Consider the following 56,666-nt stretch of genomic DNA (forward strand, 5'->3'; position numbering starts at 1 on the left):
CCCGCGCGACCACGTCCTCGGCCTGCGGAACGGGGCTGGAAAGGCGCGGCCGGTAAATTTCGACGACGAGCGATCGGTGCTCGATGTGGAAGGAAAAACTGCGCCCATCCCCCAGTTGCCCGTACCCACTGGCAAAGATTCCCGTCGAGATATCCTCGACAGCAAACTCCTTGTCCGCGACATGCCGGTCAACGATGACGGTCATGACGCGACCATACCTCTCCAGTCCGACCCCATGCAGGCAACATGGCCACATTGGATGCGAAACCGTTCCCTAAAATTTGACTGTCATGTTGGTGACGCGAGGGAAAATAATTGCTGCGACGATATAGAGACGGGGCTCAGCATAGGTTTGTTGGCCTGTTGCCTTTGCTGGCGTTGATCACGGTCTGCGCCGGTTGCTCCGGCAATCCGCACACAAGCGCGCCGCCGACGATCGAACCAGCCCAGGCCGCCGCCTCCCCGCCGGCGTCTCGAAACCCCGCCGGCGCGGTGCGAGCGCTGGCCGGCCACGCCGCGGCGGCAATCTTTGACAACGCCACCCGTCAACTAGCGGTCCTGGCTCCCGGCGCCGACCCGGACGCGCCGGCCACCCTCACCGAGTTCGGCGATCCGCAGGCCGCGCCGCGGGTTGTCGCGCTGCCGGGCCCCGCGACCGCGTTGACCGGCGACGGCCGGGGCACGGCCTTCCTGGCCACCCGCGGCGGCTACATCACGGTCGACCTGTCCGCCGGTCAGGCAGCCCGGGTGCCCGTCGCCAACGCCCAGCAGATCGACTTCACCGCGGTCGCCCAGCGCGCCGACGGCACGCTGGTGCTGGGCAGCGCCGACGGAGCCGTCTACACCTTCGCCTCCCGGACACCGGCCTCGGTCAAGAGCGCCACCATCAGCAGCCGAAACAAGATCTTCGCTCGGGTGGATGCCCTTGCCACACAAGGGAATACGACGGTGGTGCTGGATCGGGGCCAGACCTCGGTGACGACGATCGGCGCCGACGGTCGCGCCGAGCAGGCGCTGCGGGCCGGGCAGGGCGCGACCACCGTGGCCGCCGACCCGCTGGGCCGCGTCCTGGTCGCCGACACCCGCGGCGGGCAACTGCTGGTTTACGGCGTCGACCCGCTGATCCTGCGGCAGGCCTTCCCGGTGCGGCAGTCCCCCTACGGCCTGGCGGGTTCCCGCGAGCTGGCCTGGGTGTCCCTAACCGCGTCGAACGTCGTCATTGGTTACGATCTGTCAACCGGAATTCCCGTCGAAAGGGTGCGATACCCAACCGTGCAGCAACCCAACTCGCTGGCTTTTGACGAAGCGTCGGGCACCTTGTACGTGGTGTCGGGGTCGGGTGCGGGCGTCCAGATCATCGAGCACGCGCGGGGTGCGCCGTGACGAGGCCCGCGCCGCGATGGAGTCGGCTGCCCGCGGGCTGGGAAGCGGAGATGTCCGACGAATACGAATGGATTCCGCTGCGTCTGCCGCCCGAGGTGACGCGGGTCAGCGCGTCCATCCGGCTGTCGATCGAGGCCGAATACCGTGGCTGGGAACTCACCCGGGTACGGCTCTACACCGACGGCAGCCGTCGGGTGTTGTTGCGTCGCAAGAAATCTCGTCTGGATAGCCGACGGCCCGACCAACCGGAATTGTGATGTACCGGCTTACCCGCCGGCTGTTGTTCCTGATCCCACCCGAGCGCATCCACACGCTGGTGTTCGCGCTGCTGCGCGGCGCCACCGTCCTGCCCGGCGCGCGGCGGATGCTGCGTCGACGGCTCGGCCCGACCGATCCGGTGCTGGCCAGCACCGTGTTCGGCGTGCGTTTCCCGGGCCCGCTGGGACTGGCCGCCGGGTTCGATAAGGACGGCAAGGGCTTGCTCACCTGGGGCGCACTGGGTTTCGGGTATGCCGAGGTGGGCACCGTCACGGCGCAGCCCCAGCCCGGCAACCCCGGCCCGCGCCTATTCCGGCTGCCCGCCGACCGGGCCCTGCTGAACCGGATGGGGTTCAACAACCGCGGCGCCGGAGCGCTGGCGATCCGCCTCACCCACCGCAAGCCCGGCGTGCCGATCGGCGTCAACATCGGCAAGACCAAGGCGGTCTCGGCCGCCGACGCCATCGGCGACTATCGGGCAAGCGCCCGGCTGGTCGCGCCGCTCGCGTCGTATCTGGTGGTCAACGTCAGCTCGCCGAACACGCCGGGGCTGCGTGACCTGCAGGCGGTGGAGTCGCTGCGGCCAATCCTGCAGGGCGTCCTGCTGGAGGCCTCGACGACGTCGACACCGGTGCTGGTCAAGATCGCACCCGATCTTTCCGATTCCGACGTCGACGACATCGCCGACCTGGCCGTCGAGCTGGGCCTGGCCGGCATCGTCGCCACCAACACCACGGTGTCGCGCGACGGCCTGAGCACTCCCGGGGTGGAAAAACTTGGTGCGGGCGGCATCTCGGGGCCACCGGTCGCGCGCCGGGCCGTCGAAGTGCTGCGCCGGCTCTACGGCCGGGTCGGCGACCGACTGGCGTTGATCAGCGTCGGAGGCATCGAGACCGCCGACGACGCGTGGGAACGGATCACCGCCGGCGCGTCGCTGCTGCAGGGTTACACCGGCTTCATCTACGGAGGAGGCTTGTGGCCCAAGCACATTCACGACGGCATCGCCCGCCGCTTGCACGACGGCGGGTTCGCTTCGTTGGCCGATGCGGTGGGGTGCGCGGCCATCGACACAGACGGACCTTGGGGGTAGATCAGGCTGGCGCCGGGGGCCGTTCTAGCAAATTTCTTATTGTGCGCATGTCAATTAACAGCGCGTGACGCCTCGCTCACACGAAGTTGTGCGGTTCTGGAACGACCTGCTACAAAGGGCGCTAAAGTCGATGTTTAGCGGATCACAAAACGGGTAAGAATGTGACTGCTATAACGAAGTTGGCAAATCGGGCTAGTCAACAGGGGAGACGACGATGTCATTGGTAGTTGCTGCACCGGAAGCGATGGGGGCTTTCGCCGGAGAATTGGCGGGCATCGGTTCCACATTGCGAGAGGCCACCGCGGCCGCAGAGGGCCAGACGACCGCCATCTCCTCCGCTGCGGCGGATGACGTATCGCTCGCCATCTCGAGATTGTTCGGCACGTACGGGCAGCAATTCCAGGCGATGAGCGCTCAGGCCGCGGCATTTCACAACGAGTTCGTCAGCCTGTTGAACGGCGGGGCGGCGGCCTACCTCAGCTCCGAGATCGCCAATGCACAGCAGATGATGGCCGCGGGCGGCGCGGCCGCCGCGTCCGACCCCCTTCTCGGCGGCTTGCTCGGCGGCGGCTCGGGCGGCCTTCTCGGCCTGGGCGGCTCGAGCGGCAGCGGCGGCCTGCTCGGTGGACTCGACGGACTGCTCGGCCTGGGCACCGGAGGCGGCGGGCTGATCGGCGGCCTGAACACCGGCTTGAGCCAGTTCTTCGGCCCCCTCAACACCGTCGGCAGCCAATTCGCCAACAGCTTCGGCTCTTTCTTCAATCCGGCGAGTCTCAGTGCCTTCCCGACCTTGAGCGACTTCTTCGGGCCGACAAACCTCGGCAACTTAACCCCAGGCCTCAGCCTCACCTCGGGACCCCTCGGCGCCTTGCTCGGGCCGACCCTCAACGGCGTCGGGCTGGACCTCGGCAACTTCTTCTCCAACGAGCTGAGCAACGGGTTAACACTGTCCAGCCTTGCGGGCGTTGGCACTGGGCTCTTCCAAGACGTGCCGCTACTGCAGAATCTGGTGAACCAGTTGTTCCCAGGGCTGTTCGGGCCGCTGCCGGCCGGCAGCCCGGCCCCCTACCCCAACCCCTACACGGTCCTCGGCGACACCACGGTGTACAACCTGAACCTGATGGCCGGGCGATTCGCGAGCCATCCGTTCCCGGTCATGAGTCAGATCATCGCCAACCAGAGTCACTACGCGCAGCTCATCGGGAACGCGATCGCGTACGACCTGCCCGGGTTCCCGGCGAACGTGCCGGCGAACGTTCAACTCGCCATCCAAGGCGCTGGCACATTCGACCCGGTAGCGATCGGACAGGACTTCGTCCGCGGCACCACCGGCTTGTGGGGGACGGTCGGCTCGTCGCTGGCCAAGATGGGCTCGGACCTGCAGGGCACATTGCCCGCCGCGCTCCGCGACATGTCCGAGGCCCGGGACGCGATAGCCGTCGGCAATTACTTCCTGGCGGTACAGGACGCGGCGCATGCCCCGATCGATCTCTTCATTACGGGATTCGATACCAGCCAGTTGGCGATCAGCACCAGTCCCGTTGTTGTGCCTCCTGGCTTCGTGGTCAGCATCGCGGGACCTGTCGGGTTGGAGGGTCCGGTCGCCGACCTGCTGCCCATCCTGACCGCCATCGGACAGCAGCCGGTCGGCGTGGCCAGCCTGGCCCCGCACGGCTCCATCCCCGGAATGATGTTGGGCAACCTGGCCAACGCGGTCGACGTACTCGTCAACGCAAATGTCACAGCGAATTTCGCGCTGACTGTCACTACCCTGCCGCTTGGCGCCACGCTGGCCGGCACCGCCGTATTCGGGTTGCCGTTGCAGCTGGGCTTTGCGCTGATGGGCCCACCGTTCGCCATGGCGAACGGAATCGCCTATGGCGCGACGGCCTTCGGTGCGGCTGCGCAGACCGGCAACGTCCTGGGAATGCTGAACGCACTCGGGGATATGCCGGCCTTCGCCCTGAACGGCCTCCTCAACGGTCAACTTCTCGTGGATCTGCCGCTGCCCATCGCCGTGTCGGTGCCGGGGTTGGGCTCTGTCACAGTGCCGGCCATAGCCCACGTGCCGTTCGACGGGCTCCTTACTCCGTCCGAGCCGCTTACGGTCACAATTCCGTTGGACGTTCTCGGCATCAGCATCCCGATCAACCAGACCCTCGGTGGCACGGAATTCGGCGGCCTCTTCCCGACGCTGCTGATCGACCTTCCGGACGCGATAGCCGCGGCAATCACACCCACCGGCTAGCCGGACCGTTAAGGGAGGCGCCGAAACTCGGCATTTCGGGTACGTGCAGGCCCCGCATTTGCGACCATGCTCACGTACCGTGCAGCGTAAGCCGAGGGGGAAGGTATGTCCTTTCTAGTCGCCACGCCGGAACTGGTGTCAGCGGCGGCCGGGAGTTTGGCGGGGATCGGCTCCACGCTGAACGAGGCCACCTCGGCCGCGGCGAGTTCCACCACTAGCGTCGCCGCCGCCGGCGCCGACGACGTGTCCATCGCGATCTCGCGCCTATTCGGCATGTACGGTCAGCGATTTCAGGCTTTGAGCGTCCAGGCGGCGGCGTTTCACAACGAATTTTCGAATCTGTTGAACGGCGGGGCGGCCGCATACCTCGGCACCGAGATCGCCAACGCGGCCAACGCGATGAGCGCCCCCGCCGCGGCCACGGATCCGATCCTCGGCGGCCTGGCCCCGATCCTCGGCGGTGGCGGTGGCGGCGGCGGCGTTCTGGGCGGCCTCCTCGGCGGAAGTCCCCTGGGCTCGGTCTTCAGCGGAGCCGGCCAGCAGATCGGTTCCTTCTTGACCGCTCAGTGGGGCGGGATCCAGGTCAGGCTGCTGCCGGCCCTGTTTGCGGCAGGCACAACCGCCTCCCAGGCTGGCGCGCCGTGGCAGATGCTCTTCGGCCACACCGGCGCCAACCTGCAAACCATCTACAACGACTGGATGTCCGACCCGTTCCCCGCCCTGCGGCAGGTGATCAGCAACCAGAACGGCTACGCGCACACCGTCGGCACGGTGGTGGCCAGCCAGCTGCAGAACTTCCCCACCACGTTGGCCAACATCCCGGCGAACATCCAGATCAGTATCGACGGAACGTCGACCTTTTTGCCCGCGGTGCAATCGTTCATCAGCCAGCAGAACAGCTACAACCAGGCGACCAGCGCGGCCCTGCAGAACTTCGGCGCGGACCTGCAGAAAACCCTCCCGGTCTTTGAACACGACATGGGCATGGTCGGAAATTCGGTGATGACAGGTGATTACCACGGCGCGGTCCAGGCCGTCCCGCGCGCCTTCCTGGACCTCCTCCTCAGCGGGGTCGACATCAAGGTCATCGGAGTCGACCCCACCAACCCGACGCTGCTCAGCGCGCCGTCGTACACGGTCAATGGCCCGGCGGGAGACCTGCTCCCGTTGGCCTCCCTCCCGGCCGCGGAGGAACAGTCCCTCGTCAACCTGATACCGCCGGGCTCCATCCCCGCACAGATGGCGCAGAACTTCTTCAGTGCGCTCAACACGACCACCCTTCCGTTGGGCTTCGCGATCATCGGTCCGCCGATCGCCGCGCTGGATGGGCTCGCAACGGGCGCCACGGCGTTCGGGGCGGCCGTTCAGGCCGGCAACGGAGTGGCGGCGATCGGCGCCCTCGCCGACCTACCCGCCTACGCCCTGGACGGCTTCCTGAACGGCCATACCGTCATCGACCTGACAATCCCGATCGCCGAGTCGGTGACGATCAGCGGTTTCCCGCTCCTCCCGCCCATCACGATCGTCCCCGCCAACACACCGATCGTGGTGCACATGCCTTTCGACGGAATTCTCACTCCGCCGCAACCGATCTCGGCGACAATGGAGGTCTCCCCGGGTATCGGCCAGCCCCTTCAGGTCGTCACCATCAGCCTGGGCGGAACGCAATTCGGCGGCCTGATCCCCGAATTGGTTAACTTCATGCCGCGCCAGATCGCCGAGGCCATCGCACCGTAGCTTTGTGGCGCCCGCGCCGCGAACGTGCGAACTACTTCTGCTCGTAAGTCCCGTAGATGTAGGCGCGCGCGATCGCGTGCTGGAACAGGTTGAACCCGAGGAACGCCGGGCTGGCGTCTTCGGGCAGGTCGAGCTTCTCGACGTCCACGGCGTGCACCGCGACGTAGTAACGGTGCGGGCCGTGGCCCGGCGGCGGCGCGGCGCCGACGTAGCGGCGCATGCCGGCGTCGTTCACCAAAGTCAGTGCGCCGCCGGGCAACTCGTTGCCGTCGCCGGCATTGTCGGGCAGCTCGGTGACGTTCGCGGGCAGGTTGGCCACCGCCCAGTGCCAGAATCCGGACAGCGTCGGGGCGTCCGGGTCGTAGACGGTGACGGCGAAGCTGCGCGTCTCCTGCGGGAACCCCGACCAGCTCAGCTGCGGGCTGACGTCCTCGCCGCCGGCGCCCATGATCCCGCTGACTTGCGGGGTGGCCAGCGGCTGCCCGTTGGTGATCGAGATCGAATTCAGGCTGAACGACGGCAGCTTCGGCAACGCGTCGTACGGGTCGGGCGGCAGGCTCATGGGCGATCCTCTCGTTTCGTTTATCGGCTAGCAGTGCGTCAAAAAGTGTGCCAGCACGTCGGTGCCGAACCTAAGCGCCTCGATGGGTACCCGTTCGTCGACGCCGTGGAACAGCGCGGCGAAATCCAGATCGGGCGGCAGCCGCAGCGGGCTGAAGCCGAAGCAGCGAATGCCCAAGCGCGCGAAGGCTTTCGCGTCGGTCCCTCCGGAAAGCATGTAGGGCACCGTCCGGCCGTCCGGGTCGAGCGCCAGCACGGCGGCGTTCATGGCGTCGACCAGCTCGCCGTCGAAGCTGGTCTCATACGACGGGTGGTCCCTGATCCATTCGCGGGTGACGGCCGGGCCGAGCAGCTCGTCGACCTCGGCCTCGAACGCCGCCTTGCGGCCGGGCAGGATGCGGCAGTCCACCACCGCCTCCGCCGTCGCCGGGATGACGTTGGCCTTGTACCCGGCCTTGAGCATCGTCGGGTTGGCGGTGTCGTGCAGCACGGCCTTGAGCATGCGCGCCATCGGGCCGAGCTTGTCGATCGTCCCCGCCAGGTCGTCCGAATTGACGTCGAAGCTCAGGCCGGTCTCCTCGCTGACGGCGGCCAGGAACTGCGCGACGGTGTCGGTCACCACGAGCGGAAACTGGTGCCGGCCCAGCCGGGCGACCGCCTCGGCGACGGCCGTGACGGCGTTCTGGTCGTGCACCATCGACCCGTGTCCGGCCGGGCCGTGGGCGCTCAGCCGCATCCACGACATGGCCTTCTCCGCCGTCTCGATGAGGTAGAGCCGGCGCTCTCCCCCGTCGCGGCGCGGCACGGTCAGGGAGAACCCGCCCACTTCGCCGATCGCCTCGGTGACGCCGTCGAACAGCTCCGGCCGGTTGTCGACCAGCCATTGCGCCCCGTAGTGGCCGCCGTGCTCCTCGTCGGCGACGAACGCGAACACCAGATCGCGCGGCGGCACGACGCGGTCCCGCTTCAACTGCCGGGCGACCACGAGCATCATGCCGACCATGTCCTTCATGTCGACCGCCCCGCGGCCCCAGACGAAGCCGTCGCGGATCGCGCCCGAGAACGGGTGCACGGTCCAATCGGCGGGCTCGGCCGGGACCACATCGAGATGCCCGTGGATCAGCAGAGCACCGCGTGAGCTGTCCGCGCCCTTCAGGCGGGCGACCACGTTGCCGCGGCCGGGCGCGCCGGACTCGATGTATTGCGGCAGGTAGCCGACCTCTTGGAGCTGCTCGGCGACCCATTGCGCGCACTCGGCTTCGCCCCGCGTTGTCTCGGGTTCGCCGGTGTTGGTGGTGTCGAACCGGATCAACCTGCTGACAACCTCGGCCACATCGTCGCGGGTATCGGACGTCAGCTCGGTTTGCTCGGTCACAACCACCTTTCCTACCACTGCCGGCGCCGCCGGGCTCGGGCCGGAACCCCCGGCGCGCGGCGAGCTAACTTGGGTCCGCGCGGGCCGATCCGATAGCCTTAGCTGCCAACTCTCGTTGGTCTGGTCCGAGTGGCGGAATGGCAGACGCGCTAGCTTGAGGTGCTAGTGCCCTACTAATGGGCGTGGGGGTTCAAGTCCCCCCTCGGACACGCGACCGAGCCGAATGGAATGAATGCTCGCATTCATTCCTGAGGCGACGGAGTGTGTTGAGCGGCGAAGCCGCGAACACACATCCGACGACTGAGGCGAGCGAAATAAACGCTCGCATTCATTCCTGAGGCGACGGAGTGTGTTGAGCGGCGAAGCCGCGAACACACATCCGACGACTGAGGCGAGCGAAATAAGCGCTCGCGTTCATTTCTGAGCCGACGGAGTATGTTGAGCGGCGAAGCCGCGATCACACATCGGGCGACACGACTCAGGTTCGCCGTCGCATTTACCTGTCGCAGGTTGGGGTGATAACCGGGACGCAAACCCGGGCTGGCGTGTACTGACCTACCCCGCACGGAACGATAACCCAAAACCGTTGCGCTGGACCAAAACCGCCGACGAGATCCTCGACTCCCTCGCCAAATATATGGCAAGGATTTCATGCGCGACGCACTAGACCCCGACCCTATTGATGGTGCGGGTGGGCGACCGGGCGGAGTTCCAACCGAGGGATACCCGCGAAGTCGTCCGGATTGCAGGTGTAGAGCGGAACGCCATGTGCGATTGCACTTGCGGCGATAAGCGCGTCATACGCGCGCGCAGCCGGCTTGCGCCCCGACGCGCGGAGCGCTGCGGCAACGCCGCCAAATGCCCGCCCGCAATCGCCGTCGAACGGAACGACGTCAAAGTCAGCCTCAGCCTGCTGTAGGTGCTGCTGACGTGCGCTGCGCTCAGCATCATCGTGTGCTACATGTGGACCCACGGACAGCTCCGCCAGCGTTATCGCGCTAATCACCGATTCGTCGGGCAATTCGGTTGGATCAGATATCTCGCCGAGGAGAATTACCGTGGAGGTGTCCAGCATTCCCCGTCTTAGCGCCTCGGTCACAACGACGGATCTATCAGGTTATCGATGTCGCGGCGGAGGGCATCCGGGTTCACCCGCGGGAGATTCTTGCGGCGACGAATCAGCTCAGACGGACTGGGGCTGGACCGGGGCAAGGGGCGCAGTTCGGCCACCGGTGCCCCGTCGCGCGTGACCACGATCCGCTCGCCGTGCTCAACACGGCGGAGTACTTCTCCCCCGTTGTTGCGTAGATCGCGCACGGTCACTGTGTTCACGCCCATAGGGTATCACCGGTGAGACGTCGAGGCGATACGTTGATCCTTCGTTACCGCGCTCAGTAGTGACATGTACAAATCACGGTTCAGTGAGTGTACAGTTCACGGTGTGGAGGTATCCGTCACCGAGTTGCGCGCGCACCTCAGCGAATGGCTCGACCGAGCTCGGGCTGGTGCTGAGGTCGTCATCACTGACCGCGGGATTCCCGTCGCACGACTCGCCGCGTTGGACAGCGCAGGCACTTTGGAGCGTCTCACAGCCGAAGGCGTGATCGGCAAGGCCACCGCGCAGCGGCCCGTCGCTGCGGGACGGTCCAGACCCCGACCGCGGCGGCCGGTGTCTGACCGGGTCAGCGACCAGCGGCGCTGACCGGTGCCGCTCGTCTACTTCGACGCCAGCGCTTTCGTCAAACTTCTCACCACGGAGACAGGGAGCTCGCTGGCGTCCGCGCTATGGGACGGCTGCGACGCCGCATTGTCCAGCCGCCTGGCCTACCCCGAAGTCCGCGCCGCACTCGCCGCAGCGGCCCGCAATCGTGACCTGACCGAATCCGAGCTCGCCGAAACCGAGCGTGACTGGCAGGACTTCTGGGCCGCCACCCGCCCAATCGAACTCACCGCGACGGTTGAACAGCACGCCGGCCACCTCGCCCGAGCCCATGCCTTGCGCGGAGCCGACGCTGTCCATCTGGCCAGCGCGTTGGCAGTCGGCAACCCCGGCCTGATCGTCGCCGTTTGGGACCGACGCCTGCACACCGGAGCCCAAGCCGCCGGGTGCCGAGTCGCCCCCCTCCAACTCGACCCTTAGCCCGACCCGATACGCCGCCTGGGCGGCGGGTAGACGGCCCTGGCGATCGTCGCCGACAGCCAGCCGATCCCCCACCCGAAGCCGACCAACAGGAACGTGCGCCGGGTGTCCGCGCCGGCCACCGCCGAAACCCCGATCAAGATGACGGCCCACACCACCGCGCAGGCAATGCTGTAGGACGTGTAAGTGCGTCGACCCATCTCGCCGTTCCTCTCGTGTCGCCGCCAATTCCCCTCTCGCACAAGGCTATCTGAGTGATCAATCTCACCGGCGAAATCCGGCCGAACGGACTTCTTCGATAACCGCGGCGCCGCACGTACGCTGGGTAAAAGCCAGTAGCCTCCGAATGCGACCAATGAACCCACCGAGCGGCTTTCTTCGGCGAACGGCGACGCGCACGTTCCGCGACCGTCGTGAGGCCGGCCGCGTGCTCGCCGAGCAGCTGGCGTCCTACCGAGGCAAAGACGGTCTACTGGTTTTCGGGCTCGCCCGCGGCGGCGTCCCGGTGGCGTGGGAAATCGCGGCCGCGCTGCACGCCCCGCTCGACGTGTTCCTGGTCCGCAAGCTCGGGGTGCCGCGCTGGCCGGAGCTGGCGATGGGCGCGCTGGCCAGCGGCGGTGCGGTGGTGATGAACGACAACGTGGTGTCCAGCCTGCACATCACCGACGAGCAGGTGCGCGAGGTGATCGCCGGCGAGACGGCCGAACTGCACCGGCGCGAACAGGCTTATCGGGGTGGCCGCCCCATCGCCGACCCGCGCGGCAAGGTCGTGATCCTGGTCGACGACGGCATCGCCACCGGCGCCAGCATGCTGGTCGCCGTCCGTGCCCTGCGGGCCGGGGGGCCGCAGTCGATCGTCGTCGCGGTGCCGGTCGGTCCCCCGTCGACGTGTCGCGAGATCGGGCAGGAAGCCGACCAGGTGGTGTGCGTGACCATGCCGCCCGGTTTCGAAGCCGTCGGACAGGTCTACGCCGACTTCCACCAGGTCAGTGACGATGAGGTCCGCGAGCTGCTCAATACGCCGACGGGCTGACGGCTACTCGGCGCGGTCGTCGCCCGGGACCGCCGGCTCGTCGCTCGGTTCGGTGCCGGCATCCAACGACTCGGCGATCGTGGTCTCCCCGGCCTCCAACCGCTGCTCGTCCTGGTCCGGGAGTTCCTCGGGGTAATCGACCAACGCGTCCTTGTCCTCGGTTTCTTCCGCGGGCTCGGGCTCGGCGTCGCGCCGCTGGCGTTCCCGCAAGGCGTCGATGATCAGCAGCACCACGCCCAGGACGCTGGCGCCGATGCACACCCAGGCGACCAACTCGTTGCTGGTGACAACCGCGAACACCAACGCGACGAGCCCGATCAGGGCGAGTACCAGCGCAACGATCAGCATCGGCCATCCTCCAGGCGACGAGCGGGACTGCCAGGTCTAGTGCAGGTTAGTGTGCCGCGTCGTGGCTTGGCGAGTACCCGGCACGGCTGCCAGGCTAGTTATTACCCCGATTGAATTGGTCGAACCCGCCGGCGTCGGCGCTGGAGTCGACGGGTGCCGCCGACCCGCGCTGGCCGAGTTCCTCGAGCTGGGATTCGAGGTAGGTCTTGAGGCGGGTGCGGTATTCGCGTTCGAACGTGCGCAGCTGCTCGAGGCGGCCTTCCAGCACGGTGCGCTGCTGGTTGATGGTTCCCATGATTTCGGAATGCTTGCGTTCCGCGTCGGCCTGCAGGGCGTCGGCCTTCTCCTGGGCCTGCCGCAACTGGGTCTCCGAGCGGCTCTGGGCGTCGGCCAGCATGGCGTCGGCACGCTGCCGGGCCTCGGCGACCGTGGTCTCGGCGGTGTGCTTGGCCTCGCTGAGGATCTGGTCGGCGTTCGCGCGGGCGTCGGCCAGCATCTTGTCGGATTCCGCCTTGGCGGTGCTGGTGAGCCGGTCGGCGGTGTCCTGGGCCAGGCTCAGCACTCGGGCGGCCTTGAGGGCCTGCTCCTCGTTGGTGCCCGCGGAGGGCGCGGGGGCCGGGGGCGGCGGGGCCGCCACAACCGGCGCCGGCTTCACCGGCTCGGGTTCGGGCTCGAAGGTGGGAATCGCCTGGGTGGGCTGGGCGGCGCCGCCGCCACCACCGGAGGCCAGCTCGCGGTCCAGCTCCTCGATGCGTTGACGCAGATCGGAGTTCTCCTCGATGAGCCGCGTCAGCTCGTTTTCCACCAGGTCGAGGAAGGCGTCGACCTCGTCTTCGTTGTAACCGCGCTTGCCGATCGGCGGCTTACTGAACGCCACATTGTGGACGTCGGCTGGTGTAAGCGGCATTGTTCGTCCCCTCGAGTTCCTGTCAAACGATCTGGAAAGTGTAGAACGGAGTGGTTGCCGTCGTGCAACTGCCGTCCATCCTGTCACACCAGACCCGGCGGTAGCCGATTAGCCCAATAATTAAGAACCAATTTCAAACACTAAGACCAATAAAATCCAAACCCTTAAAGTTTTTAAATCGCGGCCGCCGAACCGACGCTAAAACGTGGCCGAACCGTCTCCCGGCTTCGTCACCGCGATCACGGCGCGGCCCCCGCCGCGGCGCCGAACGCCAGTTGCATGCCGATGAACGCGACCAGCAGCAGCACCATGATCGACAGGTCGAAGCGGACCGCCCCGATGGTGAGCTGCGGGATCAGCCGCCGCAGCAGCTTCACCGGCGGGTCGGTGATCGACATGATGATCTCGAGGATCACCACCGTGATGCCGGTCGGACGCCAGTCGCGGCTGAACGAACGGATGAACTCGACGACGACCCGGGCGATCAGCAGCAGCCAGAAGATGAACAGCGCGAACCCAAGGATCTGAAAGAACAGCACCAACTGGAGCCCCGACCTTACCGATGAGATGACCCGAATATCAGCCGCCAGCGTACCGATTCCGGGGTGCGGGCACACACCTCACCGACGCTGACCTGCCAGTCGGCGGGACGGGTGCGCCTATTGGTAAGCGTAAAAACCGGTTTCGGCGATCCGGCGACGCTCCTCGGGTGAGACGTCGACGTCCGCGGGCGACAGCAGGAACACCTTGGTCGCGACCTTGTCGAACGAGCCGCGCAGCGCGAAGGCCAACCCGGCCGCGAAGTCGACGAGCCGCTTCGCGTCGGCGTTGTCCATCGACACCAGGTCCATGATGACCGGGGTGCCGTCGCGGAACCGCTCGCCGATGGTGCGCGCCTCGCTGTAGTCCTTCGGACGCAGCGTGGTGATCTTCGACAGCGGGCTGCCCTCTTCGAACAGCATGGCCATGCGGCGTGGGTCCATCGCCAGCGCGCCGCGCGTGGAATTCCGCAGCCACGACCCGAGGCGCGGTCGGCTCATCTCGGGACGGTCGAACTCGCGCGGATGCACGGGGCCGTAGCGCCCCTCGTCGGCGTAGCCGCTGCGGTAGCCACCGGTCGGCGGGTAGTCGGCGGGCTCGCCGCGCGGGTCGTCGTAGTCGCGCCCGTCATAGCGGCCTTCCAAACGGCCATAGCCCTCGTCGAAGCGCGGACGGGGGAAGCCGCGGGATGGCGCACGGTCGTCGTAGTACTCGTCGTCGTAGTCCTCCATCGGAGCCATACCGAAGTAGGCCTTGACCTTGTGCAGTGTGCTCATCGCTTAAACCCTTCTAGCCCCTGGGATTATTGGTGTCTGTGATGAAGGTGTGACTACAGTGACTACTCACGGTGACGGTAACCGCCGCGGACCCAATAGCGCGGTACCGACACGCACACATGTCGATCCATGTTTTACGGCGATTTCGAAGTCGCTGGACATGCCGGCGGACAGGCCCACCGCGTCCGGGTGCGATTCGAGCACCCGGCGGTGCTCCGATTGCAGCAGGTCGAAGGCCCGTCCTGGGTCCCAGTCCAGCGGCGGGATGCCCATCAAGCCGAGCAGTTTCAGGCTTTTGGAGTCCGCCACCTGGGCGCAGACCTGATCGAGGGCGCCGGGCCCGGTGATGTCGACGCCGCCGCGGGACACGTCGCCGTCCAGGCTGACCTCGACGTAGACGCGCAGCGGCTCGCGCCGACGGCGCTCGGACAGGGCCGTCGACACCGCCCGATCGAGCGCGGTCACCAGCCGCGTGCTGTCGACCGAGTGGGCGGTGTGCGCCCAGTTGGCCAGCGACCGCGCCTTATTGCGCTGAATGCGGCCGACCATGTGCCAGTGCATATTCGGTAAGTCCGCAAGGGCCGGAGTAGTGGCCAACCGCGCGACTTCGGCGACCTTCGCCGCGGCTTCCTGGTCGCGAGATTCGCCGACGCTGCGACAACCCAATCGAGACAAAATCGCTACATCGGTTGCTGGAAAGAATTTGGTAATGGGGAGAAGTTCAATTTCGCTGACATTGCGGCCCGCCGCTTCCGCGGCCGCCGCAAGTCGCGAACGAACCGCCGCCAATGCGCGTGTCAATTCCGTTTCGCGGTCTTGCCCGGCCGGCATGTCCACCGCCATGGTGGTCACTCCATCCAGACCAGCGACGCCAGCCGACCGGTCGGCGCGCCCCGGCGGTGACTGAACAGGGTCGGGTCGGCCACCGTGCAGCGCGGATCGATGTCGATCGCCGTGACACCCAAATCGCGGAGCTGGCAAGCGATTCCGGCGCGCAGGTCGAGTCCGGGGGTGCCGGCCGCGGTGGTGGTGCGACTACCCGGCAGCGCCGCCTCGACCTCGTCGGCCATCGCGGCGGGCACCTCGTAGTTGCGACCGCTGACCGCCGGCCCGAGCAGCGCCGAGATGTCGGCGGCCTGCGCGCCCAGTTTCAGCATCGCCTCCACCGCGCGCGCCACCACCCCCTGCGCCGCGCCGACGCGGCCGGCGTGCACGGCGGCGACGACGCCGGCGCGCGCGTCGGCCAGCAGCACGGGCACGCAGTCGGCGGTCACCACCGCCAGCGCCAATCGCCGGGTGCTCGTCACCAGCGCGTCGGTGCCGTCGACCGCCGTGTCCCGCGGCCCGTCGACCACCTCGACCCGGTCGCCGTGGACTTGGTTCATCCACACCACCCGGTCGGCGCCGCCCTTGACACTCAGGCCGAGGGCGGCGGCCAGCCGGGACCGGTTGGCCGCCACCGCCTTCGGGTCGTCGCCGACGTGGTCGCCCAGGTTGAAGGTGTCGAACGGCGGCGCCGAGACCCCGCCCGCCCGGGTGGTCGTCACCCGCCGGATGCGAACGCTCACGTGACCAGTATCCGGAAAGCCAGGCCGTTGCTGTGTCACGCGCACGGCGTCAGCGGCGCATGAACGGCGGCACGTCGACGTCGTCGTCGTCGCCGCCAATACTCAAGGTCGCGCCGTTGGTGTGCACCGGCACGCTCACCGCGTCGACGGGCTCGAACAGCGTCGACGTGAGCTTGCCGGCCTTCGCCGACTCGATCCGGTGCGCGCCGGACTTGTCCGCCGCGCTGCCCCCGATGACGGGCTTTCGGCCCGGCCCGCTGGCCTCGAAGCCGGCCGCGATGACGGTGACGCGCACCTCGTCGCCCAGCGAGTCGTCGATGACGGTGCCGAAGATGATGTTGGCGTCCTGATGGGCGGCGTCCTGCACCAGCGAGGCCGCCTCGTTGATCTCGAACAGGCCCAGGTCGCTGCCGCCGGCGATCGACATCAGCACGCCCTGGGCGCCCTCCATCGACGCCTCCAGCAGCGGGGAGTTGATGGCGATCTCGGCGGCCTTGAGCGAGCGGCCCTCGCCGCGCGCCGAGCCGATGCCCATCAACGCGGTGCCCGCGCCGGACATGATGCCCTTGACGTCGGCGAAGTCGACGTTGATCAGGCCCGGCGTGGTGATCAGGTCGGTGATGCCCTGCACGCCGTTGAGCAGCACCTCGTCGGCGCTGCGGAACGCGTCCATCAGCGACACCGCGGCGTCGCCCATCTGCAACAACCGGTCGTTGGGGATCACGATGAGCGTGTCGCAGCTCTCGCGCAGCGCGGAGATGCCGCTTTCGGCCTGGTTGCCGCGCCGCTTGCCCTCGAACGAGAACGGCCGGGTGACCACGCCGACGGTCAGCGCCCCCAGCTTGCGGGCGATGCTGGCCACCACCGGCGCCCCGCCGGTGCCGGTGCCGCCGCCCTCGCCGGCGGTGACGAACACCATGTCCGCCCCGCGCAGCAGCTCTTCGATCTCGTCCTTGGCGTCCTCGGCGGCCCGGCGACCCACCTCGGGGTCGGCTCCGGCGCCCAGCCCGCGGGTGGAGTCGCGACCGACGTCCAGCTTGACGTCGGCGTCGCTCATCAACAGCGCCTGCGCGTCGGTGTTGATGGCGATGAACTCCACGCCCTTGAGGCCCTGCTCGATCATCCGGTTGACGGCGTTGACGCCGCCGCCACCGATACCCACAACCTTGATGACGGCCAGGTAGTTATGCGGGGGGGTCATCATTACTTCTTCCTCCCTGGTGGGACTCGGTGTGTCCGCTTGGCAAACCCTCAACCTCAACCATAGAGTTAGAGTTATGTCAAGTAGTTCCGCGCAAACAGAACGGTATGGGTCCGGCGGGCGCTAATCCCGCAGGCGCGCCGAGGCGCGGCACGCAAATTTTTGGCTCACCGAGCGTGCGGCTGGCCGCCCGTTGGGCGCCGAGCGTGCGGCGGGCCGCACGTTCGGGGCCGCACGGCTACTTGACGGTGGGCAGATCGGGGCTGGATACGTCGTAGGTCCGGCCCGGCTGGGTCAGCAGGGCGGCCAGCTTCTCCGCCTTCTCGTCGGTGCGGTCGGTGGTCCCCCAGATCACCACCCGCCCGTCGCCCAGCGTCAGCGTGATCGAGGCCACCGACGGGGCGGCGATGCGGGCCACCTGGCCCGACACCTCGGGGCGCAGCGCGATCAGCACCTGCAGCGCGGCCTTGGTCGCCGGGTCGGTCGGGCCGGGGTCGGCGACGTCGAGGTAGGGCAGCGCCGGGGGCGGCGGCGCGGTCGCGAAGTCGACGCCGTCGCGGTCGAACAGGTGCGGGCCGTCGGGAAAGTCCTTCACCACCAGCGGCACTCGCTCGACGATGGTGATGCGTAGGGCCGACGGGTACTGCCGCTGCACGCGCGCGCTGGCCACCCGCCGGATCGCGGCCACCCGCTCGGCGACCTGGTTGGTGTTGATCTGCAGCAGCGGCGTGCCGGGCCGCACCCGCGCCGCGTCCAGGACCTCCTCGCGCGTCACCGTGCCCGTCCCGGTGACGACGATCTCGCGCGCCGACATCGCGGGCGTGAAATACAGCACCAGCCCGAGCCCGACGCCGACGACGGCCAGCACCACGCTGATCAGCAGCATCTTCAGCCCCCGGACGACGCCGCGGGTGGCGGGTTTGGGTTGGTTGACGATGCGCCCGCTGGCCTGGCGCTTGGCCTCGCGACGGGCCTCCTCGATGGCCCGGGCGCGCTCCTGCGCGGCGCGGCGCTCGGCCCGCTCCCGGCGGGCCCGTCGCCGCGGCCCCTCGAACTCGGCCTGGTCCTCGGGCGCCGCGCCGTCCTGCTCCCCCGTCGTGAGTGGTTCGGTGATCACGCCGTCGGCGGCGTCGGCGGTGTCGGCGGCCGGGTCGGGTGGGGTGGGCTCGTTCGGCTCGGTCATCGGGAGATCCCCGGCCGGCCCGGCGCGCTGCGGTTGGCCCGCACCCGCAGCGCGGTCACGATCTCCGGACCCAGCAGGGTCACGTCGCCGGCGCCCATCGTCACGACGACGTCGCCGGGCCCGGCGGCCGCGGCGACCTCCTCGGCGACGGCGGAGAAATCCGGCAGGTACCGCACCGGTACGCCGACGTGCTCGGCGACGCTGGCCCCGCTGACGCCGGTCAGCGGTTGTTCCCGCGCGCCGTAGACGTCGAGGACGAAAACCTCGTCCGCGGCGTCCAGGGCGCGACCGAAGTCGGCCGCGAAAGCCTTTGTGCGCGAATACAAATGGGGCTGAAAGACCACGATGGAGCGGCCGCTGAGACCGCTCTGCTCGAGCACCGTGCGGACCGCCGCCAGCGTGGCGCCGATCTCCGTGGGATGGTGGGCGTAGTCGTCGAACACCCGCACCGCCTCCGGGCCGGTTCCCGAGGTCCCGACGAGTTCGAATCGGCGCCGCACGCCCTCGAATCCGGCCAGCCCGTCGAGCACCTCGTCGGCCGACGCGCCGATCTCGGTCGCCGCCAGCAGCGCGCCCAGCGCGTTGAGCGCCATGTGCCGCCCGGGCACCGACAGCCGCATCACGCGCGGGTGCTCCTCGCCCGCCAGTTGGATGTGCGCGACCGCCTCGGTGCCCTGCTGCTCCCACGACAACAGCCGGGCGGCCAGGCCATCGCCCGCCGAGCCGTAGCGCAGCACCCGGATGCCCAGCTCGGCGGTGCGCTCGGCCAGCGCCGCCGCCCCCGGGTCGTCGGTGCACACGACCAGCGCTCCCCCGGGCGCGAGCCGCTCCACGAACGCGTCGAACACCTCGACGTACGCGTCGGTGCTGCCGTAGAAGTCCAGGTGGTCGGCCTCGATGTTGGTGACCACCGCGACGTTGGGCGTGTACTCGAGCAGCGAGCCGTCGCTCTCGTCGGCCTCGGCGACGAAGCAGTCGCCGCTGCCGTGATGCGCGTTGGTGCCGGCCTCGCCGAGTTCCCCGCCCACCGCGAACGACGGGTCGCGCCCGCAGTGCTGCAGGGCCACGATCAGCATCGACGTCGTCGTCGTCTTGCCGTGCGTGCCGGTGACCATCAGCGTGGTGCGCCCGGCCATCAGCTTGGCCAGCACGGCGGGCCGCAGGACGACGGGGATGCCGCGCCGGCGCGCCTCGACCAGCTCGGGGTTGGTCTTCGGGATGGCGGCGTGGGTGGTGATGACCGCGGTGACGCCGCCCGGCAGCTGATCCAGCGCCGACGCGTCGTGGCCGACGCGGATCTGCGCGCCCCGGGCCCGCAGGGCGTGCAGGCCGCGCGACTCCTTGGCGTCGGACCCGGAGACCAGGCCGCCCCGGTCGAGCAGGATGCGGGCGATGCCGGACATCCCGGCTCCCCCGATGCCGACCATGTGCACCCTCTGTAACTCAGGGGGTAGCGAGTGCGGCAACTGCTCGGCGGTCACCCGCGCCTCCGCGCCGCGATGTCGAGCGCCGCCTGGGCCACCCGTCGCGCCGCGTCCGGATGCCCCACCAGCGCGGCGGCCGTCGTCATGGCCGCCAGCCGCGCCGGGTCGTTGAGCAACCCGCCCGCCTCGCGGGCGACCAGCGCCGGCGTCAGGGCGCTGTCGGCAACGATGATGCCCCCGCCGGCGTTGACCACCGGCAGCGCGTTGAGCCGCTGCTCGCCGTTGCCGATCGGCAGCGGCACGTAGATGGCCGGCAGGCCGACGGCCGACACCTCCGCGACCGTCATCGCCCCCGACCGGCAGATGGCCAGGTCGGCGGCGGCGTAGGCCAGGTCCATCCGGTCCAGGTAGGGCACCGCCACGTAGGGCGGGTCGCCCGGCTCGGGCGTGCGCAGCTCGAGGGTGTTCTTGGGCCCGTGGGCGTGCAGCACGGCGACGCCGGCGGCGGCCAGGTCGGCCGCGGCCGCCGACACCGCCCGGTTGAGCGAGACCGCGCCCTGCGAGCCGCCGAACACCAGCAACACCCGCGCGTCGTCGGCGAAGCCGAAGTGCTTGCGGGCTTCGGCGCGCAGCGCGGCGCGGTCGAGCGTGGTGATGGCCGCCCGCACCGGCACACCGACCACCTCGGCGCCGCGCAGCCCGGAATCCGGCACCGCCGAGAGGATCCGGTCGGCCGTGCGCGCGCCGACGCGGTTGGCGATGCCGGCCCGGGCGTTGGCCTCGTGGATCAGCACCGGGACGCGGCGCCGAAGCCCGGGGATGCCGCGGGCGGCCAGGTAGGCCGGCACCGCCACGTACCCGCCGAAGCCGACCACCACGTCGGCGTCGACGGCGTCGAGCACCGCGCGCGTCTCCCGGACGGCGCGCCAGACGCGCGGTGGCAGCCGGGCCAGGTCGCCGCTGGGCTTTCGCGGCAGCGGGACCGGGGTGATCAGCTCGAGGTGATAGCCGCGCTCGGGCACCAGCCTGGTCTCCAGCCCACGGGCGGTGCCCAGCGCCGTGATCCGGACGTGCGGATCCAGGGCGCACAGCGCGTCGGCGACGGCCATGGCGGGCTCCACGTGGCCGGCCGTCCCGCCGCCGGCCAGCACGACGGACAGGCCGGAATTGGCCGACGACGGGGAATCAAGGGCCGATGATGCGGCACCGGCGGGCAAGGGGCTTGCCCCCAGCCCGCCGGCCGGCTCTTTGATCGTGCCGTTCACCCGTAACGCTGACCTTCCAATGCGCGAGTCTGCCGTGCCTTACGCTGGCCGGCACGCTGGCCGGCGTACCGCTGGCCAGATCCATGATGCCCTCCCCGCCCACGCGGGGTGCCCCCAGACTGGCGCGTCGGCCGGGCGGACGTTCGCCCGGCGGCCTGCCGCAGCGGGGCGTCGTGGTTGCGGGCCCCCTTGCGCGGGGGCGCCTTGGGGCCCTTGCCGGCGGCTTGCGGACCGACCCGCTTGCGATCGCGGAACGACTCGATGCGGCTGGGCACGTACGGCTGGGGCAGCGGCAGCCGCAGCAGCCGGTTCACCTTGTCGTCGCGCCCGGCCCGCAGCGCGGCCACCGCCTCGGGTTCGTGCCGGGCCGCGTTGATCATGATGCCGATCATGAATAGTGTTGCGGCCGTGGATGTTCCGCCGGCGGAGATGAGCGGCAGCTGCAGGCCGGTGACCGGCAGCACGCCGATCACGTAGCCGATGTTGATGAACGCCTGCCCGAGGATCCACATCGTCGTGGTTGCGGTCAGCAGCCGCAGGAACGGGTCGGCCGAGCGGCGCGCGATCCGCATCCCGGTGTAGGCGAACACCCCGAACAGCGCCAGCAGCCCGAACGCGCCGATGAAGCCCAGCTCCTCGCCGATGATCGCGAAGATGAAGTCGTTGTGGGCGTTGGGCAGGTAATTCCACTTGGCGACGCCCTGGCCGAGACCGTCGCCGAAGACGCCGCCGTGGGCCAGCGCGAACTTGGCCTGCCGGGCCTGGTAGCCGGTGTCCTGCGGGTCGTTTTCGGGGTTGATCCAGGACCGCACCCGGTCCGAGCGGTAACCCGCGGACATCGCCAGGACCGCGCCGGCCACGAAGACGGCCGCCAGCGAGGTGACGAAGACCCGCAGCGGCAGCCCCGCGTACCACAGCAGGGCCAGCAGGATGATGCCCAGCGACACCGTCTGACCGAGGTCGGGCTGGGCGACGATTAGCGCCAGGGCGATGACCGCGGCCGGGACCAGCGGGATCAACATCTCGCGCAACGAGGCCCGCTCCATGCGCCGCGCCGCCAGCAGGTGGGCGCCCCAGATGGCGAACGCGATCTTGGCCAGCTCGGACGGCTGCATCGAGAAGCCCGCGATCACGAACCACTTCCGCGAGCCGTTGGCCAGGTTGCCGATCCCGGGAACCAGCACGAGGACCAGCAGGATGATCGTGATCAGGTAGCCGGTGAAGGCCACGCGCCGGATGAAGCGCACCGACACGCGCATCGCGACGTAGGCCGCGATCAGCCCGATGATCGTCCAGAGCACCTGCTTGCCGAAGATCACCCACGCCGACCCGTCGGCGCCGTAGGAGCGCACGCCCGAGGCGGACAGCACCATGATCAGACCCAGCGTGGTCAGCAGGCCGGTGACGGCGATGATCAGGTGAAACGACGTCATCGGCCGGCCCAGCCAGGCGCCGAACCGGCCGCGCAGGCCGGCCGGCAGGGCCGTGAACCTGGCTTTTGCCGCTTTGGCGCCCGCCTTGGCGTCCGGGGCGGCCTCGTAAGCGTCGAAGGCGTCGGTGGCGTCCTCGTCGTTCGGGACGTCCGCCTCGGCCGCCTCGTCCTGCCCGGCGGCGGCGGTCTCTTTGCTCCCCTTGCCCCGGCGCAGCCGCCGGGTCAGTCCGTTAGCCACGCCTGCCTACTGGATCGCCGCGCGGACGGCCGCCGCGAACGCGTCGCCGCGGGCGGCGTACCCGGCGAACTGGTCGAACGACGCGCCGGCCGGTGCCAGCAGCACCGTGTCGCCCGGCCTGGCGAGGTTCCGGGCCGCGGCCACAGCCGCGGTCATGACGCGAGCGCCGAGGTCGCCGTCCGAAGGTCTCACTTCTGTCACAGAAGCATCAGGAGCCACAGCAGTCGCATTCATATCAGCATCCTCGCCTGTCACAACCTGGACGACGGGGACATCCGGCGCGTGTCGCGATAACGCCTCTGCAACCTCGGCCCGATCGCGGCCGATGAGCACCGCGCCGACCAGCCGCGATGCGATCCTGGCGACCTCGGCGTCGACCGATGCGCCCTTCAGCAAACCGCCGGCCAGCCACACCACCCGCGGGTAGGCCAGCACGGACGCCTCGGCGGCGTGCGGGTTGGTGGCCTTGGAGTCGTCGACATAGGTGATCCCGTCGGCGACGGCCACCACCTCGGCGCGGTGCCGGCCCAGCCGGAAGGAGGAGATCGCGGCCGCGATCGCTTCGGCGGGCACGCCGACGCTGCGGGCCAGGGCCGCCGCGGCCAGGGCGTCGAGCACGCCGACCGGGCCGGGCACCGGGATCGATTGGGTCGGCATTAGCGCCAGGTCGTCGGCGAAGGCGCGGTCGACCAGCAGCCCGTCGCGCACGCCGAGCTCGCCCGGGGCCGGTTCGCCGAGCCGGAAACCAGCCCGGACCGGGGCGGCCGCGGAGTCCAGCAACGCGGCGGCCCGGGCGTCGTCCAGCCCGACCACCGCGACCCGGCCGCTTAGCACTCGGGCCTTGGCCGCGGCGTATTCGGCCATCGTGGAGTGCCAGTCCAGGTGGTCCTCGGCGATGTTGAGCACGACGCCGGCCTCGGGCCGCAGCGAGGGCGCCCAGTGCAGCTGGAAGCTGGACGCCTCGACGGCCAGCAGCTCGGCGGGCCGGTCCAGCACCTCGAGCACCGGATCGCCGATGTTGCCGCACAGCACGCTGCTCTTCCCGGCGGCGACCAGCATCGCGTGCAGCATCGACGTCGTCGTGGTCTTGCCGTTCGTCCCGGTGACCACCAGCCAGCGGCGCGGCGGCCCGTACTGGCCGGCGGCGTCGAGCCGCCAGGCCAGCTCCACGTCACCCCAGATGGGCACGCCCGCCGTCGCCGCGGCGGCCAGCAGCGGAGTGGACGGCGAGAAGCCGGGGCTGGTCACCACCAGGGCGTAGTCGCAGACCCTTTCCGCGGCCGTCGACGTCGTCACCGTCGCGACGCCGCCGTCGCCGTACCGGCGCAGGGTCGCGGGGTCGTCGTCGCAGAGGGTCGGGGCCGCACCGAGTCGGGTCAGGGCCGCCAGCACGGCCTTGCCGGTGACGCCGCCGCCGGCCACCAGCACGGGCGCGCCCGGGGCGAGCGGGTCAAGCACGTCAGGCACCGACCGTGGCCAGCCACTCACCGTAGAACAGGGCCACGCCCAGCCCGCAGGTGATCGCGGTGAGCAGCCAGAAGCGGATGATCACCGTGGTTTCGGCCCAGCCGACCAGTTCGAAATGGTGGTGGAAGGGCGCCATCCGGAACACCCGGCGCCCGGTGGTGCGAAAGGCCAGGATCTGCAGCACGACCGAGGTGACCTCGGCGACGAACAGCGAGCCCAGCACGACGGCCAGGATCTCGGTGCGGCTGGTGACCGACAGGCCCGCGATGATGCCGCCCAGCGCCAGCGAGCCGGTGTCGCCCATGAAGATCTTGGCGGGCGCGGCGTTCCACCACAGAAAGCCGATGCAGGCGCCGGCGGTGGCGGCCGCGATCAGCGCCAGGTCCAGCGGATCGCGCACGTTGTAGCAGCCCAACCCCGGCGCGGTGACGCACGCATTGCGGTACTGCCAGAAGGTGATCAGCACGTAGGCGGCGGTGACCATGGCCATGCAGCCGGCGGCCAGCCCGTCCAGGCCGTCGGTGAAGTTGACCGCGTTGGACCAGGCGCTGACGACGACGACGCAGAACAGCACGAATAGCCCGGGAGCCAGTGTGACGGTGGCGATTTCGCGCACGTAGGACAGGTTCGCGCTGGCCGGCGTGAGGCCGTTGGCGTTGCGGAACTGCAGCACCAGCAAGCCGAAGAGCACCGCGGCGACGATCTGCCCGACCGTCTTGGCCGTCTTGTTCAGCCCGAGGTTGCGCGACCGGCGGATCTTGATCAGGTCGTCGAGGAACCCCACGACGCCCAGCGCGGTGGCCAGGCCGAGCACCAGCAGGCCCGACGCGGAAATGCCCTCGCCGTCGAAGGCCAGGCCCGCCAGGTGGGTGCCCAGGTAGCCCGCCCAGATGCCGGCCAGGATCGCCACGCCGCCCATCGACGGGGTGCCGCGCTTGGTGTGGTGACTCGGCGGGCCGTCCTCGCGGATCTGGTGGCCGAAGCCCTGCCTGGTGAACAGCCGGATCAGCGCCGGGGTCAACAGAATGGACACGGTCAGCGCGATGGCGACCGCGATCAGGATCTGTCTCACGGGCGCGCCCCACTGTCGGCCGCGAGCGCTTCCGCGAGCGCCCCCAGGCCAGCGGCGTTGGACGCCTTGACCAGCACGACGTCACCGGGCCGCAGCTCGGCCCGCAGCAGGGCCAGCGCGGCGTCGCCGTCGGGCACGCTGACGGTCTCGCCCCCCCAGGAGCCTTCCATGACCGCCGCGTGGTGCATGGCGCTCATCGACCTCCCGGTTCCGACGACAACGAGTCGAGACACATCTAAGCGCACCGCGAGCCGGCCGATGCGATCGTGCTCGGTTATCGCGTCCTCGCCGAGCTCGGCCATCTCGCCGAGCACCGCCCAGCTCCGGCGCTTTGGGCTCGGGCCGCCGTGGGCGATCCAGGCCAGCGCCTGCAGCCCGGCCCGCATCGAGTCGGGGTTGGCGTTGTAGGCGTCGTCGATCACCGTGACGCCGTCGGCGCGGGTGGTCACCTGCATGCGATGGCGCGATACCGGGCCAGCCCCGGCCAGCGCGTCCGCCACCTGCTCGAGGCCGGCTCCGCAATGCAGCGCGACCGCGCACGCGCACAGCGCGTTGGTGACCTGATGGTCGCCGAACACGCTGAGTTGCACCTCAACAGCGCTGTCCATCGCGTGCAGGGTAAAGCGCGGCCGGGCCAGTTCGTCCAGCGACACTCCATCGGCCCACACGTCGCTTGGCCCCGCATCCGAGCGGCCGGCGCGGCTGACCCGGACCACCCGGGCGGTGGTGACGTCGGCCATTGCCGCCACGGCCGGGTCGTCGACGTTGAGGATGACGATGCCGGACGGCGGAACGGCCTGGGCCAGTTCGGATTTGGTTCGCGCGATGGCCTCCCGGGAGCCGAATTCGCCCAGGTGGGCAGTCCCGACGTTGAGGACCACCCCGATCGAGGGCGGGGCGATCTCGGCCAGCGCGGCGATGTTGCCGGGGTGGCGCGCCGACATCTCGAGGATCAGGTAGTCGGTGCGCCGCGTCGCGCGCAGCACCGTCCAAGGGTGACCCAGCTCGTTGTTGAACGACCCGGGCGGGGCGACCACCTCCCCGAGGGGCGCCAGCACGGCGGCCACCAGATCCTTGGTCGAGGTCTTTCCCGACGAGCCGGTGATCCCGACGATCCTCAGCCCGCCCGCCACCAGTTCGGACGCCACCGCCCGGGCCAGCCTGGCCAGTGCCGCCAGGACCGCGGCGCCCGACCCGTCGGCGTCGTGCTCCAGCACGCCGGCCCGCGATCCGGAGGCGCCTTCGGGGGCGACCACGATGGCGGGGACGCCGACCGGACGGGCCGCCAGCACCGCGACCGCGCCGGCCGCGACCGCCGAGGCCGCGTGGTCGTGGCCGTCGGAGCGGGCCCCCGGCAGCGCCAGGAACAGCCCGCCCGTGCCCACAGCCCGCGAGTCGAACTCGACGGTGCCGGTGACCCGCAGTTCGGCGGCGTCCTCCGGTGTGATGTCCGCCAGTGTGCCGCCGACGATTTCGGCGATCTGCGCGACGGTCAGCTCGATCACGCCCGATCCTCCAGGGCCCGGGCGAGTTCCACGCGATCGTCGAACGGGCGGACCACGTCGCCGGTGCGCTGGCCGGTTTCGTGGCCCTTGCCGGCGATCAGCACGACGTCGCCGGGGCCCGCCCAGTTGACCGCGTGCCGGATCGCCTCGCGCCGGTCGCCGATCTCGACGACCTCCGCCTTGGTGCCCGCTTCGGCTGCGCCGCTGAGGATTTCGCGCCGGATCGCCGCGGGGTCTTCACTGCGCGGGTTGTCGTCGGTGACGACGACCAGGTCGGCCAGCTCGGCGGCGACGGCGCCCATGGCGGCCCGCTTGCCCGGATCGCGATCGCCCCCGGCGCCGAACACCACGGCCAGCCGGCGCTGCGGGCGCGTCAGGGCGCCCAGCACCGCGCGCAACGCACCCGGCTTGTGCGCATAGTCGACCAGCGCCAGGAAATCCTGGCCGCGGTCGATCTCTTCGAGCCGCCCGGGGACGCGCGTGTTCTGCAACCCCGGGGCCGCCTGCTCCGGGGAGACGCCCACCGCGTCCAGGATCGCCAGCGCCACAAGGGCATTGGCGACGTTGTAATGGCCGGGCAGCCGGATGCCGACGCGGTGGTGTACGCCCGCGGGGTCCACGGCGGTGAACTGCTGTCCGCCCGCGCCCATCGGCGCCACGTCCGTGGCGCGCCAGTCGGCCGGTTGGCCGGTGGCGCTGACGGTCACGGCGCCACCGGCCCTGGTGGCCATCGCGCGCCCGGCGTCGTCGTCGACACACACGATGGCCCGTCGGGCGCACAGCGGCGAATCGGGGTCGAACAGCAGCGCCTTGGCCTCGAAATAATCGGCCATGGTCGGGTGGAAGTCGAGGTGGTCGCGGGACAGGTTGGTGAAGGCGCCCACCGCGAATCCGGTGCCGTCCACCCGGCCCAACGCCAGCGCGTGGCTGGACACCTCCATGACCACCGTGTCCACCCCCCGTTCGGCCATCGCCGCGAGCATCGCCTGCAGCGCGGGCGCCTCAGGTGTCGTCAGCGCGCTGGGGATATCGGCGCCGTCGACGCGGATGCCGATGGTGCCGATCAACCCCGCCGTCCGGCCGCCGGCGCGCAGACCCGACTCGACGAGGTACGTCGTGGTGGTCTTGCCCGACGTTCCGGTGATCCCGATGACCGTGACCCGTTCCGACGGGTTTCCGTACACCGCGGCGGCCAGGCCGCCGAGCACGCCGCGGGGCGCGGGGTGCACCAGGGTGGGCACGGTCGCGTCGCCCATTTCCGCGACCCCTGCGGCGTCGGTCAGCACCGCGACGGCACCGCCTTGGATCGCGTCGCCCGCATAGCGGGCGCCGTGCGTGGCCGAGCCGGGCAGCGCGGCGAACAGGTCCCCGGGCCGCACGTCCTGGGCGCGCAGCGTGACGCCGGTGACCGGGACGTCGGGCACGGCCACGCCGTCGGCCATCACCGCGCCGACCTGGGCCGCCAGCTCGGGTAACCGGGCGCCGGCGCCGGCGCTTGGGCGCAAATCACTGGACACCGACACACCTCCCGTCCCACCCGCGTGGTCCTTTTGATCGGCCATGACACCCTACCGAGGAGCACCGGCCGGCCGGCGTTCCCGGGCGAGCGTGCGCAGTTGTACACCTCCCCCGCGTGCCGCCGTCAGACACGCACCGTCGCGGTGGAGGGGACGCGGCGGAGGGGGCTACGTGGCCTGCAGGGTGAGCGGCGGCCCCGGATCCGGCGACAGCGGCACGTTCTCGCGCTGCATGAGCCAGCCGGCGATGTTGTGGAACAGCGGGGCCGCCGAGTGCCCGGGTGTGCCGTCGGCGTTGCGCTGGGGGTTGTCCATCATGATGCCGATGACGTAGCGGGGATTGTCGACGGTGGCCATGCCGGCAAAGGTGATCCAGTAGACGTCGTCGAAGTAGCAACCGCAGCCGGGGTTGATCTGCTGGGCGGTGCCGGTCTTGCCCGCCATCTGATAGCCGGACACCGCGGCGGCCGGCCCGGTGCCCTGCTGGTAGCCCATCGGGTCGTGCTGCACGACGGCGCGCAGCATGCCCCGGACCGTCTGGGCGGTCTGCGGCGACACCACCCGAACCCCGTCCGGGTGCGGTTCTTCGGTCCGGGTGCCGTCGGGCGCGATGGTGGCCTTGATGATCCGCGGCGGTACCCGCAGGCCGTCGTTGGCGATCGTCTGGTACATGTCGGTCATCTGCAGTAGGGTCATCGAAAGTCCTTGGCCGATGGGCAGGTTCGAGAAGGTGCTGCCCGACCATTGGTCGATGGGCGGCACCAGCCCCGCGCTCTCACCGGGCAACCCGACGTTGGTGCGCTGGCCGAGCCCGAACTTGCGGACCATGTCGTAGAAGCGTTCCGGGCCGACGCGCTGCGCCAGCATCAGGGTGCCGACGTTCGACGACTTTCCGAACACGCCGGTGGTGGTGTAGGGCATCACGCCGTGGTCCCAGGCGTCGTGGATGCTGACGCCGCCCATCTGGATCGAGCCGGGCACCTGCAACACCTCGTCGGGGTTGGACAGGCCGTATTCGATGACCGAGGACGCGGTGATCACCTTGTTCACCGACCCCGGTTCGAAGGGCGAGGAGACCGTCAGGTTGCCCAGTTGCCGATCACCCTGGCGCCCGATGTCTTGGGACGGGTCGAAGGTGTTGTCGTTGGCCATGGCCAGCACCTCGCCCGTCTTGGAGTCCAGCACGACGGCCGAAACATTATGCGCCCCAGACAGATTCTTCGCCTGCTGGACCTGCTGCTGGACGTAGAACTGGATGTCGTCGTCCAGGGTCAGCTGGACGGTCGAGCCGTTGACGGCCCGGTGCCGGTTGCGGTAACTGCCGGGGATGACGACCCCGTCGGATCCGCGGTCATACGTGACGGAGCCGTCGGTTCCGGACAGGACGGAATCCAGGGAGTCCTCCAGCCCGAGCAGTCCGTGGCCGTCCCAGTCGATGCCGCCGACGATGTTGGCGGCCAGCGATCCGCCCGGATACTGGCGCAGATCCTGGCGCTCGGAGCCGACCTCGGGGAACTTCTCCGAGATCGCGCTGGCGACCGCGGGGTCGACGGCGCGCGCGAGGTACACGAAATTCTCGTTGCTTTGCAGCTTCTTCAGCACGGTCGCAAAATCCGGCTTGTTGTTCAGCCGCGCCGAGACTTCCTTGGCCATGTCACGCAGCCGCTCCTGCGGATCGGGGGCGGCGGGGTTCTTCTTTCTCGCCTCCTCCAACTGCTGGTGAATCCGCTTGGGCTGGAACGTCAACGCGCGCGACTCGATGGTGAACGCCAGCTGTTGGTTGTTGCGGTCCACGATGCTGCCGCGGATGGCCTTCTCGACGTCGGTGACCTTGAGCTGCCCGGCCGCCTGCGCGCGCAGCTTCGGGGCATCCGTGACCTGCAGGACGAACAGCTGCGCCGCCGCGACCGCCATCAGCGCCACGATCACCACGTTGCCGGCCCGATGCCGGAAGACGAACGACGCGCCGCGCGAGCCCACTTCCACGATCTGGCGGGTGCGCCGGTCGCGCGCCGAGTGTCCGACCGCCATCGCTTCGGCCGGGCGAGCTTGCTTGGTCTGCTTGGCGTTACGGGGCTTCTTCGGTTGCCGCACGTCCTTGGGCTCTTGCGGCTTACGGGGCCGGCGCGTCGGTCGCGCCGAGGGCGACCGGCGTCCCCGCCCGTCCTCGCCGCGGCTCATCGGGCGCCACCCGGCGTCGCGGCGGCCAGCGGGCCGGGCTGTTGGCCGTTAGCCGGCACGCCCGGCTGAGGGGGCTGAGGCACCTGAGGAGGGGCCTGCGCAGCCGGGCCGGGCAACCCCGGCCGCACCGGGACCGGCACCTCCGCGGGCAGCGGGGCGGGCACCGATCCGGGGGCCGGCATCGGCAGCCCGCCCATGGGAATCGAGACCTCGGCGGGCGGCGCAGGCTGCGCGGGGCCCGTCGGGGACGGCAGACCCGGCGTCGGCAGCACCGGCACCACCCCCTGGAAGTGCCCCGTGGCCGGGCCGCCCGGCATCCCCGGCAGCGGGGCTATGGCCTGCGAAGGGATTTGCGCGGGCAGGTGCTGGCCGCCCACGGTCGACGAACCGTCCGGGGCGCGCAACAGCGCCTCCGGCCCCGGCCGCGCCGGCACCGGTGGGGCCCCAGGCGCGGGCAGCACCCGGACCGGGACCTCCGGCGGCAGCGCGGGCGGCGGCGGAGCCGGTGGGGGCGCGTCGGAGATCTTGCTGTTCAGCGGTGGCGGCGGGACGCCGTCGGCCGGCTTCGGGCTGCCGACGACCACCCAGTTACCGGTCGGGTCCTGGACCAGGTGTGCGGTGTCCCGCGTCGGGATCATGCCCTGCTTGCGCGCCGCTTCGGCCAGCGCCGGCGCGGACTCCGCCTCGCGCACATCGCGTTCCAGCGACTCCTTCTGCTGCTGCAGCATCCGGTTCTTCTCGCGGGCGTGGCTTAACTGATAGGAGCGCTCGGCGGAGTCGGTGGACAACCACAGCGTCAGGCCCAGCCCCAGGCCGAGGGCGCCGATGATCAGCACGACAAACGGAACCTTGCTCGCCAGCGTCCGTGGGCGCAGATCGATCGACGCGAGCCGGGCGGCCAACCGCTCGGTCAGGCGGGGCCGGACGGCCTTGGGCGCCTTAGCTTTCCGCGCCTTGGCCCGCGCTTTGGCCTGGCTCGCATTCTTGGGGCGGCCGGAGCGTTCGACCGGCCGGGCGATCGGGCTGGTTTGCGGTCCCGAACGGTGCGACCGGCTTTCGCGGGCGGTGGACGAGGCGGTCCCGGGCCGCGTGCGACGCGACGACGCCCCGTCGCCCGCGGCGCGCCTGTCCTTGCGGGCCGAGCCGCCGCGGCGTTTGGGCGTCTCGCGCGTTACCTTCATGAGTCGCCTTTCCCGCTAGCCTGCTGTGATTTCGCGTTCGGTCCGAGCCGTTGCAGCGCCCGCAATCGCACGGCGGCGCTGCGGGGATTGCGTTCGACCTCGGCCGCGTCCGCGCGTTCGGCGCCGCGCGTCAACGACCGGAATCTCGGCTCGTGGCCGGGAAGTTCGAAGGGCAAATCCACCGGCGTGCGCGACGCGACCGCGTCGGCAAACACCCGCTTGACGATCCGGTCCTCCAGCGATTGGTAGGCCATCACCGCGATGCGCCCGCCGACGGCCAGCGCGTCCAGCGCGGCGGGAAGGGCGTCGCGCAGCGAGGTCAGTTCGTCGTTGACGGCGATCCGCAGCGCCTGGAAGGTGCGCTTGGCCGGATGTCCGCCGGTGCGCCGGGCGGGCGCCGGAATCGCTTGGTACAGCAGCTCTACCAACTGCGCTGTCGAGGTGAACGGGGCGCTGCGGCGCCGGCGGACGATCTGGCCGGCGATGCGGCGGGCGAACCGCTCCTCGCCGTAGCGGTGCAGGATGTCCGCCAGCGCGCCCTCGTCGTAGGTGTTGACGATGTCGGCCGCGGTCAGCGGCGACGACGGGTCCATCCGCATGTCCAGCGGCGCGTCCTGGGCATAGGCGAAGCCCCGTTCGGCGCGATCGAGCTGCATGGAGGAAACGCCGAGGTCGAAAAGGATCCCGTCGACGGATTCGGCTGCGGCACAGCCGGATTCGGCCAGCGCTTCGGCGAGACCGTCGTACCGGGTGCGGACCAGGGTGACCCGGTCGGCAAACCGGTCCAGTCGGTCCCGGGCGATGTCGAGGGCGCTGGGATCGCGGTCGAGTCCGATCAGCCGCAGACCGGGCAGGTCGGTCAGGAATCGCTCGGCGTGACCACCGGCGCCGAGCGTGGCGTCGACGAGGACCGCGCCGGTCCCGTCGGGGTGCCGGCGCGTCAGGGCGGGGGTGAGCAGCTCGACGCAGCGGTGCAGCAGGACGGGCACGTGCCCGAAATCGTCCGAATTCTCAGCCACCGCAACGCCTCCCCTGAGAACCGCCCTTGCATCCTGGTCCCTGTCCGAAGGTACGAACCTGGCGTTGGGGAAGTACGCCAGGGTCGGTTCGGGCAGAGGCCACGATGCACGGGCATGCGCCTCAGATAATGTCGCCGAGTGCTTCATCGCTGGCCGCGGAGAAGTTCTCTTCGTGGGTCTGCTGGTAGTCGTGCCAGGCCTGCGCATCCCAGATCTCGAGGTAGTCGACCGCCCCGATCACCACGCAGTCCTTGGTCAGGTTCGCGTAACGGCGGTGGTCGGCCGACAGGGTGATGCGGCCCTGCGCGTCGGGATGCTGCTCGTCGGTGCCGGCGGCGAGATTGCGCAGGAAGGCCCGGGCCTCGGGGTTGCTACGTGAGGTCTTGCTGGCCCGGCGCGCCAGCTGCTCGAATTCCGTCCGGGGGTAGACCGCGAGGCTGTGGTCCTGGCTTTTGGTGACCATCAACCCCCCTGCCAACGTGTCGCGGAACTTGGCGGGCAACGTCAGCCGCCCCTTGTCGTCGAGCTTGGGCGTGTAGGTGCCGAGAAACACCAGCTCACCTCCCATGGAGACCCGGCTCTCGCCTCACCCAAACGCTTCAGCCACCATACCCCACCATCCCCCACTTCGCCCCATTATTCGGGTGTCGTGGGCGCGTTTTCCCCGTTGTCCGCCACCGAGCCCGGTCCTGCCGCCGGCCGGTGGCTCCGGACGTCCCGTTGCGGCCCGATCTTCGGGCCGGAAAACCGCACCTCAGGGCCATGGAATCGCCGGGTGGGGCGCAGTGGGGCGTCTCGGTGGGGCCCGGTGGGGCAGCTCGGGCGCGGGAAGGCTCGGTTTGGGCTCGATTGGGAGTCGAAATGAACTCCACCCGGCGTACCCACTCGCCCGGGCGCAAAAAAGAGGTAGCCGTGATGGCTACCCCTGGTGACTCCTCGTCGTCTCCGCTACTCGTCGAAGCGCCGGCGGAAGCGATCCTCCATGCGACTGGTGAACGAGCCGCCGCCCTTGTTGCGCCGCTGGCGCGCCGATCCGGGCGCGGATCCGGAACGATCGGACCTGCCCGCCAGCCGCGGGCCGGTGATCGCGTAGACCACGCCGCCGAACATCACGATGAAGCCAAAGACGCTCAGGATCGGGAAACTTCCGATCATCGTGGCTTTGAACGCCACCCCGGACACCAACATCGCCAGGCCAACGACGAACAACGCCGCGCCCTGCAGGCGCCGCCGCGCGGTCGGTGCGCGCAACCCTCCGCCGCGGACGCTCGACGCGAACTTGGGATCCTCCGCGTAGAGGGCGCTCTCGATCTGATCGAGCATCCGCTGTTCATGATCGGAGAGTGGCATTCGTCCCTCCTTGCCGACAGTTTGACACGTAACTATCGATAGCACGCGGATGCCCGGTGTAAGGGCAACTACCACAAATGATACGAGGTCAATCTGCGCCTTACCACTGGTTCGGCAGCGATTCTATCCCGGGCGCGCTCCCGCGCCCGCACACCCGGCAACGACGGTGCGCCGCAACCCGCTTGCCGATGGGGCGCGCTTCGCCCCGTCATGGCAGGCTCCTACCCGCGACCGCCGGGCGCGCGGAGCCGCGGGGGTCGGATAATGGCGACAGCCGCACGGGGCCGGAGCCACACCTGAAGCCACCCGATGAGGAGGACACCGCGAGTTGGCGATATTCCTCATCGATCTGCCGCCGAACGATATGGAGCGCCGCCTGTCTGACGCGCTCGGGGTGTACGTCGAAGCGATGCGATACCCGCGGGGTACCGAGAACCAGCGCGCCGCCATGTGGCTCGAACACATCCGTCGGCACGGCTGGCAGGGGGTGGCCGCCGTCGAGGCCGAGGCGCCCGGGGACCCCGGCGCCCAGGCCCCGTCGGCCGCAGAACTGAGCGACGCGCCGCTGCTCGGCGTGGCCTACGGCTATCCCGGGGCGCCCGGGCAGTGGTGGCAGCAGCAGGTGGTCCTGGGCTTGCAACGCGGCGGCTCGCCGCCCCAGGAGATCGCCCAGCTGATGAACAGCTACTTCGAGCTGACCGAACTGCACATCCACCCCCGTGCGCAGGGCCGCGGCCTCGGCGAGGCGTTGGCCCGCCGGCTGCTCGCCGGGCGCCCAGAGAAGAACGTCCTGCTCTCCACGCCGGAAATCAACGGAGAGCCCAACCGCGCGTGGCGGTTGTACCGGCGACTGGGCTTCACCGACGTCATCCGCGGCTATCACTTCGCCGGGGACCCACGCGCGTTCGCGATCCTGGGCCGCTCCCTTCCGCTGTAGCGACACCGCCCGGGGCGGCGCACCCGGGGCGCCGGATCTGGCACGATGACCTCGTGCACGCCAGTCCCGCCCCGGTCCGGCCCCGGGGCTTCACGCCCCGCCGGCGCCGCGTCCTGGCCATCGCGATGCTGCTGCTGATCGTGCCCCTGGCAAGCGGGTGCCTGCGGGTCCGGGCGTCGCTCACCGTCTCGCCCGACGACCTGGTGTCCGGGGAGATCATCGCGGCGGCCAAACCAAAGACGCCGAAGGACACCGGCCCGCAGCTCGACACCAACAACCTGCCGTTCGGCCAGAAAGTGGCGGTGTCGAACTACGACAGCGACGGCTACGTGGGTTCGCAGGCGGTGTTCTCCGACCTGACCTTCGCCGAGTTGCCGCAGCTGGCGAACATGAACTCCGACGCCCAGGGGGTGAGCCTGTCGCTGCGCCGCAACGGCAACCTGGTGATCCTCGAGGGCCGGGCGGACCTGACATCGGTGACCGACAACGACGCCGACGTCGAGTTGACGGTCGCGTTTCCCGGCGTCGTGACCTCCACTAACGGCGACCGCGTCGAGCCGGACGTGGTGTCGTGGAAGCTCAAACCGGGCGTGGTGACCACCATGAGCGCCAACGCCCGCTACACCGATCCGAACACCCGTAACTTCACCGGCGCGGGCGTCTGGCTGGGCATCGCGTCCTTCGCGGCGGCCGGCGTGGTGGCGCTGCTGGCCTGGATGAGCCGCGACCGTTCGCCGCGGCTCACCGCGCCGCGCGACCAGCCGCCCAGCTAGGGCGATCGCGAGCGCGGCGTTTCGCCGGGCGAAGCGGGTCGCCCGAAGGCAGCCTAGGGCGACCAGTAGTCCAGCATCTCCGCAAAGGTCTGGAACGCGGGCCCGGAAACCCCGTAGGTCGCCTCGAAATGGATGCTCAGCGGGAAGCCGAGCCCGGCCACGCCGTCGATCACGCGCTTGTACAGGTCGACCATCAGCCGGCGCTTCTGCTCCGGTTCGCTGCCGGCCAACCGTCGGACGAACTCCTGCTCGCCGGCCACGGCGGCGTTGCCGGGGTCCTGAATCAGCCAGTTGATCAGGCCGACGCGGCTCTCCACCTTCGGCACGAACCCGAAGGACAGCAGGATCTCGGGCCGGTGATCGGTGTTCTTGGCGAAGTCGGTCAGAAAGCCCACGATCGCGTCGGAATACAGCAGCTGCGTCATCCCGTACGTCGCGCCCTGGTTGCACTTGAAGTTCAGCCGGCCCTGCTCCCCTTCGCGGGTGGGGATCACGATCACGCCGCGGTTGGTCACCACGTCGCGATAGATCGACAGGGCGTCGGTCGGTGCGACGCCGGAACCCTCGCCGTCGTTCATGGTGCGCGGGACGCCGACGAAGACGACGCCCTCCATCCCGGCGGCGCACAGGTCGGTCAGCCGGCCGCGCAGCGACACCTCGTCCATGAACGCGGTCACCTGGGTGCACAGGCCCTGGAAGCCGGGCAATTCGGGCTTGATGATCGACCAGAAGTCCAGCACGTCGAATTTCGGCTTCATGGCCACGGGCCGATCGTCGTCCTCCGCGATCATCCCGGGGATCATCACGTGCCGGATCCGGCCCTCGAGGCCGAACTCGCGCGAGTACCGCACCACTTTTCGCGCGTCTTCGAGCGCCCGCTCCTTGCCGTCTTCGACGTTGGGGGGCACCAACTCGAGCGCGATGGTGTTGAGGGTCACGCGGCTCCTATCGGTCGGATCCATCAGACGACTTGTTTCCCAGATCGCCAGCATAGGGGCGCAATAGTGAGGCAGTCGAAGCAACGGGGGCCCGGAAGCGACATACACTGTCGGCCCAGGGATTGACGAGCAGAAAGGGGCGCCGCGCTGAGCCTGAAAGCTTCGGAGGCAGCGGCATCCGTCGAGTTGACCGGCGCGATCACCGAGCAACTTCGGCGATACCTGCGCGACCGGCGCGACCGGACGGCCTACATCGGCGCCGACTACGACGTCCTGGTCGCCGCCCTGGAGGACTTCGTGCTCAACGGCGGTAAACGGCTGCGGCCCGCCTTCGCCTACTGGGGCTGGCGGTCGGTGGCCACCGGCGAGCCCGAACCCGAAGTGTTGCTGCTGTTTTCCGCGCTCGAACTGCTGCACGCCTGCGCGCTGGTGCACGACGACGTGATCGACGACTCCTCAACCCGCCGCGGCAAGCCGACCGCGCACGTCCGCTTCGCGGCGCTGCACCGCGACCGGGGCTGGCGCGGCTCGCCGGAGCGGTTCGGGACGTCGGCGGCCATCCTGCTCGGCGACCTGGCACTGGCCTGGGCCGACGACATCGTCTTCGGGGCGGGATTGCCGCCCGACGCCCGGGGCCGCGTCCAGCACGTGTGGGCCGACATCCGCACCGAGGTGCTCGGCGGGCAATACCTCGACATCGTCGCCGAGAACAGCGCGGCCGAGTCGATCGCGTCGGCGATGAACGTCGACACCTTCAAGACCGCCTGCTACACCGTGGCGCGGCCGCTGCAGTTGGGCGTGGCGGCCGCCGCCGACCGGCCCGACGTGCAGGCCGCCTTCAAGGAATTCGGGACCGACCTGGGTGTGGCGTTTCAGCTGCGCGACGACGTGCTGGGCGTGTTCGGCGACCCTGCGGTGACGGGCAAGCCGTCCGGCGACGACCTGAGGTCCGGCAAGCGGACCGTGCTGCTGGCCGAGGCGGTGGAGCTGGCGGACAAGTCAGACCCCTTGGCGGCCAACCGGTTACGCGGCTCGATCGGTGCGCAGCTGACCAACGCGCAGGTCGCCGAGTTGCGCGACGTCATCGAGTCGGTGGGCGCGCTGGCCGCGGCGGAGCGACGCATCGCGGCGTTGACCGAACGCGCCCTCGGCACGCTCGCGGCGGCACCCATCAATGCGGCGGCCAAGGCGGGGCTGGCCGAGCTCGCCAGGATGGCCACGAATCGGTCCGCCTAGTCCGATGACAAGTCCCACGAGCACCGCCGCCGAGACGACCAAAGGATCGGTGGCGCAATATCTTTCACGGCTCGTCGCGTTCGCCGCCACCCCCGACGCGCGACCGGCGAAGCTCGGATTCCTGGGCTCCGTGCTGATCACCCTGGGCGGGCTGGGCGCCGGCAGCACCAAACCGCACGACCCCCTGCTGGAAGCGTTGCACCTGTCCTGGCTGCGCTTCGGCCACGGTCTGGTGCTGTCGTCGATCGTGTTGTGGGCGGGCGTGGGCCTCATGCTGATCGCGTGGGTGATGCTGGGCCGCCGCGCGCTGGCCGGGAACGCCACCGAATTCACCATGCGGGCGACCACCGCCTTCTGGCTCGCGCCACTGCTGTTGTCCGTGCCCGTCTTCAGCCGCGACACCTATTCCTACCTGGCGCAGGGCGCGCTGCTGCGCGACGGCTTCGACCCCTACGCCGTCGGCCCGGTCGCCAATCCAAACACCTTGCTGGACAACGTGAGTCCGATCTGGACCATCACCACGGCGCCCTACGGGCCGGCGTTCATCCTGATCGCCAAGCTGGTCACGATCGTGGTGGGCAACCACGTGATCGCCGGCACGATGCTGCTGCGGCTGTGCATGCTGCCGGGGTTGGCGCTGCTGATCTGGGCCACTCCCCGGCTCGCCCATCATCTGGGCACCAACGGCGCACTGGCGCTGTGGATCTGCGTTCTCAACCCGCTCGTGCTCATCCACCTGATGGGCGGCGTACACAACGAGATGCTGATGGTGGGCCTGATGGCCGCCGGGATCGCGCTCACCTTCCAGGGCCGCCACGTCCTGGGCGTCGTGCTGATCACGGCGGCGATCGCGGTCAAGGCCACCGCCGGAATCTCGTTGCCGTTCCTGGTATGGGTGTGGATGCGCCACCTGCGCGACCGGCGGGGATACCGGGCGGTCCCGGCGTTTTTGGCGGCCACCGCGACCTCACTGGCGGTCTTCGCGGTGGTGTTCGCGATCCTGTCGGCGGCGGCCGGTGTCGGGCTGGGGTGGCTGACCGCGTTGGCCGGGTCGGTGAAGATCATCAACTGGCTGACCGTGCCGACCGCGGTCGCCAACCTGATCCACGCGCTGGGCAGCGGCTTTTTCACGGTCGGCTTCTACGCCATCCTGCGCGTCACCCGGTTCGTCGGCATCGCGATCATCGCCGTGTCATTGCCGCTGTTGTGGTGGCGATTCCGGCGCGACGACCGCGCCGCGCTGACCGGGATCGCGTGGTCGATGCTGATCGTGGTGCTGTTCGTCCCGGCCGCGCTGCCCTGGTACTACTCCTGGCCGCTGGCGGTGGCGGCCCCGCTGACCCAGTCGCGGCGGGCGGTCGCGGCCATCGCCGGCCTGTCGACCTGGGTCATGGTGATCTTCAAACCCGACGGATCGCACGGCATGTACTCGTGGCTGCACTTCTCGCTGGCCACCGCCTGCGCGCTGGCCGCCTGGTACGCGCTGTACCGGGCGCCCGAATCCGTCAGTACGCCATAGCCTGCGCGCGCCGCACCACTTCCCGCGCCTGGTGGCAATGCAATGCGTCGACGGGGCGGGCGTTGGCGATCGCGTCGCGGGTGCCGTCGCGCGTGATCGTCAGCGACGGGTCCGGGGTGAACAGCCAGCGCACGATCTCCGTCTCGTGATAGCCACCGTCGTGCAGGATCGTCAACAGCCCCGGCAGGCTCTTGACCACCTCGCCGGAGTTGGTGAAGAACACCTGGGGCACCACCACGCCGCCGCCGCGCTTGACCGCGACCAGGTGACCCTCCCGCAGCTGCTGCTGCACCTTGCTCACCGACACGCCGAGTATTGCGGCCACCCCCGGCAGATCGTAGGTCGGCTCGTCGGGATCCAGGACGTCGTCGCCGGCCGGAACACTGCTCACGGCGCCAGTGTAGGCCCTGCTTAGCGCCTCGGGCCTACGTTTTCGCGTCCCGCACCTACGATGGCCCCGTGACCGGACCTGGGACGCGCGACCCGCTGGAGGGGACGTTGCTGGACGGCCGCTACCGCGTGGAGTCCCGGATCGCCAGCGGCGGCACCTCGACGGTTTATCGCGGCATCGACGTCCGGCTCGACCGCCCGGTCGCGGTGAAGGTGATGGACACCCGCTATGCCGGCGACGACCAATTCCTGACCCGCTTCCAGCTCGAGGCGCGCACCGTCGCCCGCCTGAAAAATCCCGGCCTGGTCGCGGTCTATGACCAGGGCATGGATGCCCGGCATCCGTTTTTGGTGATGGAGCTCATCGAGGGCGGAACGCTGCGCGAGCTGCTGGCCGAGCGCGGTCCGATGCCGCCCCACGCCGTCGCGGCGGTGCTTCGCCCGGTGTTGGGCGGGCTGGCCGCCGCGCACCGGGCGGGGCTGGTGCATCGCGACGTCAAGCCCGAGAACGTCCTGATCTCCGACGACGGCGACGTCAAGATCGCCGATTTCGGGCTGGTCCGCGCCGTCGCCGCCGCCGGAATCACCTCCACCAGCGTCATTCTCGGCACCGCCGCCTACCTGTCGCCCGAGCAGGTGCGCGACGGCAACGCCGGCCCGCGCAGCGATGTCTACTCGGCCGGGATCCTCACCTATGAGCTGCTGACCGGGAGCACGCCATTCACCGGCGACTCGGCATTGTCGATCGCCTACCGCCGCCTGGACGCCGACGTGCCGCCGCCCAGCGCCGCGATCGACGGTGTGCCACCGCAATTCGACGAATTGGTGGCGCGGGCGAGCGCGCGCGACCCCGCCGACCGCTACGCCGACGCGATCGAGATGGGCGCCGACCTCGCGGCGATCGCCGGAGAACTCGCGCTGCCGGACTTCCGAGTGCCCGCGCCGCGCAACTCCGCCCAACACCGATCGGCGGCGCTGCACCACAGCCGGATGAGCCAGCGCCAGCCCGCCGCCCCGCAATCGCGCCCACCGGCGCCGGCCGCGGCACCGGTTCGCAATCCCACCCGGCAGCTCCCCCGCGAAACCGACGACCGTGTAAGCGAATACCAGCCCGTCGCAGGCGAATTCGCCGGCATCGCGATGAGCGAATTCGTCTGGGCCCGCCAGCACGCGCGGCGGATGGTGCTGGTGTGGGTGGCCGTCGTGCTGGCGCTCACGGGGCTGGTCGCCACCGTGGCCTGGACTCTCGGAAGCAATCTCAGCGGCCTGCTCTGAGCCCCTTTACTCAGTCGCGCAGCATCTCGGCGACCAGGAACGCCAGCTCCAGCGACTGCTGGGTATTCAGCCGCGGGTCGCAGGCCGTCTCGTAGCGACCTCCCAGGTCGGTGTCCGAAATGTCTTGCGCCCCACCCAAACACTCGGTGACGTTCTCGCCGGTGATCTCGACGTGGATGCCGCCGGGATGCGTGCCCAGCGCGCGGTGCACCTCGAAGAACCCCTGCACCTCGTCGACGATGCGATCGAAGTGCCGCGTCTTGTAGCCGTTGGACGACTCGTGGGTGTTGCCGTGCATCGGGTCGCACTGCCAGATCACCTGGTGCCCGGTGGCCTGCACCTTCTCGACGATCGGCGGCAGCAGGTCGCGCACCTTGTTGTTGCCCAGCCTGCTCACCAGTGTCAGCCGTCCCGGCTTGTTGTGCGGGTCGAGGCGCTCGACGTATTCGACGGCCAGCTCGGGGGTCATCGTCGGGCCGATCTTCACGCCGATCGGGTTGGCGATCACCTCCGCGAACGCGATGTGCGCGCCGTCGAGCTGGCGGGTCCGCTCGCCGATCCACACATAGTGCGCCGACAGGTCGTACAGCTGCGGCTCGCCGCCCTCGACGTCGGACAGGCGCAGCATCGCCCGCTCGTAGTCGAGCACCAAAGCCTCGTGGCTGGCGTAGATTTCGGCGGTTTGCAGGTTGCGGTCGGCCACCCCGCAGGCGCTCATGAACTTCAAACCCCGGTCGATCTCGCTGGCCAACGCCTCGTACCGCGCGCCGGCCGGCGAGGTCCGCACGAATTCCCGGTTCCAGTCGTGCACCAGGTGCAGCGACGCCAGGCCCGAGGAGGTCAGGGCCCGCACCAGGTTCATCGCGGCGCTGGCGTTGGCGTAGGCGCGCACCAGCCGCGACGGGTCGTGCTCGCGGGCCGCGGCGTCGGGGGCGAAGCCGTTGATCATGTCGCCGCGGTAGGAACGCAGGCCCAGCGCGTCGAGGTCGGCCGAGCGGGGCTTGGCGTACTGGCCGGCGATGCGGGCCACCTTGACCACCGGCATGCTGGCGCCGTAGGTCAGCACCACGGCCATCTGCAGCAGGGTCCGGATGTTGCCGCGGATGTGGGGTTCGGTGTTGTCGACGAACGTCTCCGCGCAGTCGCCGCCCTGCAGCAGGAATGCCTCGCCCCGGGCGACCTGCGCCAGCTGATCCTGCAGCCGCACGATCTCCGACGGCACGGTCACCGGCGGCACGCTCTCGAGGACCGTGCGCATCGCGGCGGCCTGTTCGGCGTCCCAGCTGGGCTGCTGGGCGGCCGGCTTGGCCAGCGCGGCGTCCAGTCGCGCCCGCAGCTCGGTCGAGAGCGGCGGCAGCGGCGGCAGCTGGTCGATCGGTATGTCGACGGTCCAGTTCATCGGTCCATGGTAACCGGGGCGCGGCACCGTTCGGTCACGCCTGATCAGGGCGAACGCCCCCCGCACCCTCGGCGGCGGTGATCAGCCGGTATCGGCGGAGCTGATCGCGGGCGTCGACCAGGGCGTCGTGGGCGTCGCGCGGCCGCGGCGGCATCCGCGGAGATCCGCGCTCCTCCCACAACTGCCGAACTTCCCTGGTGAAACGGGGTATCGCCTGGGGAAGCGCCGGCATCGCGCCCCACAACTGGCACAGCGCCACGTGGTCGTAGGCCCCCACCCAGGCCCACAGCTCGATCGGTTCGGAGCCGCCCACCCCGAAAAACTCCTCCAGGTCCAGGCGGATCTGCTTGCGCGAGCGCCACAGCTGCGACGACGGCGGCGGCAGCTTGGGCAGCACGTTGGCGCGCACCCAGCTACCGGCGCGCTCGGGATCGAATTCGGTGGACACGGCGTAATACTCGCGGCCGTCCTCGGCGACCACCCCGATCGAGATCAGCTCGATGGTGCGGCCGTCCTCGATGAATTCCGTGTCATAGAAGTACCGCACCTGAAAAGCCTAGGGGAACGCCACTATCGGCTGATCAGGATGGGCCCCGTCGGCGGCGGCGCCGCGTGCACGTCATGGTCGAGCTGGGCGTCGATCAGGCGCTCGTCGGGCAGGCGCGGGGTGCCCGCGATCGCGCACTGCACCCACAGCTTGACCCGCACGACCGGGCGGCGCAGCCTACGTTCCCGCTGCAGCGCGCGTCGCATCTTGTCGGGCTGGGTGGTGTAGCGCCAGCGGGCCCATGGGGCGTGCGGGCGCGACAGCCGGATCGCGCCGATGACCAGCAGCACGACGATGAACATGCCCAGCAATCCGGTCCACACCTTGCCCTTGAGCAGCACCACCACGGCCAGTGGCAGCGTGAACACCAGCTCACCGGCCACCCCGGCGCGCAGCGCCACCGCGTCGGCGCCGTGCCAGAACGGCAGGAAGAACATCAGCGGGTGCAGGCCCATCATCAACAGCCCGGCCACCGCCACCGCGGCGAACACCGCGTCCACCGAGGTGCGGCCGTCCTCTTCCCAGTACACGTCCGACAGGTGCAGGATCAACGCGTACTCGTCGAGGACCAGCGCGGACCCGATCCCGAAAAGGCTTGCCGCCAAGGTGAACTCGGGTTCCTGCCCACTGATGGACAGGGTCACCAGCATCAACCCGGAGAGCATCACCAGGACCACCCCGAACGCCACATGGTGGATGTGCACCTCCCCGATGTGGACGTTGCGCGGTTGCCACCACCGGGCCGGACGCCCGGTTTGGGCGCGGTGGCGGATAAGCCGCACGCACGTTCGCGTGACGAAGAAGGTCAGGATGAAGGCGACCAGGCAGCACAGCAGCGGCAGCCGGCCGCGGTCGATGATGTCGTGCGCGAACCAGTGGGCCACCCCGAACACGAACCAGTGCAGCACGCTAGAAACGTACGCCTGCATTTCCGGGCAGCGCGGGAGCCGCGCTGCGACACGTCGCCGGTGCCGCTACCGATTACGCTGTTATGCGACATGAGTAGATGGCGGGCGCCCGGCGTGGGCAGTAAACCCGGGCGGGTGGCGCTGTGGTGCCTGCTTTGGCTGGTCGCGGCCGCGGCGATGTATCACGTGGCCTCGGGCCAGTTCGGGCACACCCCGTACCGCATCGACATCGACATCTATCAGATGGGCGGCCAGGCCTGGCTGGACAACCATCCCCTCTACCGCGGCGACGTGAAGTTCCACACACCCATCGGGCTGAACCTGCCGTTCACCTATCCGCCGCTGGCGGCCATCGTGTTCTGCCCGTTCTCCTGGCTGCACATGCCGGCCGCGAGCGTGGCGATCACGGCGTTGACCCTGGTGCTGCTGATCGTCTCGACGACGATCCTGCTGACCGGCCTCGACGTGTGGGACACGTCGGCCGCGCTGGGCGGCCCGGCGTGGCTGCGCCGGCTGTGGTTGGCGGTGCTCATCACCGCCGCCGCGGCGAACTGGCTGGAGCCGATCGTTTCCAACTTCGCCTTCGGCCAGATCAACGTCGTGCTGATGACGCTGGTGATCGCCGACTGCGTGCCGCGCCGCACGCCGTGGCCACGCGGCCTGCTGCTGGGCCTGGGGATCGCGCTGAAGCTCACCCCGGCGGTTTTCCTGCTCTACTTCCTGCTGCGCCGGGACAACCGCGCGGCGCTGACGGCCACGGCGTCGTTCGCGGCGATGACCCTGCTGGGCTTCGCGCTGGCGTGGAGCGATTCGTGGGAGTACTGGACCCGCACCGTCCACCACACCGACCGGATCGGTGAGGCCGCGCTGAACACCGACCAGAACATCGCGGGCACCCTGGCCCGGTTGGGGCTCGACGAGCACGCGCGGTTCCCGCTGTGGGTCGCCGCATGCCTGCTGGTGCTGGCGGTGACGATCTGGGCGATGCGGCGGGCGCTGCGGGCCGGCGAGCCGATCATGGCGGTGATCTGCGTCGCGCTGTTCGGTTTGGTGGTCTCCCCGGTGTCCTGGTCACACCACTGGGTCTGGGCGCTGCCGACGCTGCTCGTGACCGGGGTGCTGGCGTGGCGGCGCCGCAACATCGCGCTGGGCGTGCTCAGCGCCGTCGGGGTGGCGCTGATGAGGTGGACGTGGACGCCGATCGACCTGCTGCCCAAGCACCACGAGACCACCGCCAACTGGTGGCGCCAGCTCGTCGGCGCGTCCTACGTGTGGTGGGCCTTGGCGGTCATCGTCGCGGCGGGGCTGACGATCTCGGCCCGAACGAGCCGGTCCGCGCCGGCCAGGGCCACTCCGACGCCGGTCGCTGCTTCGAGCTAGCCGACGGCCGTCTCGGGAATCCGCGCGGCGGCCTCATCCGTCGGGTCGGCGCCCTCCGATTCGGCGCCGCGTTCCTTGAGGCTGGCGGCATAGATGTCGACGTACTCCTGCCCGGAGAGCCCCATCAGCTCGTAGATCACCTCGTCGGTGACGGCCCGCTCGATGAAGCGGTTGCCGGCCATTCCCTCGAACCGGGAGAAGTCCATCGGCTTGCCGAACCGGACGGTGACGCGCCCGAACCGCAGCATCGTGGTGCCCGGCGGGTTGACCACGTTGGTGCCGATCATCGCCACCGGGATCACCGGGACACCGGTGTGCAGCGCCAGCCGCGCCAGCCCGGTCTTGCCCTTGTACAACCGGCCGTCGGGCGAGCGGGTGCCCTCGGGGTACATGCCCAGCAGCTTGCCCTGCTTGAGCACCTGCTCGGCGGTGTTGAGCGCGGCCTGCGCGGCGTCCGCGTCGGTGCGGTCGATCGGCACCTGCCCGACGGCGGTGAAGAACCACCGGCTGAACCAGCCCTTCAGACCGGTGCCGGTGAAATATTCGGACTTCGCGAGGAAGGTGATCCGGCGCCGGACCACCAGCGGCAGGAAGAAGCTGTCCATCACGGCGAGGTGATTACTCGCCAGGATCACCGGGCCGGACGTCGGAACGTATTCCAGCCCTTCAACTTTCGGCCGGCCAAGCAGGGACAGCAACGGGCCAAGCAGGATGTACTTGAATAGCCAGTACCACATGGCCCTCCCTCTCGCCCGCCACCCGCAGTGTTCTGGCCAACTGTACCGATCCCCGGGGCAACCGACCACCTTCACACCGGGCGGGTCATTCCTCCACGGTGACCGGGATGGGCTGGTATCGGGTCCGCACGGTGCCGTCGGCGTCGGGAGCCCCGGCGCCGGACTCGGCGCCGACACCGCCGCCGGGCGGCCCGTCGGGTGGCGGTTCGGTCGAGCGGTCGATGTCGTTGACGATGCCGCGGATCACCTCCAGCAGGGCGATGCTGTGGTCGGCGATCACGGTGAGCAACGGGTGCTGCTCACCGGTGGCCAACGCGGCCAGCGCGCACACCGGGCACCACACCTGCTGGCACTTGCCGGTCCCGACGCCGCCGCCGGCCGTCAAAGCCGCCGCCGTTCGCACCGCCGGGTCGATCCCGTCCAGGATCGCCTGGGCGAGCCGGCGCAGCTCCGGACCGATATCCGAATGAGCCCCACTCACTTAGGCCACACCTCCGGATCCGGTTGAAAACGAACAGTCAGCTCACCGCCCCGCAGGTGCGCGTCGAGCACCGTGCAGCGCCGCAGCACAGACGCCAACCGAACCCTGCGCCGCAGCCCTCCGGCGCTGATGATCAGGTCGTCGTCGACTCGGCCCAACGAAAGTCCTCCGGGATCAAGTTGGGGCAACGTTAGCCGCATACGGTATATCGACCCAAGCCCCGATCCCGATTCGAGGTCCACGACGGGCCGCAGCGGACCCGGCGGCGCCGTCCCGCCGCGCCGGCGGGCGCTGTCGAGCAGTGCGCCCAGCGCCTTGGGGCCGATCGGCTCGCCGGACAGGTGCGGGGTAAGCACCAGCGCCACATCACCGATGGTGGCGTCGAGTTCGTCGAGCACGACGCGTTGTTCGGCGATGCGCTCGGCGTACCAATAGAAAGCCGGGTGCTCGGGCAGGTTGCGGTACTCGTAGGACTCGTCCTCGGTCAGCACCTGGTTGACGATCAGCTCCTCGACCCGCACCCCCATCAACGCCAGCGAACCCAGCGTCCGCACCGCCTCGGCCGCCACCACCCGCTCCGGGGTCAGCACCAGATGCGCGGTGACGAGCTCGCAGTCGGTCAGCAGCTCGCTGAGGCGGTCGACGCTGGCGCTGATGCGCTCCAGCAGCTCCACCATCGCGCCCGAGCGGGCGTCGTCGGCGGCGATGGACAGCCGGCGATGCCGTGGCCAAGCGCGTTCCACGTAGAGCCCGAAGGTGGCCGGCAAGGTCAACATGCGCAACGCATCCGCCGTCGAGGCGCAATCGACGACGATGCGATCCCAGCGTCCCGAGGCGGCCAGCTCGCCGACGGCGTAGAGGCCCAGCACCTCCTGGACGCCCGGCAACGCCGAAAGTTCTTCGGGCGCAATGGTGCTCAACTCGGAATCGGGAAACCGCCCATCCAACGTGCCGACCACGTCGTGCCAACGGTCCTCCAGCAGCGCCAGGGTATCCAGCGCCAGCGCGTCAAGGAACCCACCGCCCGCCTCCGCGTCATCGGCGAGCACCCGCACCAGCTCGACCTGGCCGCTGGGCGGGACCGGGACGCCGAGCACGTCGCCCAGCGAGTGCGCCTGGTCGGTCGACACCAGCAGTACTCGCTGTCCCGTGCCCGCGTCACAGACCGCGGTGGCAGCCGCCAGGGTGGACTTTCCTACCCCGCCCTTCCCTACGAACAGGCTGATCCGGGCCGGGGTTGCGCTGGACTCACTCAGCCTCGACTCGTTTCTTCAGTTCCTTCAGGGCGGTGTCGGTCAGCCGCCGTTCGGCCTTTCGCTTGAGCATTCCGATCATCGGCAGGGACAGTTCGACCGAGAGCTCATAGGTGACGTCGGTGCCGGATCCCTTGGGCGCCAAGCGATACGAGCCCTCGAGCGAGCGCAGCAGCGAGCTGGAGATCAGGGTCCAGCTCAGCGATTGGCGGTCCTTGGGCCACTTATAGGACATCACCATGGTGTCCTTGATGATGCCCGCGTCCATCACGAATCGCACCGTCTTCGGGTAGCCGTCGGCGCCCCGCTCCTGCACCTCGGCTTCTTTGTATTCCGAGATCCACTCCGGGTACGAATCGATGTCGGCGATCACCTCCAGGACCGTGCCCGGATCGGCGTCGATGTGGATGGTCTGCGTCGTCTTCTCCGCCACCTGGCTGATGCCCTCTCTCCCGCGAGCGAGTAGGCCCGCCATCGCAGGACTACCCCGGCCTTCGGGGCGAAACGGTACTCCTACCGCCCGACCTTGATCCGGTTAAGCTACCGGAGAAACGCCGACCGGACGCGACCGTTCCGCCGTCCGTTTGACCTCGAACGCCATTTTCTTGCCCGCCACCCGACGGCGGTGCGTCATCTTCGCCAAATTCAACTTTGCCAGCTGCCAGGCCGCCACACCGCTGGGCTCGGCGTGCAGGAAGTAATGCAGCACCACCCCGTCCAGCGACGGCTCCAGCCAGATCTCCATGGTGCCGGTCAACGCGCCGGTGACCGTCCACCGGATCCCCTTCTCGGCGCGGTCCTCGACGACCTGCAGCCGCAGGTCCGGCCACCACCGGCGCCAGCTCGACGGGTCGGCGACCGCGGCGCCCACCCGCGCGCCGTCGGCGGCGACAAACGTCTGGTCGGCGATCTGAATGCTGTTCACCGCCATAGCTTCACACACCGATCCGGATCACCGGTACGCAGGCGCTCGGGCCGCAACCGCGGCCGCCGCCCGACAGACCTCCGCCATGCTGCGCGAATTCGCGGATTAGGCTGGGCCACAGCAAGCCGGCAGGCAACATCACGAATCCAATCGAGGTCTTTCAGTGCGTGAGTACAGCGTCCCCGCCCGGTTCACGGTCGGCGACCACGAAAACGTCGCGGCCATGGTCTTCGAGCACGAGCGCGACGACCCCGGCTTCGTCATTTACCAACGGCAGATCGACGGGGTTTGGACCGACGTCACCTGCGCCGAGGCGGCCAAGCAGGTGCGCGCCGCGGCGCTGGGCCTGATCTCGCTCGGCGTACAGGCCGGCGACCGGGTGTCCATCTTTTCGGCCACCCGCTACGAGTGGGCGATCCTGGACCTGGCGATCCTGTCGGTGGGGGCGGTCACCGTGCCGATCTACGAGACGTCCTCGGCCGAGCAGGTGCGCTGGGTGCTGCAGGACTCGGGGGCGGTGGTGGCCTTCGCCGAGACCGACGCGCACGCCGCGATGGTCACCGAGCTCACTGCCGAGCTGCCCGAGCTGCGCCGGGTGCTGCACATCGACGGGTCGGGCCCCAAGGCGCTCGAGCAGCTCGCCGAGGCCGGCGCCGAAGTGGAGCCGGCCGAGCTGACCGCCCGACTCGAGGCGCTGCGCGCCGCCGACCCGGCCACCCTGATCTACACCTCGGGCACCACCGGGCGACCCAAGGGCTGCCAGCTCACCCATTCCAACCTGCTCTACGAGAGCCGGGGCGCCAAGGAATGCCTGCCGACCCTGCTGCACGAGGGGCAGCGGCTGCTGGTCTTCCTGCCGCTGGCCCACGTGCTGGCCCGGTCGCTGACCTTGTCCGCGTGCGCGAACAAGGTGACGGTCGGATTCACCAGCGACATCAAGAACCTGCTGCCGATGCTCGCGGTGTTCAAGCCGACCGTGGTGGTGTCGGTGCCGCGGGTGTTCGAGAAGGTGTACAACACCGCCGAGCAGAACGCGGCCAACGACGGCAACGGCCGGATCTTCGCGATGGCCGTGCAAACCGCGGTCGATTGGAGCCAGGCCCACGCCGACGGCGGGCGACCAGGCCTACTGCTGCGGGCCCGGCACGCGCTGTTCGACCGGCTGGTCTACCACAAGCTGCGCGCGGCGCTGGGCGGCGACTGCCACGCGTCCGTCTCGGGTGGCGCGCCGCTGGGCGCCCGGCTGGGCCACTTCTACCGCGGCGTGGGCCTGACCATCCATGAGGGCTACGGCCTGACCGAGACCAGCTCGGCCATCACGGTCAACCAGGTCGGCCACGTCAAGATCGGGACCGTCGGAACGTTGTTGCCCGGCAACAGCATGCGCATCGCCGAGGACGGCGAGCTGTTGGTGCGCGGCGGCGTGGTGTTCAGCGGCTACTGGCACAACGAGCAGGCCACCCGCGACGCCTTCACCGACGGCTGGTTCAAGACCGGCGACCTCGGCGCGCTCGACGAGGACGGCTTTTTGAAGATCACCGGCCGCAAGAAGGAGATCATCGTCACCGCCGGCGGCAAGAACGTCGCGCCCGCGGTGCTCGAGGACCAGCTGCGGGCGCACCCGCTGATCAGCCAGGCCATGGTCGTCGGCGACGCCAAGCCGTTCATCGGCGCGCTGATCACCATCGACCCCGAGGCCTTCGGCCCCTGGAAGGAACGCAACCACAAACAGGCCGACGCGTCCGTCGGCGATCTGGCCACCGACCCCGACCTGTTCGCCGAGATCGACGCCGCCGTCAAGAACGCCAACCAGGCCGTCTCGCACGCCGAGTCGATCCGCAAGTTCCGCATCCTGCCGGTCGACTTCACCGAGGACACCGGCGAGCTGACGCCGACGATGAAAGTCAAGCGCAACGTGGTGGCCGAGAAATTCGCCGCCGACATCGAATCGATCTACGAGAAGGATTAACCGCTCGCCACACTTAGCCGAGCAGCTCGGCCAGCCGGGCGGCCAGCGTGTCCCAGCGCCACTGGGACATCACCCACTCGCGGCCGGCCGCGCCCATCGCGGCGGCCCGCTCGGGATCGCCCAGCAACTCGGCGACGGCCCCGGCGACCTCGTCCACGGACCGGCCGTCGACCACCAGCCCGGTCTTGTTGTGCCGCACGGTTTCCGGGGCCCCACCCGATAGGCCGGCGATGACGGGCACGCCCGTCGCCGAGGCCTCCAGGAAGACGATGCCCAAGCCCTCGACGTCCATGCCGGCGCCGCGGGTGCGGCATGGCATCGCGAAGACGTCGGCCAGCGCGTGGTGGGCGGGCAGTTCGGCGGCCTGCACGCCACCGGTGAACGTCACATGCTCGGACACACCGCAATCGGAGGCCAGCTTGCGCAGCGCGTCCAGGTACGGCCCGCCGCCGACGATGACCAGTGCCGCCCCGTCCACCCGCCGCCGGATCGACGGCAGCGCCTTGATCAACGCGTCCTGACCCTTGCGCGGCACCAGCCGCGACAGGCACAGCACCGTCGGCCGCTCGCCCAGCCCGTAACGGGCCCGCAGCTCGGCGCGGGCGGCCGGGTCGGGCCGGAACCGGTCGGTGTCCACGCCGGGCGGCAGGTATTCCAGCCTCGCCTCGGGTCCGAACGCCGACGCGAAGCGCGACCGGGTGTAGCGGCTGACGAAGGTGACGACGTCGGTGCCGTCGCCGATGCGGCGCAGCACCGACCGCGCGACCGGAAGCATCGACCAGCCGACCTCGTGGCCGTGCGTGCTGGCCAGCACCCGGGTCGCCCCGGCCTGCCGGGCGCGCGGCGCCAGCAACGCCAGCGGCGCGGCCGCGCCGAACCAGACGGTGTCGATGCCGTGCTCGCCGATCAGCCGGCGCATCCGCCCGTCCACCGCCGGGCCGGGCAGCATCAGCGTGCCCGGGTGGCGCATCACGCGGTATCCGGCCGCCGCGGCCGCCTCGTCGAAAGCGTCGGCGCCCTTCCATTGCGGCGCGTACACCAGCACGGAATGCGAGCCCGCGCCCGCCAGCCGGCCGACGAACTCGCCCAGGTAGGACTGGATGCCGCCGGGGCGGGGCGGAAAGTCGTTGGTTACCAGCAGGACCCGGCTCACCTGCGTCAGGCTAGCGGGCCAGCCACTGGTGCCAGTGCACCAGCAGCCCGGCGGGGTCGATGTCGAGGACCTGGTGGGCGGCGGTGGGCACGTCGGTGTGCCCCACACCGCAGCTGGCCAGGTAGAGCTCGCGCAGCTTGGGTGCCCCGTAGGTGTCGGCGACGAAGCGGGCGAACCACCACGCGCGGTCATACGCCAACGAGCGCTGCGGCCCCGGCGCTTCCAGATCGCCGTCGGTCGGCAGCGTCAGCGGCACCGGCACCGCGTCGGCGGGCACCGGGGTCTGCGGCCGGGCCACGAAATCGGCCACGCCCTCGGTGAGCCACTGGGGCGCGTCCGACGCGGTGTAGGGGCGCGCGGCGTAGTGAAAAAGCTCGTGCGTCAAGACAATTCGCAGTGCGGACTCATTCATGTTGGCCGCGCCCGGCGCGAACACGATCCGTTGCCCGAGCGCCACCCGGTGCACGGGGTCGACGCGCTCGGCGACCGTCACGGCCGCGATGTCGGCCCACTGCGAGGGCGGTCCCCCGCCGGCGGCGGCGCGAAACTGTTCGTCGGAGCCGGCGGCGAGCACCGTGATCTCGCGCGTCCAGTCGACACCCCAGAAGGACTCCACCGCCTTGATCGCGGCGCCGATGTCGGCCGCCACCCGGGACAGCAACCGGTCGCCGGCCGGGCCGCCCAGGCCCACCAACCGGACGGTGCGATCGCCGACCACCAGCGACTTCGCCGCGGCACCGGCCTGGCTGCGCGCGGGGGTGACCAGCTGCGCGTGTCGCGCCTTGCTGTCGCCGGCCTCGTCGAAGGGCACGGCCGCGGCCACGATCAGCTCGAGGGCGAACACCCAGGCCAGCAGGATCGGCAGCCGCCGACGCCGCCAACCGGAACGATCAGTAGCGACGCGCGTCGTGGATCGGACCCGCGGCATTCATCGGCACCACCCGGACCGGCACACCGTAGGTGGAGGAATGGATCACCATGCCGTCGCCGACGTAGATGCCGCTGTGCGACGCGTCGTTATAGAAGGTCACCACGTCGCCGGGCTGCAGGTCCGACAGCGCCACCGGCTGACCGCCCTGGGCCTGCGCCTGGCTGGAGTGCGGCAGCGAGATGCCGGCCTGCTGGAACGCCCACATCACCAGGCCGGAGCAGTCGAACGCGCCGGGTGAGGCGCCGCCCCACACATAGGACGAACCGACCTGGGTCAACGCCGCCTGCACGACGGTCGCGCGGTCACCGCCGCCCACTCCGCCGGGGCCGCCGGGCGGCAGCATTCCGGGCATGCCGGGCATCATCGCGCTGATGGGCGGACCGTCGCCGGGCGGCGGGGCGCCGGGCGGCAACGCGTCCGGGGCCGGTGCGCCGGGCGGCGGGGCGGCCGCGGGGGCCTGCCCGGGGTCGGCCAGCGCGGTGCGCTGTTGCGGCGTCAGGGAGACGTACTGCGACTTGACGACCGCGATCTGCACCTGCAGCTGGCTCTGCTTGGACTGCAGGCTCGCCCGTACCGCCGCGGCCTGCTCGGCCGCGCTCTTCGCGTCGGCGGCGGACTTGGCGGATGCCTGCTCGGCCTTGGCGGCCTGCTCACCCGCGATGCGGTAATTCGCCATCTGCGTGCGCATCTGGGTCGCCATCAGCCGCTGCACGGCCAGCTTGTCGATCAGGCCCTGCGGCGATGCCGCGGTCAGCATGGCCTCCATGCCGTCGACGCGACCGCCCATGTACTGGGCGGCGGCCAGCTTGTTGACGGCGCCCTGGAAGGCGGCCAGCCGCGCCTTGGCGGAATCCACCGCGGCCTGGTCATCGGCGTGTTTCTTCTCCGCCGCCTGCTGGACCTTGAGCTTCTCGTTCAGGTCGAGCTGTGCGGTGTGCATCGCCTCGGTGGTCTGCTCGGCCTGACGAGACAGCTGGTTGAGTTTCGCCAGCGCGTCTTCGGCCGGATCGGCGCCGGAATTCGTGGCAAAAGCCCCCGCGAAGATGGTCAGGCCCGCTAACGTCCCCAGGGCAGACCGTGTAATGACACGCGCGCGCGGGTACATACAAGCGAACCTCAAAATTGCATCCTTAAACGGCCTTAGGACGGCTTATGCCCGGCACTGCCGGGGCGCCGTCGAGCTAGTTTAGGTCTCAAACAGGTTACGAAACGATATCGACGTTTGTCCAAGCGGGACCGTTAAGAAATCAGAAAGATTTCTGTCATTCGTCTGTGAATGATGGCAATCCCCTAAGACGGTCCACTGGTTTTGGCGCACAAGGCAATTAGGCTACACCGGCTCCCCGGCCGCGATGAATCGGCACGAGCCGCAGCCGCGGCGCCAGCCCGACGTCCGCGAGGACTTCGAGCGCGGCCCGTTCGTCCTGCAACAACGTCTCGGGGACCCCGAGTAGGACGCTGACCACGCAGTCGCGGCAGCCCGGGCCGCGCACCGCGCAATCGTCGCAGTCGATCACCACCGGCGCCGCACCGTCGGGGTGCGTCGTGTCGTCGCGGTATGCCATCAGGTTGCCGTCCTCTCGGTCTGGCGTTGCGAAAGCTCTTGCCCGCACGCTAACCGCGACCACCGACATCCATCGGCCGCTCCCGGCGTGGGATCCCCGCGGCTGTCGGTACACGTGCCTAACGTCGCGGCCATGGGTGCGAGCGGTGCGACTCAGCTGAGCTTCGCCGGCTTGGGCCCGGCCGCCTCCCCCGTCTCGCCCATTGAGGAACTCCCCTTGCGCGAGACCACTTTCGTCGTGGTGGACCTCGAGACCACCGGAGGGCGCACCAAGAGCGCCGACGGCGCGCCGTGCGACGCCATCACCGAAATCGGGGCGGTCAAGGTCCGTGGCGGCGTCGTGCTGGGCGAGTTCGCCACCCTCGTCGACCCGCAGCGCAGCATCCCACCCCAGATCGTGCAGCTCACCGGCATCACGACGGCGATGGTGTGCGACGCCCCGACCATCGACGCCGTGCTGCCGATGTTTTTGGAGTTCGCCGACCTGGACCGGGGGGCGGTGCTCGTCGCGCACAACGCCGGGTTCGACGTCGGATTCCTGCGGGCCGCCGCGCGCAGCTGCGACATCGACTGGCCGCGGCCGCCGGTGCTGTGCACGGTCCGGCTGGCGCGGCGGGTCCTGGGTCGCGAGGAAGCCCCCAGCGTGCGGCTGGCCGCGCTGGCGCGGCTGTTCGCCGTCGCCGCCCAGCCGACGCACCGCGCCCTCGACGACGCCCGCGCCACCGTCGAGGTGTTGCATGCCCTGATCGAGCGGGTCGGCAACCAGGGCGTGCACACCTACGCCGACCTGCGTTCGTACCTGCCCGACGTGACGCCTGCGCAGCGGCGCAAGAAGGTGCTGGCCGAGGGGCTGCCGCACCGGCCCGGGGTCTACCTGTTCCGCGGTCCGGCGGGTGTCGGGCCCCCGCGCAGCTGGGGAGTGCTCTACGTCGGGACCGCCGTCGACCTGCGGCGGCGCGTGGGCCAGTACTTCACCGGCGCCGATCCCCGCGGCCGCATGAAGGAAATGGTCGCCCTGGCCAGCGCCGTCGACCACGTCGAATGCGCGCATGCGCTGGAGGCCGGGGTGCGAGAGCTGCGGATGCTGGCCGCGCACGCCCCGCCGTACAACCGGCGGTCGAGGTTCCCACAGCGGTGGTGGTGGCTGGCGCTCACCGACGAGGCGTTTCCGCGGCTGGCGGCGGTGCGCGCGCCGCGCCACGACCGCGCCGTCGGCCCGTTCCGGTCCCGCGCCGACGCCGCCGACACCGCGGCCGTGCTGGCGCGGTTCACCGGCGCCCGGACCTGCACCGCGCGGCTCGCGCGCTCGGCGCTGCACGGGCCGGCCTGTCCGGATGTCGAGGTGTCGCCCTGTCCGGCGCAGCGCGGCGCGACGGCCACCCAGTACGCCGCGGCGGTGGCGCGGGTCGCCGCGCTGATCGACGGGCTCGACGACGGCGCGCTGGCCGCCGCGGTGCACCAGGTCACGGCGCTCGCCGAGCAACGACACTTCGAAAGCGCGGCGCGGCTGCGCGACCGCATCGCCGCCGCGATCGAGACGCTGTGGCGCGGTCAGCGGCTGCGGGCGCTGGCCGCGCTGCCCGAGCTGATCGCCGCCGCGCCCGACGGCCAGGGCGGCTACCACCTGGCCGTCGTTCGCTACGGCCAGCTCGCGGCGGCCGGCACCGCCAAACGCGGGGTGCCGCCGATGCCGGTGATCGACGCCATTCACGCTGGGGCACAGGCGATCCTGCGAGCGGCGGCCCCACTCGGCGGCGCGCTGGTGGAGGAGACGGCGCTCATCGCGCGCTGGCTGGCCGCGCCCGGGGTGCGCATTGTGCGGGTCTCGGGCGCCTCGGACGACGGATGGGCGTCGCCGCTGCGATCCGCCGGCGCCTGGTCGGGGTGGGCGGCGTTGGCCCGCTCGGCGCGCCTGGCCTCGCAACAGGACCCGGCGCAGGTCGAGTCAGAGCTGCTGGCCGAACCCCACCCATCGCGCGAGCAGCTGTTCGGCCGCCCCGGAGTCGATGGCCGCGCAGGCCCGCCGCAGCCCCTCCTCCCACGCCGGCAACCATTCGGCGCGGCTGGATAGGCCGGCGTGGGCGACGATCGCCCCGGCGGCGTTGAGCACGACGGCGTCGCGGATCGCGCCCTTGGCCCCGCCCAGCACCGCGCGCGCCTCGGCGGCGTTGGCCTGGGCGTCGCCGCCCACCAGCTCGCCCAGCTCGGCTCGGTCGAACCCGAAGCCGGCCGGATCGAACGTCAGCCGGTCCACCGTGCCCGCCTGCACGCGCCAGATCGTGCTCGTGGTGGTGGTGGTCAGCTCGTCGAGCCCGTCGTCGCCGTGCACCACCAGCACGCTGGACCGGCGCG

At 70.0% G+C, this 56,666-nt stretch carries 54 protein-coding genes, 1 tRNA gene and 3 pseudogenes (2 of these 58 cut by a window edge); 17 read left to right on the plus strand and 41 right to left on the minus strand.

Going from position 1 to position 56,666, the window contains the following annotated elements:
• Positions 1-205, minus strand: partial view of a hypothetical protein gene (locus AC5Y5E_RS28290; protein ID WP_499906983.1) — the 5' portion only. 98 nt of this gene lie to the left of the window's left edge; only the first 205 of its 303 coding nucleotides appear in the window; the start codon lies at positions 203-205; its stop codon lies off the left edge, out of view.
• Between the two features lie 110 nt (positions 206-315).
• Here AC5Y5E_RS28290 and AC5Y5E_RS28295 point away from each other — a divergent pair, with 110 nt between their 5' ends.
• From AC5Y5E_RS28295 to AC5Y5E_RS28315, 5 genes are all read left to right on the plus strand, one after another.
• Entirely contained in the window at positions 316-1,383 is a 1,068-nt protein-coding gene (locus tag AC5Y5E_RS28295; RefSeq protein WP_499906985.1) for a YncE family protein, read from the plus strand.
• Between the two features lie 50 nt (positions 1,384-1,433).
• On the plus strand, positions 1,434-1,640 hold the full coding sequence (locus AC5Y5E_RS28300) for a DUF5703 family protein (RefSeq protein ID WP_082978448.1): 207 nt from the start codon (positions 1,434-1,436) through the stop codon (positions 1,638-1,640).
• Complete coding sequence (locus AC5Y5E_RS28305; protein WP_499906987.1) at positions 1,640-2,731, plus strand: quinone-dependent dihydroorotate dehydrogenase; 1,092 nt, start codon at positions 1,640-1,642, stop codon at positions 2,729-2,731. Before AC5Y5E_RS28300 ends, AC5Y5E_RS28305 begins: the two co-directional genes overlap by 1 nt.
• 214 nt (positions 2,732-2,945) lie before the next feature.
• Positions 2,946-4,979, plus strand: coding sequence for a PE family protein (locus AC5Y5E_RS28310; protein WP_499906989.1), 2,034 nt, complete (start codon positions 2,946-2,948; stop codon positions 4,977-4,979).
• Positions 4,980-5,084: 105 nt separating this feature from the next.
• Positions 5,085-6,716, plus strand: a complete 1,632-nt coding sequence (locus AC5Y5E_RS28315; protein ID WP_499906991.1) for a PE family protein — start codon at positions 5,085-5,087, stop codon at positions 6,714-6,716.
• A 31-nt stretch (positions 6,717-6,747) separates the two neighbouring features.
• On the opposite strand, the gene AC5Y5E_RS28320 is transcribed toward AC5Y5E_RS28315, so the two are convergent.
• Both AC5Y5E_RS28320 and AC5Y5E_RS28325 read right to left on the minus strand, forming a co-directional pair.
• Positions 6,748-7,278 carry a YbhB/YbcL family Raf kinase inhibitor-like protein gene (locus AC5Y5E_RS28320; protein WP_499906993.1) on the minus strand — a complete coding sequence of 177 codons (531 nt, stop codon included), beginning with the start codon at positions 7,276-7,278 and terminating at the stop codon, positions 6,748-6,750.
• A gap of 27 nt (positions 7,279-7,305) precedes the next feature.
• Complete coding sequence (locus AC5Y5E_RS28325; protein WP_499906995.1) at positions 7,306-8,652, minus strand: M20/M25/M40 family metallo-hydrolase; 1,347 nt, start codon at positions 8,650-8,652, stop codon at positions 7,306-7,308.
• A 123-nt stretch (positions 8,653-8,775) separates the two neighbouring features.
• Here AC5Y5E_RS28325 and AC5Y5E_RS28330 point away from each other — a divergent pair.
• Positions 8,776-8,861 (plus strand) — tRNA-Leu (locus AC5Y5E_RS28330).
• A 467-nt stretch (positions 8,862-9,328) separates the two neighbouring features.
• Here the strand turns inward: AC5Y5E_RS28330 and AC5Y5E_RS28335 are convergent.
• Positions 9,329-9,751 carry a type II toxin-antitoxin system VapC family toxin gene (locus AC5Y5E_RS28335; protein WP_499906997.1) on the minus strand — a complete coding sequence of 141 codons (423 nt, stop codon included), beginning with the start codon at positions 9,749-9,751 and terminating at the stop codon, positions 9,329-9,331.
• Positions 9,748-9,984 carry a type II toxin-antitoxin system Phd/YefM family antitoxin gene (locus AC5Y5E_RS28340; RefSeq protein WP_499906999.1) on the minus strand — a complete coding sequence of 79 codons (237 nt, stop codon included), beginning with the start codon at positions 9,982-9,984 and terminating at the stop codon, positions 9,748-9,750. The genes AC5Y5E_RS28335 and AC5Y5E_RS28340 overlap by 4 nt, the downstream gene beginning before the upstream one ends.
• 64 nt (positions 9,985-10,048) lie before the next feature.
• Between AC5Y5E_RS28340 and AC5Y5E_RS28345 the strand changes: the two are divergent.
• Together AC5Y5E_RS28345 and AC5Y5E_RS28350 are read left to right on the plus strand one after the other, a co-directional pair.
• Positions 10,049-10,354, plus strand: a pseudogene (locus AC5Y5E_RS28345) (type II toxin-antitoxin system Phd/YefM family antitoxin); the annotation flags it as partial.
• Positions 10,355-10,357: 3 nt separating this feature from the next.
• Entirely contained in the window at positions 10,358-10,792 is a 435-nt protein-coding gene (locus AC5Y5E_RS28350; protein ID WP_499907001.1) for a type II toxin-antitoxin system VapC family toxin, read from the plus strand.
• Here the strand turns inward: AC5Y5E_RS28350 and AC5Y5E_RS28355 are convergent.
• Complete coding sequence (locus AC5Y5E_RS28355; protein WP_499907003.1) at positions 10,789-10,992, minus strand: hypothetical protein; 204 nt, start codon at positions 10,990-10,992, stop codon at positions 10,789-10,791. The two genes, AC5Y5E_RS28350 and AC5Y5E_RS28355, sit on opposite strands and share 4 nt — an antisense overlap.
• Positions 10,993-11,138: 146 nt before the next feature.
• Between AC5Y5E_RS28355 and AC5Y5E_RS28360 the strand changes: the two are divergent.
• Positions 11,139-11,825 (plus strand): annotated as a pseudogene (locus AC5Y5E_RS28360) (phosphoribosyltransferase); the annotation flags it as partial.
• A 3-nt stretch (positions 11,826-11,828) separates the two neighbouring features.
• Here AC5Y5E_RS28360 and AC5Y5E_RS28365 read toward each other — a convergent pair.
• The 20 genes from AC5Y5E_RS28365 to AC5Y5E_RS28460 all read right to left on the minus strand — a co-directional run bounded on the left by AC5Y5E_RS28365 (position 11,829) and on the right by AC5Y5E_RS28460 (position 33,999).
• Positions 11,829-12,173: a hypothetical protein gene (locus AC5Y5E_RS28365; protein ID WP_499907005.1), complete on the minus strand. Its 345-nt coding sequence runs from the start codon at positions 12,171-12,173 to the stop codon at positions 11,829-11,831.
• Positions 12,174-12,267: 94 nt separating this feature from the next.
• Positions 12,268-13,080 (minus strand): DivIVA-like cell division protein Wag31, encoded by an 813-nt coding sequence (gene wag31 / locus AC5Y5E_RS28370; protein WP_499907007.1) that lies wholly within the window; start codon positions 13,078-13,080, stop codon positions 12,268-12,270.
• Between the two features lie 239 nt (positions 13,081-13,319).
• Complete coding sequence (locus AC5Y5E_RS28375; RefSeq protein ID WP_499881245.1) at positions 13,320-13,622, minus strand: YggT family protein; 303 nt, start codon at positions 13,620-13,622, stop codon at positions 13,320-13,322.
• A 117-nt stretch (positions 13,623-13,739) separates the two neighbouring features.
• Positions 13,740-14,396: a cell division protein SepF gene (locus AC5Y5E_RS28380; protein ID WP_499907009.1), complete on the minus strand. Its 657-nt coding sequence runs from the start codon at positions 14,394-14,396 to the stop codon at positions 13,740-13,742.
• 66 nt (positions 14,397-14,462) lie between these two features.
• Positions 14,463-15,239 carry a YggS family pyridoxal phosphate-dependent enzyme gene (locus AC5Y5E_RS28385; protein WP_499907011.1) on the minus strand — a complete coding sequence of 259 codons (777 nt, stop codon included), beginning with the start codon at positions 15,237-15,239 and terminating at the stop codon, positions 14,463-14,465.
• Between the two features lie 5 nt (positions 15,240-15,244).
• Positions 15,245-15,964 (minus strand): peptidoglycan editing factor PgeF, encoded by a 720-nt coding sequence (gene pgeF, locus AC5Y5E_RS28390; RefSeq protein ID WP_499907013.1) that lies wholly within the window; start codon positions 15,962-15,964, stop codon positions 15,245-15,247.
• Positions 15,965-16,013: 49 nt separating this feature from the next.
• Positions 16,014-17,165 carry a cell division protein FtsZ gene (gene ftsZ / locus AC5Y5E_RS28395; protein WP_499881242.1) on the minus strand — a complete coding sequence of 384 codons (1,152 nt, stop codon included), beginning with the start codon at positions 17,163-17,165 and terminating at the stop codon, positions 16,014-16,016.
• Positions 17,166-17,403: 238 nt separating this feature from the next.
• Positions 17,404-18,348, minus strand: a complete 945-nt coding sequence (locus AC5Y5E_RS28400; protein WP_499907015.1) for a cell division protein FtsQ/DivIB — start codon at positions 18,346-18,348, stop codon at positions 17,404-17,406.
• Complete coding sequence (gene murC / locus AC5Y5E_RS28405) at positions 18,345-19,775, minus strand: UDP-N-acetylmuramate--L-alanine ligase (RefSeq protein WP_499907219.1); 1,431 nt, start codon at positions 19,773-19,775, stop codon at positions 18,345-18,347. The genes AC5Y5E_RS28400 and murC overlap by 4 nt, the downstream gene beginning before the upstream one ends.
• 50 nt (positions 19,776-19,825) lie before the next feature.
• Positions 19,826-21,037, minus strand: a complete 1,212-nt coding sequence (gene murG, locus AC5Y5E_RS28410) for an undecaprenyldiphospho-muramoylpentapeptide beta-N-acetylglucosaminyltransferase (RefSeq protein WP_499907017.1) — start codon at positions 21,035-21,037, stop codon at positions 19,826-19,828.
• Positions 21,034-22,707 (minus strand): putative lipid II flippase FtsW, encoded by a 1,674-nt coding sequence (gene ftsW / locus AC5Y5E_RS28415; protein ID WP_499907019.1) that lies wholly within the window; start codon positions 22,705-22,707, stop codon positions 21,034-21,036. The genes murG and ftsW overlap by 4 nt, the downstream gene beginning before the upstream one ends.
• Positions 22,708-22,713: 6 nt before the next feature.
• Positions 22,714-24,165 carry a UDP-N-acetylmuramoyl-L-alanine--D-glutamate ligase gene (gene murD / locus AC5Y5E_RS28420; protein WP_499907021.1) on the minus strand — a complete coding sequence of 484 codons (1,452 nt, stop codon included), beginning with the start codon at positions 24,163-24,165 and terminating at the stop codon, positions 22,714-22,716.
• A 1-nt stretch (position 24,166) separates the two neighbouring features.
• The gene (gene mraY / locus AC5Y5E_RS28425; RefSeq protein ID WP_499907022.1) at positions 24,167-25,246 is read right to left on the minus strand and encodes a phospho-N-acetylmuramoyl-pentapeptide-transferase; all 1,080 of its coding nucleotides are present in this window, start codon (positions 25,244-25,246) and stop codon (positions 24,167-24,169) included.
• Complete coding sequence (locus tag AC5Y5E_RS28430) at positions 25,243-26,751, minus strand: UDP-N-acetylmuramoyl-tripeptide--D-alanyl-D-alanine ligase (protein ID WP_499907024.1); 1,509 nt, start codon at positions 26,749-26,751, stop codon at positions 25,243-25,245. The genes mraY and AC5Y5E_RS28430 overlap by 4 nt, the downstream gene beginning before the upstream one ends.
• Positions 26,748-28,313 (minus strand): UDP-N-acetylmuramoyl-L-alanyl-D-glutamate--2,6-diaminopimelate ligase, encoded by a 1,566-nt coding sequence (locus AC5Y5E_RS28435; RefSeq protein ID WP_499907026.1) that lies wholly within the window; start codon positions 28,311-28,313, stop codon positions 26,748-26,750. Before AC5Y5E_RS28435 ends, AC5Y5E_RS28430 begins: the two co-directional genes overlap by 4 nt.
• A 123-nt stretch (positions 28,314-28,436) precedes the next feature.
• Positions 28,437-30,449: a peptidoglycan D,D-transpeptidase FtsI family protein gene (locus tag AC5Y5E_RS28440; RefSeq protein ID WP_499907028.1), complete on the minus strand. Its 2,013-nt coding sequence runs from the start codon at positions 30,447-30,449 to the stop codon at positions 28,437-28,439.
• A complete protein-coding gene (ftsL, locus tag AC5Y5E_RS28445) occupies positions 30,446-31,630 on the minus strand; it encodes a cell division protein FtsL (protein WP_499907030.1) in 1,185 nt (394 codons plus the stop codon). Before ftsL ends, AC5Y5E_RS28440 begins: the two co-directional genes overlap by 4 nt.
• Positions 31,627-32,796 (minus strand): 16S rRNA (cytosine(1402)-N(4))-methyltransferase RsmH, encoded by a 1,170-nt coding sequence (gene rsmH, locus AC5Y5E_RS28450; protein ID WP_499907032.1) that lies wholly within the window; start codon positions 32,794-32,796, stop codon positions 31,627-31,629. Before rsmH ends, ftsL begins: the two co-directional genes overlap by 4 nt.
• Positions 32,771-33,202: a division/cell wall cluster transcriptional repressor MraZ gene (gene mraZ / locus AC5Y5E_RS28455; protein ID WP_499907221.1), complete on the minus strand. Its 432-nt coding sequence runs from the start codon at positions 33,200-33,202 to the stop codon at positions 32,771-32,773. The genes rsmH and mraZ overlap by 26 nt, the downstream gene beginning before the upstream one ends.
• Before the next feature lie 395 nt (positions 33,203-33,597).
• Positions 33,598-33,999, minus strand: coding sequence for an SCO2097 family morphological protein (locus AC5Y5E_RS28460; RefSeq protein WP_499907034.1), 402 nt, complete (start codon positions 33,997-33,999; stop codon positions 33,598-33,600).
• A 328-nt stretch (positions 34,000-34,327) separates the two neighbouring features.
• Here AC5Y5E_RS28460 and AC5Y5E_RS28465 point away from each other — a divergent pair, with 328 nt between their 5' ends.
• Both AC5Y5E_RS28465 and lppM read left to right on the plus strand, forming a co-directional pair.
• Positions 34,328-34,936, plus strand: coding sequence for a GNAT family N-acetyltransferase (locus AC5Y5E_RS28465; RefSeq protein WP_499907036.1), 609 nt, complete (start codon positions 34,328-34,330; stop codon positions 34,934-34,936).
• Positions 34,937-35,061: 125 nt separating this feature from the next.
• A complete protein-coding gene (lppM, locus tag AC5Y5E_RS28470) occupies positions 35,062-35,709 on the plus strand; it encodes a lipoprotein LppM (protein WP_499881401.1) in 648 nt (215 codons plus the stop codon).
• A 53-nt stretch (positions 35,710-35,762) separates the two neighbouring features.
• Here lppM and AC5Y5E_RS28475 read toward each other — a convergent pair whose 3' ends face one another.
• Entirely contained in the window at positions 35,763-36,647 is an 885-nt protein-coding gene (locus AC5Y5E_RS28475) for a mycobacterial-type methylenetetrahydrofolate reductase (RefSeq protein ID WP_499907037.1), read from the minus strand.
• Positions 36,648-36,833: 186 nt separating this feature from the next.
• On the opposite strand from AC5Y5E_RS28475, the gene idsA2 reads away from it, so the two are divergent.
• Positions 36,834-37,883 (plus strand): bifunctional (2E,6E)-farnesyl/geranyl diphosphate synthase, encoded by a 1,050-nt coding sequence (gene idsA2 / locus AC5Y5E_RS28480; protein WP_499907039.1) that lies wholly within the window; start codon positions 36,834-36,836, stop codon positions 37,881-37,883.
• Positions 37,884-37,887: 4 nt separating this feature from the next.
• Complete coding sequence (locus AC5Y5E_RS28485) at positions 37,888-39,402, plus strand: alpha-(1->6)-mannopyranosyltransferase A (protein ID WP_499907041.1); 1,515 nt, start codon at positions 37,888-37,890, stop codon at positions 39,400-39,402.
• Here AC5Y5E_RS28485 and AC5Y5E_RS28490 read toward each other — a convergent pair.
• On the minus strand, positions 39,389-39,793 hold the full coding sequence (locus AC5Y5E_RS28490) for an Rv2175c family DNA-binding protein (RefSeq protein ID WP_499907043.1): 405 nt from the start codon (positions 39,791-39,793) through the stop codon (positions 39,389-39,391). The genes AC5Y5E_RS28485 and AC5Y5E_RS28490 overlap by 14 nt on opposite strands.
• Positions 39,794-39,861: 68 nt before the next feature.
• Between AC5Y5E_RS28490 and AC5Y5E_RS28495 the strand changes: the two genes are divergently transcribed.
• Positions 39,862-41,067, plus strand: a complete 1,206-nt coding sequence (locus AC5Y5E_RS28495) for a protein kinase domain-containing protein (protein ID WP_499907045.1) — start codon at positions 39,862-39,864, stop codon at positions 41,065-41,067.
• 10 nt (positions 41,068-41,077) lie between these two features.
• On the opposite strand, the gene AC5Y5E_RS28500 is transcribed toward AC5Y5E_RS28495, so the two are convergent.
• From AC5Y5E_RS28500 to AC5Y5E_RS28510, 3 genes are read right to left on the minus strand one after another with little or no spacing between them, the layout of a single operon-like run.
• Positions 41,078-42,466 carry a class II 3-deoxy-7-phosphoheptulonate synthase gene (locus AC5Y5E_RS28500; protein WP_499907047.1) on the minus strand — a complete coding sequence of 463 codons (1,389 nt, stop codon included), beginning with the start codon at positions 42,464-42,466 and terminating at the stop codon, positions 41,078-41,080.
• 34 nt (positions 42,467-42,500) lie between these two features.
• The gene (locus AC5Y5E_RS28505) at positions 42,501-43,013 is read right to left on the minus strand and encodes a polyadenylate-specific 3'-exoribonuclease AS (RefSeq protein ID WP_499907049.1); all 513 of its coding nucleotides are present in this window, start codon (positions 43,011-43,013) and stop codon (positions 42,501-42,503) included.
• A gap of 23 nt (positions 43,014-43,036) precedes the next feature.
• A complete protein-coding gene (locus AC5Y5E_RS28510; RefSeq protein ID WP_499907051.1) occupies positions 43,037-43,921 on the minus strand; it encodes a hypothetical protein in 885 nt (294 codons plus the stop codon).
• A 90-nt stretch (positions 43,922-44,011) separates the two neighbouring features.
• Here AC5Y5E_RS28510 and AC5Y5E_RS28515 point away from each other — a divergent pair, with 90 nt between their 5' ends.
• Entirely contained in the window at positions 44,012-45,301 is a 1,290-nt protein-coding gene (locus AC5Y5E_RS28515; protein ID WP_499907053.1) for a glycosyltransferase 87 family protein, read from the plus strand.
• On the opposite strand, the gene AC5Y5E_RS28520 is transcribed toward AC5Y5E_RS28515, so the two are convergent.
• The 5 genes from AC5Y5E_RS28520 to AC5Y5E_RS28540 form a co-directional block, all read right to left on the minus strand.
• Complete coding sequence (locus AC5Y5E_RS28520) at positions 45,298-46,038, minus strand: lysophospholipid acyltransferase family protein (RefSeq protein WP_499907055.1); 741 nt, start codon at positions 46,036-46,038, stop codon at positions 45,298-45,300. The two genes, AC5Y5E_RS28515 and AC5Y5E_RS28520, sit on opposite strands and share 4 nt — an antisense overlap.
• 85 nt (positions 46,039-46,123) lie before the next feature.
• Positions 46,124-46,519, minus strand: coding sequence for a hypothetical protein (locus tag AC5Y5E_RS28525; protein ID WP_499907057.1), 396 nt, complete (start codon positions 46,517-46,519; stop codon positions 46,124-46,126).
• Positions 46,516-47,775 (minus strand): ArsA family ATPase, encoded by a 1,260-nt coding sequence (locus AC5Y5E_RS28530; RefSeq protein ID WP_499907223.1) that lies wholly within the window; start codon positions 47,773-47,775, stop codon positions 46,516-46,518. The genes AC5Y5E_RS28525 and AC5Y5E_RS28530 overlap by 4 nt, the downstream gene beginning before the upstream one ends.
• Entirely contained in the window at positions 47,768-48,205 is a 438-nt protein-coding gene (locus AC5Y5E_RS28535) for an SRPBCC family protein (RefSeq protein WP_499907225.1), read from the minus strand. The genes AC5Y5E_RS28530 and AC5Y5E_RS28535 overlap by 8 nt, the downstream gene beginning before the upstream one ends.
• 102 nt (positions 48,206-48,307) lie before the next feature.
• Positions 48,308-48,697 carry a polyketide cyclase / dehydrase and lipid transport gene (locus tag AC5Y5E_RS28540; RefSeq protein WP_499907059.1) on the minus strand — a complete coding sequence of 130 codons (390 nt, stop codon included), beginning with the start codon at positions 48,695-48,697 and terminating at the stop codon, positions 48,308-48,310.
• A gap of 163 nt (positions 48,698-48,860) precedes the next feature.
• Here AC5Y5E_RS28540 and AC5Y5E_RS28545 point away from each other — a divergent pair, with 163 nt between their 5' ends.
• On the plus strand, positions 48,861-50,666 hold the full coding sequence (locus AC5Y5E_RS28545) for an AMP-dependent synthetase/ligase (RefSeq protein WP_499907061.1): 1,806 nt from the start codon (positions 48,861-48,863) through the stop codon (positions 50,664-50,666).
• A gap of 13 nt (positions 50,667-50,679) precedes the next feature.
• Here the strand turns inward: AC5Y5E_RS28545 and pimB are convergent, their stop codons facing one another.
• From pimB to AC5Y5E_RS28565, 4 genes are all read right to left on the minus strand, one after another.
• A complete protein-coding gene (pimB, locus tag AC5Y5E_RS28550) occupies positions 50,680-51,819 on the minus strand; it encodes a GDP-mannose-dependent alpha-(1-6)-phosphatidylinositol monomannoside mannosyltransferase (protein WP_499907063.1) in 1,140 nt (379 codons plus the stop codon).
• Positions 51,820-51,829: 10 nt separating this feature from the next.
• Positions 51,830-52,663 (minus strand): hypothetical protein, encoded by an 834-nt coding sequence (locus tag AC5Y5E_RS28555; protein ID WP_499907226.1) that lies wholly within the window; start codon positions 52,661-52,663, stop codon positions 51,830-51,832.
• Between the two features lie 46 nt (positions 52,664-52,709).
• The gene (gene ripC, locus AC5Y5E_RS28560; RefSeq protein WP_499907065.1) at positions 52,710-53,855 is read right to left on the minus strand and encodes a peptidoglycan hydrolase RipC; all 1,146 of its coding nucleotides are present in this window, start codon (positions 53,853-53,855) and stop codon (positions 52,710-52,712) included.
• Positions 53,856-54,075: 220 nt separating this feature from the next.
• Complete coding sequence (locus AC5Y5E_RS28565; protein WP_499907067.1) at positions 54,076-54,315, minus strand: hypothetical protein; 240 nt, start codon at positions 54,313-54,315, stop codon at positions 54,076-54,078.
• A 132-nt stretch (positions 54,316-54,447) separates the two neighbouring features.
• Between AC5Y5E_RS28565 and AC5Y5E_RS28570 the strand changes: the two are divergent.
• Positions 54,448-56,322, plus strand: a pseudogene (locus tag AC5Y5E_RS28570) (DEDD exonuclease domain-containing protein); the annotation flags it as partial.
• Here AC5Y5E_RS28570 and trpD read toward each other — a convergent pair.
• Positions 56,260-56,666: the 3' portion of an anthranilate phosphoribosyltransferase gene (gene trpD / locus AC5Y5E_RS28575; RefSeq protein WP_499907069.1), read on the minus strand. The gene runs 676 nt beyond the window's last position; only the last 407 of its 1,083 coding nucleotides appear in the window; the start codon falls outside the window, past its right edge; its stop codon occupies positions 56,260-56,262. The pseudogene AC5Y5E_RS28570 and the gene trpD overlap by 63 nt on opposite strands.

The sequence above is a fragment of the Mycobacterium sp. NGS54 genome (genome assembly GCF_059812465.1).

Excerpts from the sequence above, each read along its gene's own strand:
- AC5Y5E_RS28300 (WP_082978448.1), top strand. The coding sequence starts at position 1,434 with ATGTCCGACGAATACGAATGGATTCCGCTGCGTCTGCCGCCCGAGGTG.
- AC5Y5E_RS28305 (WP_499906987.1), top strand. The coding sequence starts at position 1,640 with ATGTACCGGCTTACCCGCCGGCTGTTGTTCCTGATCCCACCCGAGCGC.
- AC5Y5E_RS28310 (WP_499906989.1), top strand. The coding sequence starts at position 2,946 with ATGTCATTGGTAGTTGCTGCACCGGAAGCGATGGGGGCTTTCGCCGGA.
- AC5Y5E_RS28315 (WP_499906991.1), top strand. The coding sequence starts at position 5,085 with ATGTCCTTTCTAGTCGCCACGCCGGAACTGGTGTCAGCGGCGGCCGGG.
- AC5Y5E_RS28320 (WP_499906993.1), bottom strand. The coding sequence starts at position 7,278 with ATGAGCCTGCCGCCCGACCCGTACGACGCGTTGCCGAAGCTGCCGTCG.
- AC5Y5E_RS28355 (WP_499907003.1), bottom strand. The coding sequence starts at position 10,992 with ATGGGTCGACGCACTTACACGTCCTACAGCATTGCCTGCGCGGTGGTG.
- AC5Y5E_RS28365 (WP_499907005.1), bottom strand. The coding sequence starts at position 12,173 with ATGCTGATCGTTGCGCTGGTACTCGCCCTGATCGGGCTCGTCGCGTTG.
- wag31 (WP_499907007.1), bottom strand. The coding sequence starts at position 13,080 with ATGCCGCTTACACCAGCCGACGTCCACAATGTGGCGTTCAGTAAGCCG.
- AC5Y5E_RS28380 (WP_499907009.1), bottom strand. The coding sequence starts at position 14,396 with ATGAGCACACTGCACAAGGTCAAGGCCTACTTCGGTATGGCTCCGATG.
- AC5Y5E_RS28385 (WP_499907011.1), bottom strand. The coding sequence starts at position 15,239 with ATGGCGGTGGACATGCCGGCCGGGCAAGACCGCGAAACGGAATTGACA.
- ftsZ (WP_499881242.1), bottom strand. The coding sequence starts at position 17,165 with ATGACCCCCCCGCATAACTACCTGGCCGTCATCAAGGTTGTGGGTATC.
- AC5Y5E_RS28400 (WP_499907015.1), bottom strand. The coding sequence starts at position 18,348 with ATGACCGAGCCGAACGAGCCCACCCCACCCGACCCGGCCGCCGACACC.
- murC (WP_499907219.1), bottom strand. The coding sequence starts at position 19,775 with ATGGTCGGCATCGGGGGAGCCGGGATGTCCGGCATCGCCCGCATCCTG.
- AC5Y5E_RS28435 (WP_499907026.1), bottom strand. The coding sequence starts at position 28,313 with ATGGCCGATCAAAAGGACCACGCGGGTGGGACGGGAGGTGTGTCGGTG.
- AC5Y5E_RS28440 (WP_499907028.1), bottom strand. The coding sequence starts at position 30,449 with ATGAGCCGCGGCGAGGACGGGCGGGGACGCCGGTCGCCCTCGGCGCGA.
- ftsL (WP_499907030.1), bottom strand. The coding sequence starts at position 31,630 with ATGAAGGTAACGCGCGAGACGCCCAAACGCCGCGGCGGCTCGGCCCGC.
- rsmH (WP_499907032.1), bottom strand. The coding sequence starts at position 32,796 with ATGAAGCACTCGGCGACATTATCTGAGGCGCATGCCCGTGCATCGTGG.
- AC5Y5E_RS28460 (WP_499907034.1), bottom strand. The coding sequence starts at position 33,999 with ATGCCACTCTCCGATCATGAACAGCGGATGCTCGATCAGATCGAGAGC.
- lppM (WP_499881401.1), top strand. The coding sequence starts at position 35,062 with ATGCTGCTGCTGATCGTGCCCCTGGCAAGCGGGTGCCTGCGGGTCCGG.
- AC5Y5E_RS28485 (WP_499907041.1), top strand. The coding sequence starts at position 37,888 with ATGACAAGTCCCACGAGCACCGCCGCCGAGACGACCAAAGGATCGGTG.
- AC5Y5E_RS28500 (WP_499907047.1), bottom strand. The coding sequence starts at position 42,466 with ATGAACTGGACCGTCGACATACCGATCGACCAGCTGCCGCCGCTGCCG.
- AC5Y5E_RS28515 (WP_499907053.1), top strand. The coding sequence starts at position 44,012 with ATGAGTAGATGGCGGGCGCCCGGCGTGGGCAGTAAACCCGGGCGGGTG.
- AC5Y5E_RS28520 (WP_499907055.1), bottom strand. The coding sequence starts at position 46,038 with ATGTGGTACTGGCTATTCAAGTACATCCTGCTTGGCCCGTTGCTGTCC.
- ripC (WP_499907065.1), bottom strand. The coding sequence starts at position 53,855 with ATGTACCCGCGCGCGCGTGTCATTACACGGTCTGCCCTGGGGACGTTA.
- AC5Y5E_RS28565 (WP_499907067.1), bottom strand. The coding sequence starts at position 54,315 with ATGGCATACCGCGACGACACGACGCACCCCGACGGTGCGGCGCCGGTG.